A 57,671-nucleotide genomic window follows, 5' to 3' on the forward strand; every position below is an offset into this window, starting at 1 on the left:
GGACATCATTCACTTGAGCAATTAATTCATCACCATCATAGATGCCACCTGAATCAGCTACTTGTCCACCCATTTCTGCATAGAAAGGACTGCGATTAAAGAATACCCATGCTTCTTCATTGACTGGCAGATGGTCTAAGTTGTCTTCATCTTTAACGATTGCTTTAATTGTCGCGTCACTTGATAACTGACCATGCCCAACAAACTCAAAGTCAGTTGTCACAGCTTTTAAAGCCTCTGATTGCACTGACATACTATCTTCATTAGATCTTGCCGCTCTCGCACGCTCACGTTGTTTGTTCATCTCAACTTCAAAGCCTTCATTATCAACAGTAAAATTGTTATCTAAAGCCATTTCTTCTGTCAATTCTAACGGGAAACCAAATGTATCGTATAATTGGAAAGCTTGTTTTCCAGATACGATTGTTTTTCCTTCTTCTGTCAATTGTGACAAGATGTTTTCTAATTGTAGTTCACCGTCTCCGATTGTTTCATGGAAACGTTCTTCTTCGTTCTTAATAACTGTTTGAACAAAATCAGCTTTCTCTACTAATTCTGAATAATAATCACCCATAATTTCTGTGATTGTTGGTACTAAATCACTTAAGAATAATGTCGTAATTCCCAAACGACGACCATGCATAACACTACGACGGATTAAACGACGAATGATATAACCGCGCCCTTCGTTTGATGGCAATGCTCCGTCACTAATCGCAAATGCTACAGCACGAATATGGTCAGCTATTACTTTAAAGCTAACTTTTTTATCACTGGTTTCATTATATTTGATACCATCTGTTAACGTTTCAATGCGCTCGATAATTGGCATAAATAAATCAGTTTCAAAGTTTGTTGGAGTATCTTGAATAACTGAGACTAAACGCTCTAACCCCATACCAGTATCAACGTTTTTATGTGGTAATGGAACATACGTATCGTCAGGCATATGGTTAAATTCAGAGAATACTAGGTTCCAAATTTCTAACCAACGCTCGTTTTCTCCTCCTGGATAGTTCTCTGGATCGTCTTGTGATAAATTATTGTATTCTTCACCACGATCATAAAAAATCTCCGTATCAGGTCCACATGGTCCAGCTCCGATATCCCAAAAGTTATCCTCTACTGGAACCAAGTGTGAGCTGTCAAAATTAGGAATAGCTTCCCATAGTTCTTTAGATTCTAAATCTTCTGGATAGTAAGTCACATATAACTTCTCTGGTTCGAACCCTAGCCATTTGTCACTTGTTAAAAACTCCCATGCCCATTCGATAGCTTCTTCTTTGAAGTAATCTCCAATAGAAAAGTTACCTAACATTTCGAATAAAGTATGGTGTCTTGCTGTGACTCCTACATTTTCAATGTCATTGGTACGGATACTTTTTTGAGAATTGGTAATTCTTGGATTTTCTGGTGTTTCAGTTCCATCAAAATATTTTTTTAGAGTTGCTACACCAGAGTTAATCCATAATAAAGTGGGATCGTTTACTGGAATTAATGATGCACTAGGACGTACACCGTGGCCTTTGTCTTTAAAATATGTTAAAAATAAATCTCTAATCTCTGTACTTGTCAATTGTTTCATCTAATCACTCCCTAAAATAATAAAAGAGCCGTTATATGCAAGGGCGACAATCGCGGTACCACCTCGCTTATAACAACTCAAGTTCTTATATCTCAATTGCCGTTAACGCCGACTTACGCTAATTTTTCAATTAGATTTACATGAGGAGCATCAAACTTGTCGTTTCTTCCACCAACCGAAACGTCTCTGTATTTAAGTGTGATATAGTCTCAAATCGCTTATATTATACATAATTAGTCTATTTAATGTCAACTATAAGTAGACTGTATTCGACGTTTACTTAATAAAAATATTTATCTATGACTTGAACGATACCATCTTCGTCATTCGTTCCGGTTATATCGTCAGCAATACTCTTAAGATAATCAGATGCATTCCCCATTGCAACACCGACTCCTGCTATTTCAATCATTGGTGCGTCGTTATTACCATCGCCTACAGCAACTACTTCGCTGATATCAACACCCATATGATCACAAAGTCGTTGTAAACTCAGACCTTTAGACACATCTTTATGCATAAATTCTAAGAAATAATTTTTAGATGTTGCAGCATTTGTAGCTTGTCCGAATTTCCCTTTTAATTCATCGTTATGTTTTGCGACAATCTCAGGATCGCCAACTGCAATGAACTTCAAATCTTCTTTTTCAAGATTATTTGCATACTCGCTGTCGTAAATTGTTTCTAATCCAGTTAATTCTCCTTCAATGTGACTATAATCATTTTCTTTACTTAGATAAACTTCATTATCGCCGTAGGCAATCAATGCTAAACCAGTATCATGGATATACTGAACAAGTGATTTCTGCTCTTTTAACTCCATGCGTTGACTGAATAGTTCTTCACCACTTTCCATATTCGTTACTACTGCTCCGTTAAAAGATACAGCATAAGATTTATATTGGTTTAATAACAGTTCTTCAGCTTTTTCAACAGCAGATTTTGTTGGTCTACCCGTCGCTAATACTAATATAAAGCCATCCTCTTGGAATTTCATTAATTTTTCTTTAGTTACAGAACTCATTTCGTGATTACTATTTAATAAAGTATCATCAATATCTAAGACAAGCATTTTGTATGACATAAATACACTCCTTAATTAATCTCTTTATTTAACTCCCCTATAAAGTAACAAATAATAGTTTACTCTCTTTTATCAAGTTAAATCAGACATATTGTACCATATTTTATGCTCTTTAATGAGAATATAACAAATTTTATCATTTAATTTTTACATAAACCCTATTGTCAAAACGATGACAAAATATGACAATAGAACTACTTCTTTATTAAAGCTTGAACTTTCAGTATAATCAAAAATAGATATTTAAATAGAAATAATGAGGTGTCCTATGACAAATCGTGTACATATAATTTGCCATCCTGAAGCTGGCGGAGGAAATGGCAAAATCGTATTAAAAAAACTTCATGCTGAATTAGATAGTTTTCAAATGGAATATATAACTTATCTAACTGATTATTCAACTCACGCTGAAATTTTAACTGAACAATTAGTCAACCGTGGTCATAAAGAATATGACTCATACTTAATGGTTGTCGGTGGAGACGGTACATTGCATGAAGTGGTTCAATCTTTATTAAAGAATAATAAACTTATTCCCGTTACGTTTATTCCGGCTGGAACGGGTAATGATTTTTACAGAAACTGGCAAAAAAACCACTCAATTAGAGAGATTATTGAAACGATGTTATTCTCTGATTCACCAGTATCAATCCCAATTTTCACTTATAAAAATCTCATCACTGAGCGTCAAGGTCTTATTTTAAATAACATGGGATATGGATTTGATGCTGAGGCAAATTTCCGTGCGCAGAATCTTTTAGATAACTCCTTTCTGAATAAATTTGGTCTTAGAAAACTATCTTACTTAATTGGTCTACTAGTTAGCTTACCTAATATTCGTCATTTTGACGTCTCTGGTGAAATCGATAATCATCAATTTCATTATAATGATGTCAGCTTAGCTACGATTATGAATTCGCCGACATTAGGCGGTGGGATTAACATTGACCAACTTACAAAGCCAGAAAATAATGAAATAGCTCTTGTAATATATCACGAAATAAAATGGTCTTCGATATTCGATATATTAGCTAAAGTGTTAGTCACTAACAAAACGTATGAATCTAAAAATATTGACCGCTTTACTGGTCAGAATCTTAGATTAAGCATTACTGATCCAATAAGGGGTCACGTAGATGGAGAGGTGATACCTGAAATGCCTGTTAATATTGAGGTAACCTTATCATCTTATCCATTTTATTTACCTAAATAAAAGGAGTTGGATTTAAAAGTTATGAACGAAATTTTACAAAATAAATGGTTAGATACAAATCTGATTAAAGATATCCAAGCAACACAACCTGTCTTTTGGGAGAATGAACTTAAGATTCCGTTTGATGAAGCGGTTGAAAAGGTAGAATATTCAAAAAAAGATGTTGATAAAGCTGAGGCACGTTTAAAACGGTTTGCTCCTTTCATTAGCAAAGCTTTCCCTGAAACAGCTATTAATAATGGTTTGATTGAATCAAACTTTACTGAAATTAATACAATGAAAGAGTTCATAGAAGATACATATGACATAAATATTAGTGGGAAACTACTATTAAAACGTGATGATACATTGCCAATTGCTGGTACAATTAAAGCTCGTGGTGCCATCTATGAAGTATTAAAACATGCTGAAAATCTTGCTTTAGAAAACGGCTTACTTGAGTCAACTAAGGACAATTATGAGCAGTTCTTAAATGAAGAATTCAATGATTTTTTTAGCCAACATAAAATCATGGTTGGAACGACAGGTAATTTAGGTATCAGTGTCGGTGTCATGGGTGCGAAATTAGGCTTTAATGTAACTGTTCATATGTCTACTGAAGCTAAGCAATGGAAAAAAGATTTACTACGCTCTAGGGGTGTGAATGTCGTTGAACATCAAACTAACTTTACAGAAGCAGTCACTCAAGGTAGAGCTGAATCTCAAAATGATCCATCATACTTTGTCGATGATGAACATTCTATTGAATTATTCTTTGGCTACACAGTTGCTGGGAATCGATTAGCCAAACAACTAGAAGATGCAAATATCAAAGTAGATTCTGAGCATCCCCTGTTTGTGTATTTACCTTGTGGGATTGGCGGAAGTCCTGGTGGTATTAGTTTTGGTCTTAAACAAATTTATGGAGATAATGTTCACTGTATTTTTGCAGAGCCAACTCAAATGCCTTCTATGCTATTAGGTTTGGCTACGCGAGAATTTGATGGTGTTACTGTTGATGACTTTGGTATTGAATCACGAACAATAATGGATGGCTTAGCCGTCCCTCGAACATCTGGGCTTATCTCACGCATAATGCAATATTACTTTGATGGTGGCTACACTATTACTGAGCATGAGTCGATGCGTTTATTAGCCAAAATGATTGATTTAGAAGCTATTTCTTTAGAACCTGCTGCATTAGCTGGTGTTGTCGGTGTAGCTCGAATGCTAACGACAGAATCTGGTCAAGAATTTTTAACTAAGCATCAACTCCATTCTAAATTGGAGAATGCTACACATATCGCTTGGGCCACAGGCGGCAGTATGGTTCCGGATGTTGATATGCAAGCTTTCTATTTACAAGGTAAGGATGTAGACAATATCTAATTAGAATTAAATCCCATAAGGCATTCATTTATTTGATTATCTTATGGGATTTATTTTTATTTCCATAGATTATCGTATTTATTTGCCATTTAAAACTTATAGCCATATAATTTAATTAACAAATAGGAGGCGTTTTAAATGAGAAAGTTTTTGAAATACATTATTACTAGTGGTCTTTTACTTTCTTCAATATCATTAACTGGTGTTGAAGTCAGCGCAGTGGAAAGTATCGATGAAGCGAATGGTGTACGTGATTCATTGTATGAAACTATAGGAAGTCAGACAGAAATTGGTAATTCTGAAGAAATTATAGATACCTTAGCTTCTTCATTTGATGAAAAGAATAAAGACTTTAAATCAGGTAAATCGTTCACTTTCATGTTGTTTCAAGCTGGCCCAGAGGAATCTTCTGTACTTGCAGATGCTGAAGTCAATTATGATGACCAACAAGCTTTGAATGATATCATTGCACTATTCGAATCAAATAGTGGTACAGGTTCAACATCTCAGGAAGTAGCATATTCTAAGAACTATGACCCTTACTTAATTTATACAACTGAATCCGAAGATTCTGATTGGATAGAACAAGAATTTCCTAATCCTGATGAATTCACAATGAACCCCGATTACTTTGGATTAGTTGGTGGTGTTAGTAGTATATTCGAAAATGCCCAAAATAAAGACTTCGATTACGCTATTTATGAAACAGATTCAACATATTTATTTTACTCAGAAGATACAAATTTAAGTGTGATGGATGCCTTTGGAGCTGAATACAGCTTGGAATTAGATAATGTTACTGAAGAGGATTTGTCAAAAGAGGTTATTATTTCATTAGATAAGGATAGCTTATTTTTAAATTCTGTATATTTTAATATGGAAGGCGTTGTGAATGTTGAAATTCATACTGTCGTGGATAATCACGGTGAGTATGATGTCGATCATTTCGAAACTTTTATCGAAAGTTTATAATTTAATAAAAAAGCGAGAAAACTAGTTACAATAAACTAGTTTTCTCGCTTTTTATCATTTTAATGAATCCATGAAATCGTAAGGTGTGACCCCTTCCATGTTTATCATTGGATCAATCTGATTTATGGTAGCTTCGTTTAGTTTTAACTCTAATTCTTCTTCTTCTTCTTCTTCGGCTATCTTTACTTTTTCTACAGAAGATATCTCTGACTCTTTTTCAGACTGGTCAGGCAGCTCTGATATATCGCGTTTCTCTTCTTCATCACTTTCAGGCTCTTCACTATCTTCTTCATCAAACTGAACCTTCAATAAGTCACGTAAAAATGTCCTGCGTGGTTCTTTTTGACTCGTTACTGCTTTGTAGAAACTATCTGGATTCCCTATCATAATCAAACTAGACTGTGCTCGCGTGATTGCGGTGTATAAGATATCTTTTTGAAGCAATCTAGAGAACATGTCTACAAGTGGCAGTATGACAAGTGGGTATTCGCTTCCCTGTGCTTTATGGATAGATGTACAATATGCCAAAGTTAATTGATCTAAATCCGACTTTTTATAGATAAGTTCAGCATTATCAAAAGAGACCGTAATTTCTTCAACTTTTGAATCAGTTTCTTTTTTAAAATGAATGGATTCAATTCTACCTATGTCTCCATTATAAACGCCATCTTCTGAATTATTTATTAATTGTAAGACTTTATCCCCTACTCTAAACACTGTATCAAAATGATTTATCTCGCGTTTTCTAGGTTGAGGTGGATTCAATAATTCTTGTAGTAATGTATTTAGTGCATTGATTCCGGCAGGTCCTTTATACATTGGTGCTAAAACTTGCAAGTTTGTCGCATCAAATCCTTTTTTCTTTGCCGCAACTATAATCTGCTTTACGACGTGGCCAATTTGTTGACTTGGTGATTGTATAAATGAACGATCATGTTGTTTCATTAAAAAATCTTCCGGCAATTGACCTTGACGAATTGTGTGAGCTAGTTTAATAATCGTACTATCTTGAGCTTGACGATATATTTTTTCCAGCCGAAGAACGGGTAATACATCCGATTCAATCAAATCACTAAAAACTTTTCCAGGGCCAACTGATGGTAACTGATCTTTATCCCCTACAAAAACAACTTGAAGATGATACGGTATCGCTTGAACAAGCCAATTCATCAACCAAGTATCCACCATGGACATTTCATCAACAATTAACAAAGATCCTTCTAGCTCTGTCGCATGAAACTCGTCTACTTGTGAATCACGATTAAACCCAATTAATCGATGGATTGTAGATGCAGGCAGGCCGGTTGTTTCTTGCATACGTTTAGCTGCTCGTCCTGTTGGTGCTGCGAGTAAAACAGGATTTTCATCTACTTTCTTCATTGCTTGGTCCAAATCATAATCGTGTAAGATAGAATGTAGTAGAATAACACCTTTAATTAAGGTCGTTTTCCCCGTACCGGGACCTCCAGTAATCACTGATATTGGTGATTGTATTGACGTCTTTAAAGCTTTTTGTTGACTCTCATCATATTTAATTCCACTTATCTTAATGACTTCTTCAATAGCTTCATCTATCTCGTCTTCTTCAAAACGTTCAATTTGTTCATATTGATAGTAATTATCGATTTTTTTTACGATATTAAGTTCTGCAAAGTATAAACTTGGAATCATCAAGTTATCGACTAAGCGCATTAGCTGTTCGTTTGTTACGGCTAATTCCACTGCTTTTTCTAATAATTCATCGGAAATTAAGAAGCGTCGACTCGATTCTAACAACTTCCGACCATTGCGTTTAGCAACTTCTTCTGGAACGTATGTATCCCCATCACTATTTGATAATTCAGATACAGATATATATATACCAGCGACAATTCGATTAATATCTTCAGCATCGAAGTCTAATTGCTCTGCTAATTGATCTGCTTTATTGAACCCAATCCCCTCAATATCTTCAATTAATTTGTATGGATTCTCTTTAATTATAGTAATTGTTTCGCTTTCATATGCACGATATATTTTATCAGATAGAGCTGGTCCAAATCCCCATTCACTTAATTGCATAAAGATACGTTCAGTTCCTTGATGACGTAAAAGGCTATCACGTAAATCTTCTGCTTTAACTTTGGATAAGCCGTTTACGTTAGCCAAGGCATTCGAATCCGATATTATTGTATCAATCGCGTCTTGTCCTAACTCATCAACAATCCGTTCTGCTAAAACTTTTCCAACCCCTTTGAATCGGCTACTAGACAAATACTCTATCAACCCTTCATAGGATGTTGGTGCTTTTTGTTGGTATCTTGTGACTGCAAATTGTTCTCCATATTTTGGGTGATTGGTTAACTTACCAAAAAACTGGTATTCAGTATCGAGATGAAGTGAAGCAAACATTCCAGTAATAACCAACTCGTCTCCTAATAATAAGTCCGTCTCATCTAAATCGACACTTATTCTTACTACTTTATAGAAATTCGATGGATTCTCAAAATAGATCGCCTCTACGACACCTACGACTAATTCCTCATCTTGTGACATTCACTTCACCTCCCATTTATTTTTCTAACTAATGTATCATATCATAATTGAAACACGTTTTTAAATCTGTTTCTCGAGTATATAACTTCTTTTTAAAGGTTACACCGATTCCGTTTTGTTTAAGTGGAACAATTTAAATATATTATTCACCCTGTACCACTTAAACGCAAAAAAAACACGAGCTCTTTCGAACTCGTGCTGTTTTAATTATACATATTGTCTTTTCACACTGTTTGAGAACGCAGCATCGATTGTTCCGCCACCTAAACATTCTTCGCCATCGTAGAATACAACTGCTTGACCAGGTGTGATTGCACGAACAGGTTCTTTAAAGAACACTGTTGCTTTATCAGTATCTGCATCAATTTCCACTTTAACTTCAACGTCTTTTTGACGGTATCTGAATTTTGCAGTACATTCGAACGTTCTATTAACTGGTAAAGGACTTGTGAAACTTAAATCTGATGCTTCTAAGTAATCAGAGTATAAATTTTCATGATGGTAGCCTTGACCTACGTATAATGTTTGAGTGTCAGTGTCTTTACCAACTACAAACCATGGTTCGTTAGACTCTCCGCCTCCACCAATTCCTAATCCTTGGCGTTGACCTATTGTGTAATACATTAAACCAGAGTGGTCTCCTTTAACTTCCCCGTCAAGGGTAACCATTTTACCTGGTTTATTTGGTAAGTAGTTTGATAGAAACTCTTTAAAATTACGTTCACCAATAAAGCAAACTCCTGTAGAATCTTTCTTCTTAGCAGTTGCTAAACCAGCTCGCTCAGCAATCTCACGAACTTCTGATTTTTGTAAATGACCAAGTGGGAATAAACTTCTTTGTAATTGCTCTTGAGATAATTGGTTCAAGAAATATGTTTGGTCCTTATTATCATCCACCCCGCGTAATAAATGAACTGTTCCATCTAAATCGCGCTCTACTTGTGCATAATGTCCCATTGCTACATAATCTGCTCCTAAATCTAATGCATAATCTAAGAATGCTTTAAATTTCACTTCTTTATTACACATGACATCTGGGTTAGGTGTCCGGCCTTTTTTGTATTCTGATAAGAAGTACTCGAAGACACGATCCCAATATTCTTTCTCAAAGTTTACAGAATAGTAAGGAACGCCAATCTGTTCAGCTACTAAAGCCACATCCTTATAATCTTCTGTTGCAGTACAGACACCGAATTCATCCGTGTCATCCCAATTCTTCATAAATAACCCAATTACATCATAACCTTGTTCTTTTAGTAGTAACGCCGTGACAGAGGAATCTACCCCGCCACTCATTCCTACGACAACTCTAGTATTGCTGTTATCTGACATTGTCATTTCCTTTCTATTGACTATATTATTTATTATATTTTTTATTGTTCAGCTAATACATCACGGTCAATAAATCCATCAAAGATGAAGTTTACTTTTTCAACAACCATGCTATTATTATCTAATTTTGAGATATCAACCGTTGATAATCCTTTTTCGTTAACAGTAGATACTTTTAGACCTTTTAAGTCACTATCTATAGTCACTTTTAATACAAGTCCTTGTTTGTGCGCTGAATCTAATGGGCGCTTATAAATATAGTTTCCACCTTTTGTATCTACAAAGCCGTTATCGCGCAACGTATATGGACGTACCTCCGGGTTAACACTAAATGTACGATTGAAACCTTTTAATTCTGCAGTTTGTTTGAATGCCATAAATCGATCTTCCCCTCTGATATTTTCTTTAAACTCTGGATAAATTGATCGATGTCTTCTTTAGTAGTCTCGTAACCAAAAGAAATTCGTAAGCTCTGGCTCCATCTTTCAGTTTGCTCAGGGTAATAGGCTTTTAAAATCGCACTCTCAGTTAAACTACCTGCCGAACATGCACTGCCTGCTGATATATAGACATCATCTAAATCCATTTTTATTAGCATTTGACTCGCTATATTACCATTAAACCACAAATTATTAATATATGGTACTCGATTCTTTTCATCACCATTTATTTCAAATTGAATATTATGAAGATTTAATGAATCTAATAAATAACGACGCAAGTCTTTAAATTTAGAATACGTACTTTCTTGCTCAGCTAGTGTTAATTCTAATGCCTTTACCATGCCTAATATATATGGTACATTCTCAGTGCCAGAACGCATTTTGTTCTCTTGGCCTCCACCTTGCATAAAGGGTTCAAGATGGTTATGTTCCTGATATGAACGATAAACTAAAAAACCTATCCCTTTTGGCCCGTTAAATTTATGAGCAGACCCAACAAATGTTGTGCACTTTAACTTAGAGTAATCATAAGCAATGGGTCCAATTGCTTGAACTGAATCAACATGGAACCAAAGCTCATGTTCGTATGCTTGTTCACCTAACTCATAAATTGGAAGAATTGATCCGACTTCATTGTTAACTGCCATCGCAATCCATCCGATTGTTTTTTCAGTTGTTGAATCTAAGAACTGCTGGACTGTTATCTCACCTTTTTCGTTTGGTTGAATATATGTGACATCAAATCCTTGCGTTTCCAGATATTTCGTAACATTCGAAACAGACGGATGCTCAATTGCTGTCGTCACAATGTGATTTCCCTCACCCATCTCTCGTGACTTCATTGCTTGAGAACGGATAGCCCAGTTATTTGACTCAGTAGCGCCACTCGTGAAATATATTTCTGATTCTGACACTTTCAAAAGCTCTGCTAACTGCTTACGTGCTTGAATCATTGAATGTTTGACTGTTTTTCCTATTCGATATGTACTCGATGGATTCCCATAATCATTCATTAAAGATTCATGAATCACTTTCACTACTTCTGGACGTACTTTTGTTGTAGCTGCATTGTCTAAATAAACCATTTTAAACCCTCCTTTCAACTGTATATAAATACAACTTTAACATTATAACACAAATTTGAATATCTACAATATAAAAGTATCCTTTTTGAATTTAAATAAAAAATAAAAAATTTGTTATAACTAATGTTTCATTCTAAGTAACTAAATATTCACTATAAACTGGATATTATCAATTTATTCAAATATCATATATAATATATTAGGATTATTTAAGCTTTTAGTTTGTTTGACTAGTCAGTAGAACAAACTGTAAGGAAACTATTAAATTTTCAACTTAAAATATAAACAAGCGTGCTATAATATTATTTCTTTTAATTATTTTAGTAATATATTATTGATATTTAAGTCGAATTATTGGGAAAGGAGTATCTTATGCAACAACCATTAGCATTTCGCATGCGTCCAAAACACATAGATGAAGTTTTGGGACAGAAACATTTAGTCGGTGAAGGTAAAATTATACGTCGAATGGTCGTCTCTGAACGTTTGTCATCAATGATTCTTTATGGTCCTCCTGGAACGGGAAAGACAAGTATTGCTAGTGCCATCGCCGGGAGTACTAAGTACGCATTTCGTATCTTGAATGCTGCAACGGACTCTAAGAAAGATATGGAAGTTATTGTAGAAGAGGCAAAAATGTCTGGTACTGTCATTATGCTACTTGATGAGATTCATCGTTTAAATAAAGTGAAGCAAGACTACTTATTACCCCACTTGGAAAACGGGCGCGTGATTCTAATTGGAGCGACTACTGAAAATCCATATATATCGATAAACCCAGCTATCAGAAGTCGATTACAAATTTTTGAAGTGAAGCCATTATCACCTGAAGATATTAAATTAGGTTTAACTCGTGCAATCGCTGATAAAGAAGAAGGTTTAGGGAATTATAATATTGAGATTGCTGACGACATCTTAAACCATTTTTCTCATGTAACAAATGGAGATATCCGTTCATCTCTCAATGCCTTAGAATTAGCTGTATTATCAACAAAACCGGATTCAAATAATATTATCAACATTACTCAGGACGTTGCTGAAGAGTGTCTTCAACACAAGAGAATGACACATGACAAAGACGGTGATGCACATTATGATGTGATATCTGCTCTTCAGAAATCGATAAGAGGCAGCGATGTCGATGCTGCTATGTATTACTTGGCCATATTATTAGAAGCTGGCGAACTAACAATTGCTTGTAGGCGTCTTCTTATTATTGCTTATGAAGACATCGGTTTGGGGAATCCTGGAGCAACAACAAGAACAGTTTCTGCCGTAACTGCGGCTGAAAAAGTCGGCCTGCCAGAAGCACGTATACCTTTAGCCTTTGCTGTGGCTGACTTGGCTTTAAGTCCTAAATCAAATACAACATACCGAGCACTTAATAGTGCAATCTCTGATATCTCTTCTGGGAAGGTAGGTCAAGTTCCTGACCATGTTCGTGACGCCCATTACTCTGGTGCTGAGAAACTAGGTCGTGGCGTTGATTATAAATACCCACATGATTATCCACACCATTATGTAGATCAACAATATCTACCTGATAACTTAAAAAATCGCCAATACTTTGAACCCGATCCTACTGGGAAATACGAAGAAGCTTTATCTCAAATATATAAGCAAATTAAGCAAAAATAATCACATAATATTTTGATAGTAACCCTTTACAATGTTGTTAGTTCGATGAAAGTTTAATTGTTGCATTATATTATATAAGTGCTATAATATAGTTAATAAAGGTTCTCTGAGGTGTACGTTGTATATATATTGTGTGGACCGAACATTTCTTTTTATCTTGGGATCCTACGATCATGTTTCTATGACAAGCCTTTTACATTTGGAAGTCAGAACAAACTTGTGTGGAGCCCACCTGTAGTTACTTGCAGGTTCAATAACATATATGTACGGAAACGGCACCACCGGATGCTTTTTAGTCGGCTTAACAGCCGACTTTTTTGTACTTTCATATTCTAAAAAGCCGATAACATCTGATTTCCAGATACTATCGGCTTTTTTATACGTTATTAATTCGTGGTTATTTCAATTCGGTTTCCATCTGGATCTACCACTACGGCTTCATAATATCCATCTCCTGTTGTTCTAGGTCCATCCAATGTTTCATATCCATCCTTGTTTAGTCGGCTGTTCACTTGATCCACATCGGTCTTATCTCCTACACTGATTGCTAAATGAGCATAACCAAACAGTTCTCCGCTTGCTTCTTTAATATCATCGCGATGCATTATTTCTAAACGCGAGCCATCTTTAAAACTTAAGAAATATGATTTGAACCCTTTCTTCTCATTATGATATAAATCATTAGCCGTGACATTGAAGAATTTTTCATAATATCGACGCGTAACCTCTAAATCTTTAACCCACAATCCTACATGCTCTATTCTCATAATATACCTCCTCAGATTTTTCATTCATATTATACAGTATTATCATATCTTAATATAGTTTTCACGCTAGTCTTATAAACTTATTGACTTAAAACAGACCAAATTAAATGTAAAATAATTGTTTTTTAGGTATAATTATAAATACAAAGATAGGAGGAATGAACATGCGTAAATGGCCTTGGTTAAAAATTATTTGGTATGTCATTTTAATAATTGTCGCTATCAAAAAGACGAGCGATGAAGCTGAAAAAATAAGCTAGTGGACTCTAGTTATTATTGTCATTTAATTTGGCAATATAAAGTATCCTAGATGATAATACTTCATCTAGGGTACTTTTTTGCGATCACTCGTGACAAACCTATCTAATTCATCTACAATTAAACTACTATGATTATTGGGGTGAATGAGATGACAACATTAATGATAATTGACGACGATCCAATTGTGGTTGAATCTTTAAGTTTAATTACTGAAAATGCAGGCTATGATGTTCTTGTAACAGGTCATTCTGCTGAAGAAGCAATTGCTAATTACTCAATTTTCAAACCAGACATTACATTATTGGACATTAGGATGAGTGAACATTCAGGCATCGATGCTGCCTCTACGATTCTATCTCAATATCCTCAGGCAAAAATTCTTCTTGTCACTACGTTTGAAGACTCAGAATACATTCAGACTGCCCTTCAACTTGGTTGTAAAGGTTATATATTAAAGCAAAACATCAAAAGCATACTCCCTGCTATAGAAGCTGTGGTTAACAATCAGACTGTCTTAGACAATACAATTGTGAATAATGTCGCACAGTCTGTTATAAACACGAATAACAACATGATAAATGATCTCACTCCACGTGAACTAGATATTTATCAAGCTGTCGCAGAGGGGTTAAACAATAAAGAAATTGCTGAAAAATTATACCTTAGTGAAGGAACAATTCGTAATTATATATCACAATTATTGCTTAAACTAAACTTACGCGATCGTACACAACTCGCTATTAGTTTTTATAAAAGCAATGAATCTAAATAAAATTGATAAAGGAAGGATTATTCATGGTTTTTAATATTTTAATTTATGCATTTCCAGCTATGTTTATTATTTTAGGAGGCTATTTATTGGTTTATAGACAAACTTTACTCCTAGTGTTTGGTGATTATTCCAACAAAGTCATTATAGCTTTTAGTGTATTGCTGTTTTTAGTCGGTATACTAGGCTTAGTACTCGTCTTAAATAATTTAATTGGAATGATGTTAATTTGGATGTTAGCTGCTCTAATTGTTGTCTTTTTCATGGTGTTTGTCTTTTATTGGTTATTTAAAGCCAATAATAACAAAAAATAGAAAAGTGGATATCTACTCTGTGCTTACAGAGATAGACATCCACTTTTTTATTATCTTAATCTAGTACGCGAACAAGATCTTTTCCATCGACTTCTTCAACTTCTACCTTTACACGTTCCTGCTTAGATGTTGGTATATTTTTCCCAACAAAGTCAGGTCTAATAGGTAGTTCACGGTGTCCCCTGTCAACAAGTACTGCCAATTGAATATGTGATGGTCGGGCATTTTCTAATATTGCGTCCATCGCTGCTCTTACAGTACGTCCTGTATAAAGTACATCATCAACGACGACTACTTTTTTGCCACTTAAATCATTTATAAACGTAACTGGTTTTACTTCTGGACTAACCGATTTCTTAGACAAATCATCTCGATAAAAAGTAATGTCTAATATTTCTAAAGGTAATTTAATACCTTCAATTTCTTCTATTTTTTCTTGAAGTCGCTTCGCCAAAAATTCACCTCGGGTTTTGATACCAAGTATGACAAGATTATCTGTTGATTTATTCTTCTCTAGTATTTCATGAGCTATGCGTTTTAACGTTCTTTGCATCCCATTTTGATCCATTAATTCTCTTTCACTCATATTGACCCTCCTGTAAAAAAAGACCGCAAACCCCTATAGGATTGCGGTTTTTTTCTATTAATTATTTTTTAAAACGTTCAACGTCACGAGCAATAGCTACTTCTTCGTTAGTTGGAATGTTGTAGATTGCGAATTTTGAGTCATCAGTTGAAATTAAAGCTTCTTTACGCGTATCGTTACGCTCGTCATCAATTTCTCCACCAAAGAACGTAATTCCGTCCATGATAATTTTACGAGTAATTCCAGAGTTTTCACCGATCCCAGCTGTAAATACAACTGCATCTACACCGTTCATTACAGCAATATATTGAGCAATATATTTTTGAACACGATTCATAAAGATATCTAATGTTAATTGTGCACGTTCGTTTCCTTCTGCTGCTGCATCTTCAACGTCACGCATATCACTTGATACACCTGATAAACCTAATAATCCAGATTTTTTATTGAAGATTGTAATAGCATCATTCACGTCAGTGATGTTTAATTTATCCATTAAGAATGGAATAATTGAAGCATCAATATCACCAGTACGCGTACCCATTGTTACACCAGCTAGAGGAGTGAATCCCATAGATGTATCTACTGATTTACCACCGTCAACAGCTGTAATAGAAGCTCCATTACCTAAATGACATGTGATAATTTTTAAGTCTTCAATTGGCTTACCAATTAATTCAGCAGCACGTTTACTTACAAAATCGTGACTAGTTCCATGAGCACCGTATTTACGGATTTGGAAATCTTCATAATATTCGTAAGGTAAGCTATATAAGTAGTTTACTTCTGGCATTGTCGTATGGAATGAAGTATCAAATACAGCTACCGCAGTTGCGTGAGGTAAGCGTTCTTCGAATACATGCATAACTTCTGCTTCTGCTGGGTTATGTAACGGTGCAAAATCACCTAAATCTTCAACTTGTTTAATAACTTCTGCAGTAACTAATGTTGATTCTTTAAAGATTTCTCCACCAGCTACAACACGGTGTCCTACACCTGTGATTTCAGTTAAGTCTGTAATGATTTGGAATTCTTCTAATTTATCAAATAACATGTCAACTGCTTGACCATGAGTGGCAATATCTTCTGTTACTGTAAATTCTTGGTCATCACCGTATTCGATTGTGAATACAGAATTGTTGATACCAATTCTTTCCACTAAACCTTTAGCAATAACTGATTCTTCTGGCATATTGTATAACTGGAACTTTAAACTTGAACTCCCAGCGTTAATCGCAAATGTTTTAGACATTAATATATTCTCTCCTCTATAATTATAAGTCATATTACTATTATACATTTATTATAACAGATTGCATTAGAAGTTCTCTATTAAATGATAATTAATTTTAATACAACCCTTAAGTTAAAGCGCTACATTTTTTTTAAAAAATCGGTAGATTGTGTCTGGTTAACTTGAAAAGCTTAATTTTATGTCATTAAAGGTTTGTTACGACTCATAATGGGCAATCACATCGATTTTCACTTTCGCTCCTAGTGGTAAGCTTCCAACTGCAAAAGAGCTTCGAGCTGGATAGGGTTTCTGAAAATTCATTGCATACACTTCATTCACCATAGATGAATCTCCAATGTCATTCATGTATAGCACAACCTTTACAACACTTGTTAAATTCAATCCAGCAGCATCTAGGATATGCGAAAGGTTCTTAAAGACTTGCTTTGTTTCTTCTCCAGCGTTACCATTCACTAACTTGTTAGTTACTGGATCGATGCCAATTTGCCCTGAGACATACAATACATCTCCTACACGAACTGCTTGTGAATAGGGATCCATAGGTTTTGGTGCTTTGTTAGAATAATATACTTTTTTCATTAAGTTACCCACCCTTTCTGTTAGTATACTTTAATTATAATAGATTAGAAGATAATGTATAGGAAAGTGAATATTTGTTGTTCTCTAATTAAATACCCATTTTTATGGGTTAAGCGGAGAATGTGTGTTATAATTTACGAAATAAATCAAAAGGTGGTACACACAATGCAAGCTGTAATTACTGTTATCGGTAAAGATAAGGTTGGTATTCTCGCTGAAGTAGCAAAACAATGTGCTGAGCATAATGCCAACGTCGTTGACGTTGAACAAACAATTATGCAAGATTACTTTACTATGATTATGCTAGTAAATATCGATGATCTTTCAGTCGAATTTGAAGAATTCCAAAGAAACACTAAAGAAAGCATCCCTGAGATGGAAATACACGTCATGCATGAAGATATTTTCAATTCTATGCACCAAATTTAAGGAGTTAAACCATGTTAGATATGCAAAATGTAATTGAAACAGTTTCAATGATTAAAGAAGACAATTTAGATATTCGCACAATCACAATGGGTATATCCCTTGCTGATTGTGCGGACGGCGATATCGACCGTTCGTGTGAAAAGGTTTACAACAAAATTTATAGCTCTGCTAAAGATTTAGTTAAAACTGGTGAGAAAATTGAAGAAATATTTGGTATTCCGATTGTAAACAAACGCATCTCGGTTACACCTATTTCTCAGCTACTCGCTGCATCCGGTGGGGATCCATTAAAATATGCACGTGTATTAGATAAAGTAGCACAGGATATCGGTGTAAATTATATTGGTGGCTATTCTGCTTTAGTACATAAAGGCTTTAGTAAAGGTGATTTAGAATTAATCCAATCAATTCCCCAAGCAATGGCCGAAACTAATCATGTATGTTCTTCTGTAAATATCGGTTCAACTCGTGCGGGAATTAATATGGACGCCGTCGCTATGATGGGTAAAGTTGTTCGTGAAGCAGCAGAGTTAACACAAGATAATGAGTGTATGGGTGCTTCTAAAATCGTCGTATTCTGTAACGCTGTTGAAGATAATCCATTCATGGCTGGTGCATTCCATGGTGCTGGAGAGCCTGATGTTGTTATTAACGTTGGAGTATCTGGTCCTGGAGTGGTGCGTAATGCCTTAGCGAATCTTGATAAAAAAGCTTCACTTGAAGTAGTAGCCGATACAATTAAACAAACGGCTTTCAAAGTTACTCGTATGGGGCAATTAGTTGGTACCGAAGCTTCAAAAATGTTAGGTGTACCATTCGGTATCGTTGACCTTTCCCTAGCTCCTACACCTGCAGTGGGCGATTCAGTCGCTCATATCTTGGAAGAGATTGGTTTAGATCAAGTTGGAGCACATGGTTCGATTGCAACTTTAGCAATGCTAAATGATGCAGTCAAAAAAGGTGGCGTCATGGCCTCTTCTCACGTTGGAGGTTTATCAGGTGCGTTTATCCCTGTCAGTGAAGATGCTGGTATGATTGCTGCTGCTGCCAATGGGACATTGAACATTGAAACTTTAATGTCGATGACCGCAGTTTGCTCAGTTGGTTTAGATATGATTGTCATTTCAGGTACAACGCCACCTGAAGTGATCTCAGCTATTATTGCAGATGAAGCAGCTATAGGTATGATCAATTCTAAAACTACAGCAGTTCGTGTCATCCCAGCAATTGGACGCTCAGATGATGAATGGTTAGACTTTGGTGGTTTGTTCGGTAAAGGTTCAGTTATGCCTTTAAATCCAACTTCTCCAAAAGTGTTTATCAATCGTGGCGGACGAATTCCTGCTCCACTTCAAAGTTTAAAAAATTAAATTCCCAAGGACTTGCTTATTCTGAGCAAGTCTTTTTCTTTAGGCAAAAAATTATCGATTCTCGATATTTGTGAGTGCAATAGATTTAAGAGGTGAGTATTGAGGACAGAACGAATAAGATTCTTGGCGCTACCCTATTCGGCGAAGTATCACATGAAGTTATTAATATTGTTTCGACGGCGATGATTGCTGATATGGATTACACTCAACTCAGAGATCAAATTTTTACACATCCAACTATGGCTGAAGCCATAAATGATTTATTTAAAATCTAAAAGAATAATTAAATGAAAAAACATCCCAAATTTTAATAATTTAGGACGGGTTTCTTTGTTTAGATGAAAAAATGGAGACTTCCATTTTATAAAATGAAAAAGTCCAAGAGTTTCCTCAAGGACTTAAAGTTTATCGTTTACCTGCACGCTTTTGTTGTGATATTGCTACACCTAATAAGGTGAAGACAACGGCGAAGGCTAATAGTAAGCCCCACTCGGTTAATAAATCTGAATACGAATTGATGTCTTTCATGACACTTTGTCTAAAGTAAAACAAAGGAGAGAAATGAGCAATTCGTTGGATGGCCGTTCCCATAATTTCATAAGGGATGAATAAGCCTGACAAGAATGCGAGTCCCAAACTAATGACGGTTGTGAGTCCATTAATAATATTGCGATTGTTCGTGATTGATGTCATTAAAAATGCCATCGATAAGGCTGTTAGAATGAACAAGGTAAGTGAAATAATGACTCGAACGTAATCAATCGGAATAGAACTCGGTATATAGAACCAAAGAACTGAGATAGTAACGAGTAGAATTAACCCACCATACGTTATTTGTCCTAAGACAACTTGGGTATTATATTTTAGATTTGAAATTCCACTCAAATTAATGCGGTCTTGAATTTTATCAGATTTAATTTCTGACATAGCCATACCAACTGTTCCAAGTATAATTTGGAGGACAAAGTAACCCACTAATGCAATCCCGGTTGTATAAGCCAAGAGAATGTTTTGATTATCAAGTCCACCAACCATTTCAACTTCGGCTGTTTCATTCAGAGTTGAATCGAGCTGATTTGTTAACTCTGAGGTATCACTGACTCCAGAAGCGACTCGTTCATTAGCTAAGCGTAAGTAGTTATCTACCTCTGTATTAAGCTGCGCACTACTCATATCACGTTCATTCAAAAGTAACTCAACTTGGCCCGCTTGTCCATTTATTACTAATTCTTCAAAATCTTGAGGAATATATAACATCCCCTGGTAAGTTCCAGAAAAGACTTCATTTTCAACGTCTTCAATAGTGACATCGGAAAGCATTTCTACTTCATGCGATGCGCTCAAGTAATCAACTAAATGCTCGCTCAGTTGATCGTCACTGTGGTTCACAACTGCAATATCTAAGGTTACACTTGAGAATTCTTGATTTTCACCTGCTTCTGGTTGTCCAATGGCTACAAATACGAAACCAAGGAAAATAAGGAAGTAAATAATCAGCTCTTTCCAATAGGTTGAGAAGATGTGGATGATCATTTTATAGATGGTCATAACGTTTCCCCCTTAAGTAATAAACTGAGAATGTAAACATAAGTATGATATAAACTACCATAATCAAGATACCTTGTGAAAGAATGGTCGTGTCATTCAGTAAATTGATGCGGTAGAAATTCTCAGTAATAATGTTTACTGGATTAATTTTGTTGAACCATGGAATCCTGTTGTTTACAAATTGCTTCACACCAGTCACCATTCCCCCAGAGATGAAGGTTAAAATCAGCGCTAATGCGACAACGATTTGAGTTTTTCCATCAATCTTCAACTTTGGAACAAGTCCGACAACAATTCCCAGCATAATCCCGAAAATATTCCCAAGGAAAATAAGCAGGAAACTATAACCGAAATGATTCACGACTTGAATTCCGAGCACATATTGGATATAGACAATTAAGATGATATTCGCAGCAAAGTTTACGAGAACAGCATTTAAAGCATTTAACCCAATATAGCGATAGCGTTTTAATGGTGTGATGGTCAACCGTGATGCGAGTGAACTTAAGGGAGCTAGAATTTCAGTTGAGATTTGCACGCCATAAAATCCCCCGTATAAACTAACCATTGCGATTAAACCAAAGAACATAATCACGATAAACGAACCAGGTGTCGATTCCATTTTGACAAATTCCGTAGTGTAATCTATGTTCAACGCATCCAATCCCATCGCTGTGGTTTGTTTCACTTGATCCATGATACTTTTGACGATGGATGTATTAACATTACTTTCATTCATTAATAAGTTACCATCTTGCTTTACATAGACTTCTATTTCTTCTGCTTCCAACAGTTCTCTTGCCTCTTCTTCGCTCATCGTCGTCACATCGAGAACTTCTATGTCAGACAAAATTTCGCCGTAACTGTAAAAGGGAGTTGATTCAGTTGTCACTCCAATAGGTACAGCTTCTATGTCACCTTCAATTAAACCTGATGATGCGAAGAAATACAGAGAAGCAAGAATTAGCGGCAAACCAAAAGTATAAAATAATATATCTGGTGTTCGAATAAATCTCAGAAAATAATACTTTAGTTGCGTTAGCGCTACTCTCATTGGTCACGCAGCTCCTTCCCAGTCAGTTCTAAGAAGATTGAATTTAAATCTGGCATTTGACTATATAATTGGGTATAAGACAATTCATGTTCTTCAATGAATTTTACTAATTGAACGACATGATTATTTCCTTCGTCAAAGACGAGTCGCCATTTGTTTTTACCTGTCTTCTCAATCGTATTGAGATTTGGTAATTCTTTCATTTCGTCAATTTGTTCGGGACTAATATCAAACAATTCGATATTAATAATCTCGCCTTGATTCACTTTTTGTTGTAATTGTTCTAAAGTCCCATCAGCAATGTTTTGACCTGAGTCCATAATCACAACGCGATCACTAATTTGCTCCGCTTCGTCCAAGTAGTGCGTTGTATACACGATGGTGGCGCCATTTTCATTCAAGCGTTTTATCCCTTCCAAGATAAAATTACGACTTTGAGCATCAACCGCAACTGTTGGCTCATCCATAAAAATCAAATCTGGTTGGTGAGCGATTCCACAGGCTATATTTAAACGCCGTTTTAACCCTCCACTTAATTTCTTTGGAATAAATTTGCTGTATTTATCTAATTCTACAAACTTAATTGCTTCATTAACTAAACGACGGCGCTCAGCTTTATCTTCAATATATAAACCACAAAAGAAATCAATATTCTCAAATACTGTCAATTCTTCGAACAAAGCAACATCCTGAGGCACCACGCCTATTCGTTGCTTAATTTTATAGCTGTTAGGTTTTAATTCTTCTCCAAATACATCGATCTCACCTTTATCATAAGTGAGTAAGCCGAGTATCGAATTAATTAATGTCGTCTTACCACACCCATTTGGACCAAGTAAGCCAAGGATTTCACCTTTATATACCGATAAATTAAAATGATCTAAGGCAACCAATTTGCCGTAACGTTTTACAAGTTGTTTTACTTCTACTGCAATATTATCTGTCATTTTTTTCACTCCTTACTTGATTTGTTAACTTAAGTATAAAGGTATATTCTTTCATGCAGTAGTGTCATTGCGCTAATTTTGATATGACATTTGTCATGAGTTTGGTAGAATGAAAGAAATATCAAATAAAGGAGGCGGCTATGAGAAGTAAAACATTTATTATAGAGGCTTTATGGATGCTCTTAATTACACTCAGTTTGCGATTAATGATGACACAAGATGAAATTATAACGATTGTTTTAGAATCACTATTATCCATTTGCTTCATTGCATTAAGTGGAATCATTGTCACTAAGCGGATTCGGATTATATTAAATATAGTTGTTAGTCTCTTAGGTGTACTCGTCGCTCCATCATATATTTTGTTATTACCGCTTGTATACTTATTGACTTTTGATATTGGTTTTTACAGTCTATTGGTACTCCTACTGGCTTTCATCATTAATCCAGGGAGTTATTATATGTTATTGATTGGGGTTTTAGGGGTATATATCGCTGATCAAAGTCAACAAATCATTCAACAACAAGCCACGTTAAATGAAGTGAGAGATACGTTAACAGAAGAACAATTACGGATGAAAAATCAAATGAAAGATTTGATTCAATCTAACCAAAAAGACATCGATATTAGCATCTTGTCTGAGCGTAATCGGATTTCGAATGAACTACATGATGCGATTGGGCACTCGCTCGCCCGAAGTATTATTCAAATTGAAGCGATAATAATTGTGAATAATAATGAGAAAATTGAAAAGCAACTCAATCAACTGCAAATTAATTTACGGCACGGAATGGATGACATTCGCCATACCATTCACCATATCCACCATGAAAGTCTAGACTTTGAAGTCAGTATTGACAATATGCGTGAGGAATTCGCACCGCTGATGATTAATTTTGATCTGCATACTGAAACTGAATTTAAATATAATCAGAAGAAAGATATCTTGTCGATTATTCGTGAAGCGATCATTAATAGTATTAAGCATTCTAATAGCACGCAAATGAATATCATCCTCCAAGAATTTCCAGAGCATAATAAATTGCTGATTAAAGATAATGGTACGGATTACGATGAGAATCAAGATCCTTCTGAAGGCATGGGCAAGACAATTATTCGCCAGATTGCTAATAAATACAATGCCCCCATCCTCTTCTACTATCAAAATGGGTATATTGTTCAGATGAACTTGCCCAAATAAAAAAATCTGATAGATTCCTTTTTGAGGAATTTATCAGATATTTTTATTAGCTTTCATATAACTACTCCTCTAACACAAAGTTATAGGAATTATATTCAAGTGTACTATCTTCTGCACGGTTGAACTCAATGAGGTCTTCATTAAACAGTTTTACACGAATCATCTCATCAGACTCGACAATCTCAGGGTTATAAATAATGAATACGACATTCCCTATAGGGTCAATCGATGAATATATTCCGGATGACGCATGTTGAATTTGTTGAATCACATTAAAAACAGTCGGATTTTTTTCTAAATCAAGTTGATCTTCAATCGCGTTAAAGCTAATTCCTAACTCATCTTGTAAAACTTGTAAAGCATCAGACTCGGCATTTGGATCCACTTGAGCAAGCAAGGCTTCATCTGTATGCTTAGATAATAATAGTATAATTTCCCTTGCCTCAGTTGCTTCATTATTTACTGTTATTTGAACATTGTCTGGCGTAAAGACAATATGACTGATCGGACTTTCTTCATTATCACTGACATAACTTTGATTATCGTTGGCAGAGACGGGTGTTTGACAGATTACTAATAGTGACACAACTAGCATGACGTACTTAACTATTTTTTTCATTAGAATATACAGCTCCTCTATAATTCGTATAAAAAACTAAACCTTCGTATCAAGTAACTTAACAGATGCCTAACGCAAACAATAAAAACGGTTAATATTGTTATGTTAATTTTACACTATATATTATATTTTTTACAGATTTTATTAATTTTTATCCAAAAAAAATATCAGCAAGAATAATCTCGCTGATACCAAAACTCAAAAATATTAAATTAGTTTACTTTTTCAATCTTGTTAAATTCTTCTGTAATTTCTCCAAGTAGTTCTGGTTGTGTAATCACATCATATCCTGTACGAGCAAGTATTTCTACAGTGCGCATCATAGCTTGGTAACCAAACTCTGTACGAGTGGCTTCACGGAATTCTACTGTATGGCCTGTAGTTGGTTTACCTTCCGTAATATCATAATAAGAGTGAATGGCTGGAACAACTTGACTAACATTACCCATATCAATCGAACCTGATAAGTCATCTCCACCGTCAATCATTTCAATACCTAATGCTTTCGCATTTTCGTTGTATGTGTCACTTAACTTTTGGTTCGTGATCATATTGAAGTATGATTTTTCGAAGTAATTATATTTCATAGTACATCCTGTTGCAGCCGCTGCTGCTTCTGCACTTTTAATAACCATTGCTTTGACTTCTTGTAAGTAGTTAATATCTAATGAACGAACGTAGAATTGAACACGCGTATATTCTGGAATAATATTCGCTGCCACTCCCCCTTCAACAATTATTCCGTGCACTCGTGCATCTGGACGTAATTGTTGACGACTGGCATTCACTAAGTTGAACATGTTGATTGCAGCATCTAAAGCATTAATCCCTTCCCAAGGTGCTCCAGCAGCATGGGCTGTTTTACCAAAGAATTCAAATTCTAAAGCTTCCATCGCTAATGATACATTACTCATCAAGTTTTGGTCTGATGGATGTGTACATAACGCAATGTCTATATTATCAAATGTATCCGCATTGGCCATGTCTACTTTTACACCATCTGTTTCTTCAGCAGGTGTACCTAATACTACGACACGTCCACCCGTTTCTTCCAATACTTTAGATAAAGCAATTCCAGCCCCTGTATCTACAGTTCCAAGCATGTTGTGGCCACATCCGTGTCCAATTCCTGGTAAGGCATCGTATTCTGATAAGTATGCAATCGTTGGCCCTGGCTTGTTTGAATCGAAAGTCGCTCTAAAAGCAGTATCGAATCCTAAATAAGGATATTCAACATCAAAACCATGTTTCTTTAACAAGTTAACATGAGCTTGTGATGATTTGTATTCATTCAATCCTAATTCTGGATTCTCATAAATATAATCACTTAACCCCTGTAATTCCTCGCGCATTCCTGTAACGATTTCGTGTAATTGTTCTTTTGACATATAAATTTCCCCTCTCGATATTTTTTTAGAACGGCCCGTAGCCAACTAATTGTGCAAAGATAATAAAGATTAAACCGATTGCCAACCAAATTCCCATTAATGGCATCGCGAATTTCACCCATTTTTTATAAGGGATATTCGCAATGGCTAATTGAGCCATCAAGATACCTGACATTGGCATAATTGAATCTAGGAAACCATTCCCTAATTGGTAACTTAATACAGCTGTCTGGCGTGTAACGTCTAATGCATCTGCTAATGGCACCATAATTGGCATCGTCACAGCTGCTTGCCCGCTACCTGAACTAATAAAGAAGTTAATAATAATTTGAACGATATACATTCCGGCAGCTGATAGTACCGCTGGTAAGTTAGATATTGCTCCTGTTAAACTATTAATCAATGTATCTAAGATCATCGAATCTTCCATAATAATCACTAGACTTTGTGCTAATCCAACAATTAACGCTGCATACATCATATCTTTAGCACCTTCAATGAAGTTATCAGCTAACTCGTCTGCTTTCATTCCGTAGATTAAACCACTCAGTAAGCCCATTCCTAAGAATACTGCTCCAATTTCTGTAATAAACCAGCCTAAACTCATCACACCGTAAGCAATAATCACAAAGCCTCCGACGAAAACAGCTGCGATTATTTTTTGTTTCGTTGTAAACTCAATATTATCTGCTGAGTTTAAGTCTTGATAATCTGAATGACTTCTAGCTGCCATTTCTTCATCGTAGACGATACTATTCGATAAGTCTGCTTTCACTCGCTTACCATATAGAATTAAGTATAATGACGTTACAATCCATAAGACTATAAACAGTACTAATCTTAATTCAATCCCCGAAAATAGGGGTAATTCAGCAATAGATTGTGCAACCCCAACAGAGAATGGATTCATAAAACCAGAGGTGAATCCAACACCCGCTCCAAGTCCAATCATTCCTACCCCGATTAATGAGTCATAACCAATCGCTCGAGCTAAAGATACACCTAATGCGATGAAGACGATTGTCTCTTCACTTAGCCCAATCGTTGATCCAGCTAGTCCCATTATTAATACGACAACTGGAATAACTAAAGCCTCTTTCCCTTTTAACGAACTAACGATTCGGCTTAATGCCGCTTCGATCATGCCCGTTTTATTAATGATTAAGAATGCTCCACCCGTCACAAACAAGAAGTAAGAAATATCTTGTGTTCTAGCAAACCCTCTAGGAATACTCTTCAACACTTCAAAAATCCCTTGTGGATTACGTGCAACGTGGGCAAAAGAATCCGGATTAATAATCTCACGCTCACCGACCATCACTCTTTCGAATTGCCCTGCTGGAACTATCCATGATAATATCGCCGCAATAATAATAAAACTAAACAACAGTACGTAAGTATGTGGCATGCGGACTTTTCCTAATGCCTTGAATATATTTTTCACTTTTTTCCTCCAATTATTTCGAACACGTTTTTACAGATTGATCATGAGTTTCTTTTTGAAGCAGTGTTTCACACCTTTAAACTCCTCAATTCACTATATCTATACACTTTTACAAAAAATGTATATAAAAAGGCTGCGAGCAAAAGCTCACAGCCACAATTTGACAGGTTCTTTTGCCCACAACACAGCACGCTCAACTATGTAGAGTTTGGGCAACTCCACAAGACAGTGATAGACTTATTCAATCTACCCCCAACATCATTTTGATATTTCGGCTAGCAATCCTTTCGTAATTCCTTACTACTGATATTACTAGCGGCCTCAATACTGTATTGTTCTTTTATTTAATTAACTCTGATAGATTAACTGAAAAACGAACCTTTGTCAAACTTTTATAGTATTTTTATAATTAGAACGAATCTCTTTGATACTTGAAAATTATTTCATATAATAGAATATGTAAAGTTGTGAACATTTCTTACTTCTTTATTAACTAAATCCATTTAAGGAGGAAAAATATGATTGACCAACCCTTTTTTACAAATTTTTTAAAAGTGAGCAATTGGTTCACTATTGCAGTAATTATTTTCTTACTTATCATCGTTGGTATTATACGTACTATGTCAAAGCGTAAGACATCCTTTTCAATTCGTATGATGGTTGCTTTAGTCTTAGGACTTGCTTTAGGAGTCGCTGTTGATCTCGTCGGAACGAATTTGGGAAGCATCTATACTGAATTTGCACAAAATGAGATATCAGCATGGTTTGGCTTATTAGGAACAGGTTTTTTACGTTTTGTTCAGATGTTAGCTGTTCCAGTCGTATTCTTATCAATTATTGATGTTTTAACCAATGTCGCTTCGGGAAATATTAAATCCCTCACGACTAAGACCTTTACCCTTTTACTAGGTACAACGGCTATTGCAGCGATTGTTGGGGTGTTGATGGTACAAGCATTCAATTTAGATTCAACGTCTTTTGCAGGTGACTTGGATCCAGCAAAAATTGAAAGCATGCAAGGGATTGCGGCTGAAAGTTTCCCACAATTCTTCTTGGAACTGATTCCTAATAATATGTTCGCTGTTATGACAACGAATAGTAGCATCGTATCAGTTGTGATTATCGGTGCATTCTTTGCAGCTTCGATTCGCTTCTTAAGAAATAAAAAACCAGAAGCGATTAAATCTTTCGATGAGTTCATCAAATCAGCTCAAGTTGCAGTTAATAGTGTCTTAACAAATGTTATTAAATTAATGCCATATGGGATCTCTGCTTTGGTTGCGAATACAATTATTTCACATGGGATTGAGATTATCATGAATATGATTAACTTTATCTTAGCTTTATACTCTGCGGTAATTATTATGTTGCTTGTATATGTTGTGATTTTATTAATTGTTGGCGTGAATCCCATTCAATTCTATCGAAAAGCTTTTCCAACGATGGTACTCGGCTTCTCAAGTCGTTCAAGTGTCGGAACTTTACCTTATACGATTACCAATCTAGACGAGAATATTGGTGTCTCTGGTCAAACAGCTAACTTCGTTTCGACGATGGGATCAACGATTGGTATGAATGGGTGTGCTGGTATATTCCCTGCTATGCTTGGAGTTATGTTAGCTTATTCTACAGGCGTAGATGTCAACATCTCATTCTTAGTTCTTCTGATTACCGTCGTTACAATTGGTTCAATTGGTATTGCGGGTGTGCCTGGTACAGCAACTGTTGCTGCTACAGTAACATTGAATGGTATTGGCTTAGGTGCTTATGTGAGTGAGATTGGTGCTGTATTTGGGATCGATCCGATCGTTGATATGGGTCGTACAATGTTGAATGTTACAGGTTCAATGGTTAGTGCAGTTGTTGTTGACCGTTGGGAAGGAAACTTCGATATGGAACAATTTAAAGCACCAAATAAAACTGATTTTGAGGATATTGATTAAAGATTATCAACTACCAAGTTACCACTTGGTAGTTTTTTTAATTTGAATTGAAAGCGATATCAGTTACAATGGTAGTGATTTATAAAAATTACACATGGAGGCTTATTTAATGAGAGCATTTAATTATGATATTCCTACTAAAGTATACTTTGGTGAAGGTAAGATTAAGCACTTACCAGATTTGATTCATAAGTTTGGTAAAAAAGTGTTACTTACATATGGAGGAGGAAGTATTAAACGAAATGGTATCTATGATAAAGTTCAGGAGTTACTCAAAGATTGTGAGATTTTTGAACTAAGTGGCATTGATCCAAACCCTCGGATAGAAACCGTTCGGGAAGGTGCAAGATTATGCAAGGAGCACGATATTGACGTTATCCTAGCAGTGGGTGGCGGTTCGACAATCGACTGCTCTAAAGTCATTGCTGCTGCAGCTAAATACGATGGAGACGCGTGGGATTTAGTCATGGATGGCAGTCTTATTACAGATGCACTACCTTTAGTTGATATCTTAACATTATCAGCAACTGGGACTGAAATGAATACTAACGGCGTGATTACTAACTTCGATGTAAAAATGAAAAAAGGGACTGCAAGCTATCATACATATCCATACGCATCCATCTTAGACCCTACTTACACTTATACAGTACCGGCTAATCAAACATCTGCAGGGACAGCAGATATTATGTCACATACGTTTGAGAATTATTTCCAAGAAGAAGACAATGCATTTATTACAGATGGTCTAAGTGAAACAATCTTGCGTGCATGTATTAAATACTTACCAGTAGCTTTAGAGAAGCCTGATAATTACGAAGCACGTTCAAACTTAATGTGGGCTTCAACCATGGCCTTAAACGGCTTAACTTCTATGGGTAAAGGTGGCGGCTGGTCTACTCACCCAATTGAGCATTATTTATCCGCTTATTATGATATTACACATGCTGAAGGTTTAGCAATTCTTACACCACGTTGGATGAAATATATTCTAAACGACAATACTGTCAATCGTTTTGCAAGATATGCGAGCAATGTTTGGAATATAGAAGAATCTGATGACAAGTTTGCGATGGCAGAAGAAGCAATCGAAAAAACGTACCAATTCTTTGTTGATAATGGTTTGCCAATGATATTACCTGAAGTTGGTATTGATACGGATGAGCACTTCTTAGAAATGGCCAAAGGGACAGAAGAACGTTTATCGCGAGCTTATGTACCATTAAAAGCGGATGATGTTGTTGAGATTCTAAATCGTTGTATGACTGAAGGATATAATTAGTTCCATAGAAAAAACCTCCATTAAAATGGAGGTTTTTTTATGAAACGTTTATAAAATAGATATAAGACCTAAATCCCTGTTGTCCATGCCTTTCATAGGAACCAGATTCATTTTAACAAATGGCACCTTGTTTTACCATTTTTCATTACCTATTGAGGTAAAACTTTGTAATTCTGTAGTGAACCTTTCTCCGTCATAATCTTTAAAAAGTTCTTAAAAAGTAAGTTCTTCTTCGACTTTGGTTAACACAATTGATTGATTAATGACTTCTAAGTTTAGTTTATCATCGATCTCTACTTTTAAAACATCTAATATATTTTTAGGTAACTCTATGACGTGATTATCTCCACATTGTTTAACTTGCAATCGAAGCATTAATATCATCCCCTTATTAAACTTCTTTCAATAAATCCAATCGGTCAAACTCAATAATTAATTCATAAGAACCAATTTCTTGCTGAATTTTTTCTTGAATCATCAATAAGAGCTCAGCATTTGTCTCCTCGACATTATCTGGGACAACAACATCAAACGTTATATGATTTTCATCATTAATACTTTCTACTTTAAAATCATGAAACTTTAAAGCTAAATGAAATGATTTGAGGATGTGTTTAACTTGACGGTATATTGCTGTGTGCTCCTCATTTTGAATCGCAATGGGATCCACGTGACAGACCAGTTCTACCCCTAACTTCTCAGCAAAATCAATTTCTATATTATCAATGACACGGTGGGAATGTTTCAAATCCCAACTATCATCAATTTCAATATGAATAGTGGCAAATGTTTTATTCGGACCATAATTATGAACTAGCAAGTCATGATATCCTACGATTGTATCATACTGATCCAATAAGACTTTCATCTCTTTTATCTCTTCTTTAGACGGTCGTGTCCCTAATAAATCATTAATTGAATCATTAATTGCTTGAATCCCGCTGTACACAATCATAATAGATAACAATGCTCCTGCGTAACCATCTATTTGCCAACCCGTAAAGGTTTCGACCATTGCTGACATCAGAACGATGATTGTTACATATACATCATTAAGGCTATCTTGAGCTGCTCCATGTAATGTATTCGAATGAATTGATTGAGCTGCTGTACGGTAGAATTTCCCTTGGATTATTTTGGCAATAATCGACACGATTAACATTACAAATACAATCAGTGAAGCATTTAAACTCGTTGGATTCAGTATTTGTTGAATGGATGAGGTAAAAAACTGAATTCCTACATAAATAATAATAACCGAAATCAATAACCCGCTAATGTATTCAGACCGCTCATGACCATATGGATGTTCTTTATCCGCTGGCTTTGATGCTGCCCTAAAACCAAATAATGTTAATAATGATGATGCGGAATCCCCTAAGTTATTCATCCCATCCGTCACAATAGAGATACTCCCCGACATCGTTCCAGCTATCAACTTAATAACAAACAACATAAAATTTGATACGAGTCCGACTCTTCCAGCTATAATACCAACCCTCGTTCGAGCTTCTTCTTTTGATTGTGTTGCCAAATATTTTTCGATTAATCGCTTAAACATAACACGCCTCACTTTTCATTAAAGTAGATCAATTTATTAGGATCTCATGAATCCACAATCTTGTTCCAAAATAAAAAGCATTTGCAGAACATTGCTGTCCCACAAATGCATGATTATTACACATTTGTTGCCAAATGGCCCGGCTGCATAATTGCTTAAAGCAATTACCGCTTGATCAGTCTACTGATGATTTCACATCGCTAAAGATGTGACTCAGTTTTAGATTGTACTCTCACTTTATAATGGATTGAATTATTTGTCAATAGTTTGATTTTCACAACTTGAATTTGAGAATCAGGGTTATAAAAACCTGTATTGAAGTGTAATCCTTCGGATGGAAAACGCTTTTATGATATCATTAAATACACACAATATAATGGAGGTGAATAAGAATAAATTCAGTTAATTAATAAACAAAGGAGAAAAACATGAAAAAACTAAAAAAATTATTTCTATCTGGAATGTTATTATTCAATATTACTTCTCCCCTGCAAGCAGCATATGCAGAATCAGGTGACAGTACACGGAGTATTGATGAAATGATCAGTGAGATGACACTTGAGGAGAAAATTATTCAAACTTTGATGCCCGATTTTAGAAATTGGCTAGATGGCGAGGAAGAAGTTGGGGTCACAGAACTAAATGATGATATTCGAACGATTCTATCAGACTATCAATTTGGTGGTGTCATTCTGTTCGCGGAAAATGTCGTAGAGACAGAACAGACCGCAAGTCTCGTCTATCAGATGCAATCGACACAAGTTGAGAGTGACAACCTTCCCCTACTCATTGGGATTGACCAAGAAGGTGGGATTGTTAATCGTCTTGGCTCTGGAACACAGTTACCTGGGAACATGGCTCTTGGAGCGACAAATAACCCTGAATATGCTAAGTTAGCGGGTGAAATTATTGGTAGCGAACTTGAAGCTTTAGGTATTAATGTCAACTTCGCTCCTTCTGTTGATGTCAATAATAACCCTAAAAATCCTGTGATTGGTTTAAGGTCATTTTCATCGGATCCAAATATTGTTTCTGAATTTGGTTTAGGCTATATTGACGGTATTAAAGAACATAATGTTGCAGTTGCAGCTAAACACTTCCCTGGTCATGGTGATACAGATGTAGATTCTCATTATGGATTACCTGTCGTAGATAAGAGTTTAGATGAACTGATGGATAATGAATTAATTCCGTTTAAAGCGACGATGGACGCAGATGCTGATATGATTATGACAGCACATATTCAATTCCCTCAACTAGAAACTGAAACAAAAGTATCAGATGAAGACGGATCTGATATCTTACTTCCTGCGACATTGTCACCAGCCATCCTAACTGACTTAGTTCGTGATGAGATGGACTATGATGGCATTGTTATCACGGATGCCCTAAATATGGAAGCTATTACGAATAACTTTGGTGAAGTTGAAACATCAATCTTATCTAAAAAAGCTGGTGCGGATATCTTACTGATGCCCGTTATAATTAGATCAAATGATGACCTTGCTTTATTAGACGAAGTCATCCAAGGTCTGGTTGATGCGGTAGAACGCGAAGAAATACCAATGGAGAATATCGACCACTCAGTTCGTCGTATACTAACACTAAAAGAAGAATTAGGATTACTCGATCAGAATTTCTTAAGCCAATCTGAAGAAGAAGTTATTTCGAACGCTCAAGAAGTCGTTGGATCTGACTCTAACCGAGCGAGTGAACGTGAGATTGCCAACCACGCAGTAACATTACTTGAAAACAGTCAAGCTACTCTTCCGATTAAGCCAAAGGATGATGATCATATCTTATTCATTACAGCTGACCCGAATCAGGTTCCTGGGACTGAGTTCAGTATTGAGCGGATGCGCTTAGAAGAATCACTTTCTTCTGATTTTTCGTATAAGATATTAACTTATAATGAAGAAAGTACGTTTAATGACTTTTCTGATGCTTTCGCTCAAGCAAGCCATGTCGTTGTCTACACGAGCATGGTAGATGATTCGTCTCTTGCAGCAGATAACTTTAGAACTGCTATCCCTCAAGAAATATTCACTTATGCAAGAGAACAAGGGATTCCTACAGTTCAAGTGAGCATTAATAAACCTTATGATTCAGTGAACTTTACAGACAATGATGCGATATTAATCTCCTATGGTTATAACGGTATGGATCCAACCGAAGGTGGCCAAGAACCTGATGCTTCGTTCGGACCTAATATTCCCGCTGTTGTTGAAGTTATATTTGGTGTCACTAATTCTGATGACGGTCCAAGTGGGCAATTACCTGTTGATTTACCGGTTATTAAAGATGGTGTGTTAATCACAGAAGAAATTGCTTATCCTGTTGGTTATCAATCTGAGGATTGGGAATAAATTTATAAAACAAACATACAAGACTGGCAAATTTGCAATGCCAGTCTTGTATGTTTGTTTTTGTTTGAAGTCTTTATCGAGCCTGGTAAGCTGTCTCCCATAAGTTAAGTTTTGTACCAATATCTTTCTTTAAAGCATTTTGATAAATAGTGTATCCCCATGCAATATCATATAAAGGTTGCCCACCCAAAGCGAAAATAATAATATCATCGTCGTTTTCTCTTGCTGGAATTTTTCCATTAATGATATCTCCGACATTCATTATTATATCATCTGTCATTCGTTCCTCTTGAATCCAATCAAGAAATAATCGACCGAGCACACCCATCTCTAGTGTATTGTACGGATAAACATCTTCATATTTTACTTCTTCATACATCTTCCAATTATCCACAACTAATCTAACGTTTTCGATAACAAAGTTCGGATCAAACTGCCCGGATGAAGAGCCAATAATTAATGCTCCTGGTTTAATCCACTCACTCTCAATCTTTGGATTCGCTTCTCCTGAGGTTGCTAAGTTTAGAATATCTGTCTCTCTCACCGCTTCTTCAATTGAATCAACGATACTTATTCTCACCTTAGGGAACTTAGTTTCTAGTTCTTGCTTCAAGATGTCTGATTGCTTTGGATCGATATCATAAATTTTGAATAGTTCAGCCTGCTTAGCTTCTAAAAGAAGTGCTTCGGCCGTTGAACTTCCGATCGCTCCGGCACCTAATACACCGACTACTTTTGAGTCAGGTTTCGCTAAATAACGAACGCCCACTCCAGGTATTGCACCCGTTCTCCAAGCACTTAATAAGTTAGCTGACATAAAAGCCAACGGCGCACCTGTGTCCGCATCATTCAAGTTCATTGTCAGAATCGAACGAGGCAGATTTTTATCTTTGTTGTCAATATTTGATCCATACCATTTACAACCAGCTACACGGTACTCTCCCCCAAGATAAGCAGGCATGGCACAAAATCTTCTGTCGGGACCGTTTGAAGGCATTGTATTATGTTCGGGTTCATCTGGAAATGCTACAACCATACCGTGAGAGTTACTATCTCGCCCACCCATTCGGTAGTCACCTGTACCTAAAATTTGAAAAACATCCTCCATAACATTGACACAAGATTGCATATCTAAAACACCAGCATCAATCATATCTTGTTCATTCAAATATAAAAAATCAATTTGTCCTTGTTTAGTCATCATTAGAATCTCCTTATAAATATAATCCAAATATTAGATTTATATTATAATACTTCAAGATGAATGTAAAATATTTATACAATATATGGACTTTTTCTTCTTCTAATTCGTGCATATATAAAAAAGTGTTCAACTCATAACAAGGAGAACACTTTCTATCAGAAAAAGTTTATAACTACATTTTGAATCACATTAATCATTTTTGAATCTAAAGATAATTTTTCCATTCATTCTTAAATTTGGGTCAACACTTCTCAAATGTTGCATTAAAATAGTGCCTTTAATCTTTGAATTTTCTGGGACTTGGATAAAAAGTGGAGAATCTACATATTTTTTATCAGTTAAGTACTTTTCTGAACTACTTATGGGCGCAACAATTATAGTATTAAGTAATCGATTATAATTCTTATTGCTTACGACCACACATGGTATTTTTTTCATTTCTACCCTTTTGATGGGTCTAAATCGACGTAAACAATATCTCCTTGTTCATAATGATTCATTACTCTACTGCCTCTTCCCCAACATCGTCTCCCCATTCAACATGAGTAATATCCACAGCTTTATTTCTTTAAATTTCTTAAACTCAAAACTAATAAATATACCATTTTGCATCCTTTATAATATATTATTGAATGAAGTTGTAAACGATATACAATGATTATATTATTATAGTTTGCACATTCTGAAAATAAATCCTAATCTTATTTCAATAGTATTCACAAAAAAACTACCTCCTATGGAAGTAGTCCTAACTTTCACTATTTATCTAAATGAATCATGCGTTTCTTGAGTCGCTTCTGTTTCTAGATGTGTCACTAATTCAAAGTCATCAATGTAAGTATGCATCCGTTCGTCAATCGTATTCCACCATAATCGCCCATCTGGTATTTGATGAAGGTCAATATCTGCAAAGGGTACGACTTGATACATCTTCTCTGCTTCCACTCCTAAGTTAAATATCGGCATGAATTTAGGATTTATTACATTAACTTCACCCGATTCGTCACGTTTAAAGGTTACTTCTGTAATTCCACCTTGCTTATTATCTAAATCTCTTTGTCCAGTTAAAAAACTAGCTTGAGAATATATAGCAAATGTTTCACCACCGTTATACCAATCGACGGGTTGTAATACGTGTGGATGCCCACCTAAGATAAGTTTGGCACCAGCATCACTTAATGATTGAAACACATAAAATTGATCTTCATTTGGTAATGTAGCGTATTCCTCTCCTAACTGTAAGCTCACAACGACCGCATCAACTTGTTTGGATAGTGCGTCCACTTCAGCAACCATTAAAGGAACATCAATTAAACTAATTAAATATTCTTCTCCAACTGGAACTGGTATGCCATTTGTTCCATAAGAGTAATTTAAAAACCCAACGCTGATCCCATTTTCCTCAATAATCCGATGAGTATTGTAATCTTCCCATGAATCATAACTCCCAACATACATCATGTCTTCTTCTTGCAAGTTTTGGAGTGAATAATGTGCTCCTTCACCAAACCAATCAAGTGTATGATTCGTCGCATTACTTACGATATCAATTCCGATAGCTTTAAGTGCAGAAATAATCTCACTCGGTGCGTTAAACTGTGGGTACCCTGACATTGGTAATTGCGGCGACGCAGCAATCACTTCTAGATTCGCCATTGAAATATCTGCATAGTCAATATATGGCTGAATATGAGCTAACATTGGCATGAAATCATAGGCTGAATCCGCCTTAAAGTCGCTTGGTTGAAAACCTTGTTCTATCATCGATGATACTGTCTCTTGATAGATTGGCGAATACGTATCGGCTAAATAACTCACACGATCATGTATTAATACATCCCCAACCGATCTTAGTGTTAATACACCTTCTTCTGATTGAAATTCTTCTTTACCTTCTTTCTTTGGTAAATCAGCAAACAAAAAGTCATGCTTTATCGGTTCGCTTGGTGATTCTTCTACAACTTCCTCTTGAGGTTTTTCGCTACTTTCAGATGCTTGTTGGTCCCGTCCAGAATTCGCTTGTAATGAATTCTGGACATTATATATAAAGTAAGCGCCAATACTTACAATAACAAGTAACGAAAGAATCGCAATCCATTTTTTTACTCTTTTCGACATTTAAGTTCTCCTAATCTTAGCTTTATTCGTTTAATTTTAATGTTTCGATTTTATTTACCAGTAGCTCATCTGTTACATCAACAGTGACATTGCCACCTAATGGGTCTTCCCAGATAAATTCTTTGGTGTTCTCTTTAAGATTATAAACATACACCCATTTATCTCCGACAACATCTATCACACCTTGGATGTTCAAATCCTCTATTTGATTTAATTCATCAATATCCACTTGTGTCACATTAAGACTGGCTCGCCCATAATTAGCTTGACCAATCTCTAATTTTATTAAATCTTTCGTGGCCCAATCATAAGTCATACTTTGTGTGCCATCAATATAAGTCATCTCATCTTGTATAAACTCAAAATTATATGACGCATAATGTTCATTAACCTCCTCAAAACTAGGTAAATTATGAGGTTTTTCGATGAACTCTCGCACCTTAACTAAATCTGATTCGGATTCCGTTGTTTCTGCTGCCTCAAACGTTGGATTTAAATTCCCATATAAATATTCCACATTATTTTCTTCATTCATAGACACAGTCATCTTAAATGTATCGACGCCTACCCAGAAGTCATAATTGAGTAAATTTTCGGTATAAGTATAATCCTCGCCGAACTGATCAATTATCACATCTACCCCAATAATTCCCTCTAAGTTATCACCAAATTCTATGGAATCAACGACTATATCTAACACATCTTTTACCTTATTATAGATACTTTCCTTAGACTCATCACTAAATTCACCCTCCATAATTTGAGTAGCTAAATCTCTTGGAACTGATGCTCTCTCAGTTTGTTCTTGAGCTTGAACGCTTTGAACAACGATTAGATTTAATAAACCTAGTATGATTATTTTCCTCTTCATTGCTATCTCTCCTTATTAGACTGATTAAATGGTTTTTAATTATAGTTTACACTAACTAATAAATTTAAACAAAAACTGGGTACAATGAGATTGTAAGTCTCATCATACCCAGTTAATTATAGCTTATTAGTTAAATCCAGCTAATGGATCAGTTGCTTCAGATCCAGAACCTTGTAATTCTGTTGGTTCCATAGCAGATTTCGGTACACCGAAGAAATAAGTGACAACGAATCCACCAATATAAGCTGCGACTAATCCTAAAACATACGGCATCCAATTACTGTTAGCAATTAATGGAATTAAAGCCACACCACTTGGTCCAATAGCCGTTGCTCCTACATTGCCGAAGAAGCCGATAACTGCACCACAGATCCCTCCACCAATACACGCTGTGATAAATGTTTTACCTAAAGGTAATGTTACAGCATAAATTAATGGTTCACCGATTCCTAAAATACCTACAGGTAACGCACCTTTAATCATATTTGTTAATTGTTTGTTCTCACGAGCACGAATCATTACAGCGATTGCTGCACCAACTTGTCCAGCACCTGCCATAGCAAGGATGGGTAAGAGATTCGTTTGGCCTGTTGTGTTAATCATTTCAATATGAATAGGTGTTAACACTTGGTGCAAACCAAACATAACGAGTGGTAAGAAGAATGCGCCTAACATAAATCCTGAGAAGGCACCTCCGATATCTAACACCCAATTAATCGAACCAACTAATGACGACGAAATCACTCCTGCAACAGGCATAATAACGAAAATCGTAAGTAATCCTACTACCAGTAACGAGATTGTTGGGGTAAAAATAATATCTAAAGCGTCTGGAATAACTTTTCTCACTGATTTCTCTACATATGATAAGATAAATACCGCCAAGATGACACCAATGATACCACCTTGTCCCGCTAGTAGAGGTTCCCCAGTAAAGATATTGATGAGTGGATTCTCAGGGTTCATACCTGTAAGGTAAATAATCCCAGCAATGACTCCACCCAAACCTTGAGTTGCTCCGAATACTTTAGCAGCATTAATCCCTACATAGATGTTTAGATAAGCGAACAGACCATTTTTGATAATATTTAAGATATCAACGGCATGTCCCCAAGTCATTGCATCAATTTGGCCAGCTGTAATCATGTTCTGGAAGATTGAGGCAATCCCACCAATAATACCCGCACCAACGAAAGCCGGAATTAACGGCACAAAAATGCTCGCAATTGAACGTGTAATTTGTTTGAAGGCATTATCATTCCCTTTTTTATATTTTTCTTTGTTCTCTTTTGTTATTTGCTCTGTGTTAGATTGTGCAGATGTTAATTCTGGGTCAAGATTTTCATTCACCTCTGCGCTCTTAACGCTACCAGACATACTCGCTAATTCAGTCGCAACTTTACTTGCTGTACCAGGTCCAACAACTACTTGTAAGTTATTACCATCTTGAACAACACCCATAACTCCGTTAACTGTTTTCAATGCCATTGCATCAACAACACTTGGATCCTTCAAGTCAATCCTTACACGTGTCATACAATTATAAATATCAGTAGTATTGTCTTTTCCACCCATATATTTATATATTTCTTTAGCAATTAAGTGTTCTTTTGTTGTATTCATCATTGCTCCTCCTCTTCTTTTATAGCTTCTCGGATAAACCCGTTGTTATGACTTAATAACTCTTTGGCACTTGACACATCATTATCAGTTAATACCATGACAATCGCTAATTTGACGTTATTCCCCGCATGTTGAAATGCTTTTTCAGCTACTTCATAATCACATTCTGTTGCTTGCATTATAATTCGTTTGGAACGTTCTTCTAATTTCTCATTCGTTGGTTGAACGTCCACCATTAAGTTTTTATAGACTTTACCGATTTGTACCATTGAAACCGTTGATAACATATTTAAGATGAGCTTTTGAGCGGTTCCAGCTTTTAAACGTGTAGAACCTGTTAATACTTCTGCTCCTGCATCAACTTCAATCGCAACTTGACTGTATTCACTGATTTCAGCGCCTTTGTTACAAGCAATCGATACCGTAGATGCACCAACTTCTTGAGCATAAGCCAAACCACCTTTAACATAAGGCGTTCGACCACTTGCCGCAATTGCGACGACTGTATCTTTATCAGTTAATTTCAATTCTTTTAAGTCATCTCGCCCAAACTCTGCAGAATCTTCCGCCCCTTCAACCGCTGATAACATGGCTTTTTCTCCGCCAGCAATTAAACCAACGACCATCTCAGGCGGTGTACTAAAGGTTGGCACACATTCCGCTGCATCTAATACGCCCAAGCGTCCACTCGTTCCTGCTCCCATGTAAATTAAGCGACCGTCTTGATTAAAAGATTTCACGATTAGCTTAATCGCTGCTTCTATTTGTGGTAAAACTTGTTGAATCGCTTCAGGTACACGACGATCTTCTTGATTCATCAGTGCAATAGCTTCTTGAACACTCATCTGGTCTAATGCCATCGAGGCTTCATTTCTCGTTTCTGTTGTTAGCTTGTCTAATTTCATCTATCTATCCTCTTTTCCATTGAATTTCAAACGGTTGTCCTGGTCTCATCGCCTCAAGTAATAGATAATCACCCGATTGTATATAACCAATCACATTAACCTTTTCATCAGCTGGTAAATTCGTTTTTGTTATTTGAACTTCGCCTTCATATCGAAGGTAATCGGAATTATCTATCGTAATTGAACCGACAGGTCGTTCAGTCATTAGTTCAGGATTAACAATGAAATCTCGTCTCACTCTTGCCTCTTGACTGCGAATGACATCACGAGCCGCGTCCATTCTTTGAGTGTGTCGACCTTCAATGTGTTTGAGTTGTTCGACATTGGTGGAAGTTGCGACTGCTTCAAAATACAAGACTGTTTCATTTAAATATTTTTCCCACTGAATTTGACTATAAGAACTCATACCAGGGTCGCCAATATAAACTTTATCAACATAAGCTGTTTGCCTTAATTCAAGCGCGCTACCTAAAGACTGTTTGTAACGGTGATCTTCTAAAGTTGGTAATCCTTCATACAAGGGACCTCTCAAATCACCCTCTCCAGCGACGAAAGCCATGACGGTAATTCCTTGCTCTTTCAGCCATTTGTTAATATTAATAAACTCTGCTTTATCTAAGCCCGTTTCAGGACGCGGATAGTAATTGTGCCAAGCCTCAATCGACGTGAAATTCACTTCTAACTCTTTTAAAATGTTTAAATCTTCTTCGCTAATTGTACTCGCATTTAAAATAACATCTAGCTGCTCACTAATAAGTTTAATCTCTTCATGACTGACTCCATAATCGACTCGAATTCCAGTCACACCTAACTCAATCAATGGAGTTAAATCTTTATAATATATACCTAAGTTCTTTAAAGCATCTCCAGAAACATCAACGACTAAATCCATTTCATAATCTTTTGCTACCGAACCCAATTGCCCTAAACGATCTAAATACAATTCTGAATCATCTTCAGGGATATGAATTGACGAGAATATTCCTTTGAAACCAATCTCATGCATGCGTCTTATGTACTGTTTGACTTCTTCTGTCACATCTTCGTTTAAATATACTGATATTCCATACATGTCTTCACTCCATTGTAATCGTTTTCTAAATAAAGCATACAACTTATGAAATGAAATTTCAATACCTTTGTTTAATTTTTGTGTTTGATGAAATGAAATTACACCCCTTATCTTTTTGTTACTTTAGATAATTGTTAACCTTGACTCGAATATGATATTATTAACCTTAGAATAAAAGTTTAAAACCTTTATATATGGAGGATATTATGGAACATATCGCAATTATTGGGATGGGAATTAGCGGGTCTGCTGTTCTCACTTCTTATGCAAAAGAATTAAAAGATAAAAAATATAATATTACTATTGATTGTTACGATACATCTCATAGCTTTGGACGCGGTTTACCTTTTAGAGAGGATTCATCTTTAGCACTTGTAAATACAAGAACAACTGATATTACTTATGACTATGAGCAACCAGGTGAGTATGAAAATTGGTTGAAAGAAGAAGCTAAGATTGAAGGCGATATTCCTGAATTTACGACGCGTGCCTTGTTTGGTGAGTATTTAAATGATCGAACAATGAAGCAAATTGAACTATTGAACGCAAATGTTCACTATGAAACCATCAAAGATATGCAATGGTTAAGTGAGACAAAACAATGGGAATTAGTCACTGATTCAAATGAGGTTCGTCAATATGATCGTGTTCATCTGTGCTCTGGTTCTCTACCAGTTCTAGACCCTTACAATTTGAACGGTAAACCAAATTACATTAGTAATCCTTACCCATTAAACGAATTAACTCACGACTTCGCTAAAGACGACCGTATCGTTGTCATTGGAACAAGTTTAACTGCGATCGATGTTCTCAAATATCTATTACAAGAACGCGAAATTGAATCCGTATATGCTTTCTCACGCCATAACTTTTTCCAAACAGTTGGGACAGCAAATTACAGTGATTTAAAGATGACGCATATTACGATGGATAAGGTTAAAGCAACTATGGATCCCAATGAGAAAATACTCTATTTCGATGCATTGGATAAACTCATCCAAAAAGAGTTTGATCAATTAAATATTCGCTTTGTAGATTTCTGCAACATTGCCTTACAAACAGGAACAGCAGGTCTAAGAGAGTCCTTAAATCATTCGGATTTAATGGCAAAGACAGAACGTATCGGTGTTTCTACAACGCGAATTTTGAATTTCTTATGGCAATATATGCCAGAATCAGAACGAAAAGAATACTTAGATAAATATCAAGAGCCATTTAACTTAGCTAAAGGGAAGCTTCCGATGAAGTCTGCTGAAGCAATTATTGAAGGTGAGGATCGTGGCCAATTAACCATTCTCAAAGAAGTTGAAACTGTTGAGTATGATGACAACACACGAGAATACATTATGAAGAATGATGAGAATGAAGATATTTTACGCGCGGATTGGGTTATTAACGCAACAGGTGTTAACCTTCATTTAGAAGGCGATTTAAGCGGCCATCCTTTGATTCATTCCCTATTAAATAAACGCTACATAATGCCTGACACTTCGGGTGGATTGAGTCTCAATGTCTCAACTCAATGTGTGATTTCACCTAGTTGGGGTGAATTTCCAGCATTTCATGCCCATGGAATGTTAGTGAGTGGTGCCGTTTATCTAAATAATTCAACTTATAATATTCAATCTGTGAGCCATCAACTAGTAAAAGATATCATTGCTAACTATTAAACAAATAAATACCGCTTGAAATTCCCATTGAATTTCAAGCGGTATTTATTATTTATAATAAGTTTCGACAATTCTTTGGGTCGCTTCTATTGTATCTTCGTATGTCCCAAATGCGGTTAGCCGCATGAAGCCCTCACCATTAGCACCGTATCCAGAGCCTGGTGTAATTACGACTTGACTATCCTGTAGTAATTCATCGAAATATTCCCAAGAAGACAAGCCACTTGGTGTTTTCAACCAAATATATGGCGCATTTACCCCACCGTAATGTTCAATCTTTGCATCATTGAATGCATCAACGATATGCTGAGCATTACGTTGATAATACACAAAATTATCCTTCAGTTCTACTTTAACTTCCGGTTCGAAAGTTGCTAATGCCGCGCGTTGAATAATATATGAGGTTCCATTAAATTTCGTTGGTTGGCGACGCGTCCACATTGCATTTAATGATTGACCTTCAATCACTAATTCTTTTGGAATAACAGTATAACCTATACGCATACCCGTGAAGCCCGCTGTCTTAGAAAAGCTACGCATTTCAATCGCACATTGCTTAGCACCCTCGCATTCATAGATCGAATGCGGGACATTATCATCTTGTATAAAGGCTTCATATGCCCCGTCAAAAATTATGACACTTTCATGCTCAATCGCATAGTCAACCCATTGTTGCAGTTGATCTTTAGTCATAGCGACACCTGTTGGATTATTCGGTGAACAAATATAAATCACATCTGGCTGCTTGTCTTGGTCAAAATCTGGCACTGCTTGATAGTGATTATCAATCGTCATCGGAATTGTTATTAATTCAGACCAGCTTTGACTCATATCATCATAATTTCCTAAGCGTCCGGCCATGACATTACTATCAATATAAGTTGGATACGCCGGGTCACCAATGGCTATCTTAGCATCCAGACTAAATAATTCTTGAATTGCACCCGCATCTGTCTTTGAACCATCTGATATGAATAATTCATCTTCTGATAGATCGACATTCAATGTTTGATAGCTATTCTCAATAATCGCTTGCTTTAGAAATGGATAGCCAGTACTTGGTCCATATCCTTTGAAGGTTTCAGAATTCAATTGTTCTTGACCAGCTTGAGTCATTGCTTCAATCACGCCCTTTGGTAAAGGCTGAGTGACATCACCAATAGACAATTTGATAATTTCTGAGTGTGGATTGTCTTCTTTAAATGCCGAGACTTTCTCGGCAATATGATTAAATAAGTAATTCCCAGGTAAGCGATTAAAATTCGGATTAATTTTCATAAAACTGCTCCTTTATCATATCTCTTACGACTTTCTGTTACTCATCCATTCTTGTTGATGACCTCTGGAGATACGCATAATGTTCTCATATAAATCTGCTAACTCACCTTTTAAAGAATCATCTTCTAAGTAACTTTGTACTTTCTCGATAACGACCGCTTCACGGCCACTATCTAAGATTTCCATATTGTTCTCTAATTTAATTCCTGCCACTTCTTCCACCGTTTTTGTTCGTTCTTCAAATAATTTTACCAATTCACGATCAATTCGGTCGATGGTTGCTCTTTGTTTTTCTAACATATTATTCCTCCTATGATAATTGACTCAAAAATACACTTCCTAATGTATACCCTACTAATACCGCACTTGCTGCACTCCATAATAATAAGTATAAACCATATAATAAAGCATCTTTAGCTGTTGTCCAACCAGATCCAATTGAGATAGCAATATAAGGCATTGCAGGTGGTGTCATGTATGCGAGGGACGCCATGAATCCAATTAAACTCGCAACCACAGCCACGTTAATTGGTAAATCTACTTGTGAACCTGCAATTGTAATAACAATAGTGGTAACAACCGACACAGTTACTAAGTTTGATGAGAAATTTGTTTGGAAGCCTGCCCAAAGGATGAAGACTAATACCATTAATAATGGTGACAAGCCAACTAACAGTGGTGTTAAGAATGATTCGATTAATGTAATCACACCCATATCAGGATTCGATAAGAAGCTACCTAAAGTTAGTGTCGCCGCTACAATTAATAAACTCGGCCAGAACACACCTTTAGAAATTCCCTCTTGTAACTTAACTAATGGCTTCCCATCTACGTGAACCACTGCTAAAGCTAAAGAACCGATCATTGGTGGAAATGCAATTCCTGCTGATTTTAGAAATGCTGCCACTCCCGGTAAGATATAGCCTAATACTTCTGGTAATAACCATAAAGCCACAACCCCACCAAAGATCAGAACGACTGCTTTTTCCTTTTTATCCGCTTTTGGTAAATCTGATAATGAAGCAATCTCACCCAGTTTTACGCCTGATAAATCCATTCGCCAAATCCACTTTAGAGAGACTAAAAGAATTAAGAAAATTGTTAAGCCCGCTGGCACTGCAAAACTCATATATTGACCATTCGTAATCGCCGTTCCGTAGGCTGTTTCGTATAGCCCCATCGCAGTAATTGCGAACACATGGTTAATCGGTGTCATTGCCGTTCCAATAGCTATAGAAGCATATAGCGCGACTAATAATTTTGATGCTTGTTTATCCCCTTTTTCTAAACCAAATTGTGTCATGACTTCTTCATAGATTGGAAAAGCAATCATAAATAAAATCGTTGGTGAAACAAAAGTACTGATTAATAGCATAACAGATAGAAATGCAAAAACAAATCTCCAAGGACTCACTTGAGCCCAAGCACTATTAATGGCCCATGCAGAAACCCGTTTTAAAAATGATGTTTGTTCTAAGGCATGTGTCACTAAGAACGTAAAGAATAAAAAGACAAACGTTGTATTACCAAATGACTGCTGAAAAATTTGTCCATAAGTGACTTCAGGTAGAAAACCTAAACAAATTAAACATAAAATACTTGGCCAATCGATGGCAACGAACAGCCATAACACCAAGCTACTAGCAAAAATAGCTAGAACGGAAAAGGTCACGGTCGGTATATTGAAAAAACCTATTTGCATGGTTGAATTTAAAACAGCTAGAGCTAATATAAGCAAACTAATGACGATTGAGATAATCTCACTAGTTTTAAATCCTTTTGATATAGAATTTGACATTGTTTACACTCCCCTTTTTTATAACTTTTTCAACAAAAAAACTGCTTAGCATAAACTAAGCAGCTCACAAACTGGCCAAAATCGGATGATCCGCTTAATTTATACTCTAAGCGGCTAGGACACAACAATTACAAGCCACCATAGATATGAACTTTCGTCATGCGTTCATACTAAGGTGAGCATGAACGCTATCTAAAGTAGCTAAAATATACAAGTTGAATTGTTTGTTTTAATTGTTGCATCATAGAATCCTCATTTCTTTGTTTAAGACAGTATAACGGACTTCTCACATTAAATCAATATCAAATTCTAATTATATTCTAATAATAAAACGAACTTCAATCATAATGATTAAAGTTCGTTTTAATTTAACGTTTAATTTACTGGTACTTCTGCTGGTACTTCAATAGATTCTTCAAAGTTTGTTTCTGTCACTTCATAATTGAATTCCGCTTGGACTGATTCCGGTGTGTCAGAATCAGACTCAGCTTCAAGTTCTTGTACATCAGAATCAACAATAACATGAATCGAATTAATAAAGTAGTTCGCATCCACTTCGATAGTAATTGTATATGTTAATCCAGCTGCGAGTGCTTTTGCATCCTCTTCAAATTCACTTAATTGACTATCTAATTCAACATCTGCTGCGACTGTCTCTTGAGTCAGTGAATGCTCTAATTCTTGTAGTGCTTCAAAGAATTCAACCCATTCTTCTTCAGTCTCAAATGAATTGATCGTAATAGTATACCCGTCACCATTCTCTTCAACCGTTGTTTTCTCACTTAGTAACTGATTAACTTTCGAAGGTAGATAGTAACTACGAATTGTTCCTTCAAGCAGTGAGATAAGCATCTGATATTGTGATGCGATTTGCTGAGCATCCATTCCAAGCAAGGTCGATACATCTTCAGTAACCCACTCGCCGTCCTCTTCCTCAGATGAGTCATCTTCTAACATGTACATTGTTTGGTCTACTATGTAATACATTAAATCATATGTTTCACTTTCAGTAGAACCATCATGATGTTCTGCATCCATTGCCAGATTCAAATCAAATCCTAATTCTAATTCAGGTGAAATCTTAAATTGTATATCACCGTCCGTTGTAAAATCGGCTGTTCCATCTGTATAAACCATATTCATGTTACCTTCGTAATTACCTTTAAATGACTCGATTTCTTTCAATCCATTAATAACATTTAATAATGCTTCGTCTGGAGCAACTTCTTGTGCTTTAGCTGATAACGGTGCCATTGTTGATACTAAAAGTAAAATTGCGAGTAAAAACTTCGTAAACTTTTTCATAAGCATACGCTCCCATCATATTTGATACTTATATTATAAGCTTTTTATGAACTAAAGTTCAAACAAATCGAGTTTTATTCTATGTTTATTCATAATTTTATATAACCAACTACGCTGAGGATTCGTATCGGTTTCAGTTTTGTTAGTAAGTTAGAATAAGTATATAATTAATTTCCAAATTTATTAGAAATCATTAAAAAAGACATGAACAAAATTGTCCATGTCATAAGTCTTACTAGGCTAATCATTAACCTTAAAATTCTTCAAAAGGTGAAGCTCCTGAAGCAAACTGACTATTATATAAATTAGCATACTTACCTTCTCTAGCAATTAATTCATCATGGCTGCCTTGTTCCATAATGTCACCATTTTCCATATATAAGATTAGATCAGCATTCTTAATTGTAGAAAGACGGTGAGCGATCACAAAGCTTGTACGACCTTGAACAACACGATCCATTGCTTCTTGTATCAGAATCTCAGTACGAGTATCTACCGAACTTGTCGCTTCATCTAGAATTAATACTGGACGGTCAGCTAGCAATGCTCTTGCAATTGTCAAAAGTTGTTTTTGTCCTTGTGAGATGTTTGAAGCTTCTTCATTAATTTCGAAGTTATAACCATCGGGTAAGTTCTTCACGAAATTATGAACATGAACTGCTTTGGCAGCTTCAATGACTTCTTCATCCGTAGCATCTAAACGACCATAACGAATATTCTCCATAATTGATCCATTAAATAACCAAGTATCCTGTAAAACCATCGACATTGATCGTTGATAATTTGCACGGCTGTATGATTTAATATCTACACCGTCTAAGTTAATTGATCCTTTGTCAACATCATAGAATCTCATTAAAAGCTTAACCATCGTAGATTTTCCAGCACCAGTTGGTCCAACTAGAGCAACTTTCTGTCCTGGTAAAACATCCGCATTAAAGTCCGTAATGATAATTTGTTCAGGGTCGTAACCGAATTGCACGTGGTTGAACGAAACTTTCCCCTCAACTTTTGATACATCTAAAGCACTACCAGTTGTTTGATCTTGTTCTTCTTCATCTAAGAATTCAAACACACGCTCTGCTGCTGCAACCATTGTTTGAAACAATGTTACGATTTGTGCTAACTGAGTAATTGGTTGTGTGAATCGGTTAACATATTGAGTGAAGGATTGAATAACCCCTACACGAATCGTTCCGAGAATTACTAGGTAAGCACCAACCATAACAACTGCAGCGTAACCAAAGTTTTGTAAGAAGCGCATGAACGGGAACATAACTCCTGAATAAAACTGAGATTTCCATGCAGACTCTTCTAGTTTTGCATTATCTTTATGGAATGTTGCGACCGCATTCTCTTCTTGATTAAAGGCTCTAACAATATTTTGTCCAGAAAAGTTTTCTTCAATTTGTCCGTTTATAACACCAAGTGACACTTGTTGTTGACGGAAATATTTTTGAGATACCATAATTAGAATACGGATTGTAAGTAAACTAATTGGAACAACGATTAACACGACTAATGCTAAGATCCAATTGATTGTAAACATAATAATCGCGATACCAATCATTGTCATAACTGAGTTGATTAATTGAGCGAAACTTTGTGATAGTGAAGCACCTAACGTATCAATATCGTTACTAATTCTCGATAAAACTTCACCATGCGAATGTGATTCAAAATACTTCATCGGCATGTCATCAATCTTGTCTAACATTTTCTTACGTAAACCGTACGTAACATTCTCTGTTACACCTGTCATTACAAATCCTTGTATCCAGTTAAATATAGAACTGACGACATATAAAGCTAATACAGTCAGTAAAATTCTTCCGATTACATCGTACTGAATTGAACCCGTCCCTTGAACTTCCGCTAAAACTCCATCGAATAATGTAGAAGTAGCATTACCTAATTCGCGGGGGCCTATGATGTTAAATAATACAGAGAGAATAGTTGTAAACAGAACAAGCATCATCGCCCATTTAAAGTTTAATACTTCTTTTAAAATTCGAAGTAAACTCCCTTTAAAGTCATGGGCTTTTTCTACTGCACCTTGACCGCGAGGCCCAACGCCTTTAGGTTGACTCTGTACCTTTACTTCTTCTTGCTGTTGAGTATCTTTTTCAGCCATTATTCTCCCTCCTTCTCTTGTTTCATTTGTACTTCATAACCATCAAGTTCTGCTTGAGATAATTGGGATGTTGCAATCTCACGATAAACTTGGCTTGTTTCCATTAATTCTAAGTGGTTACCAATACCAGCGACATTTCCTTCATCAAGAACTATGATTTGTTCAGCATCTAAAATTGTACTGATACGTTGAGCAACAATAATAATTGCTGCATCAGAGACACGTTCATTTAAAGCTTGACGAAGTGATGCATCAGTTTTGTAGTCTAGAGCAGAGAAACTATCGTCAAAGATAAACACTTTAGGCTGTTTTGCAATCGCACGAGCGATAGATAAACGTTGTTTTTGTCCACCTGAAATATTCCCTCCACCTTGAGAGATACGCTCTTTATATCCACGTTCTTTATCTTCAATGAATTCAGTTGCATGCGCAATCTCAGCAGATTCTTCGCGAACATCATCAGAAAGTGATTCGACTCCGTATCCAATATTGCTTTCAATAGTTCCTGAGAATAATACTGCTTTTTGCGGTACATAACCGATAATATCTCGTAATTGATGTTGACTAATATCTCTGATATCAACACCATCAATCTTGATTGATCCTTCTGAAACATCATAGAATCTCATTAAAAGGTTAAGAATCGTTGACTTACCACTTCCTGTACCACCAATGATGGCCGTTGTCTTTCCAGGTTCAGCAATAAAATTAAGGTCACTAATTACATTATTATCAGCTCCAGTGAATTTGAAACTGACATCAGTGAATTCAACAACACCTTTAGGTGTTTCAATCAATGTCACTTCTTCTTTGTCATTAATAGATAAAGGTGTATCTAATATTTCTTGGATACGTTCTCCAGAAACGATTGCACGTGGAATCATAATTGACATCATTGTTAACATGAAGAAAGAGAATATAACTTGCATTGTATATGTTATGAATGCCATCATTTCCCCTACTTGCATTAGCCCGTCTCCGATTCGGTGACTACCTACCCAAATAATTAGAACAGAAATTCCGTTTGCAATAAGCAATAAAATAGGGTTCATTAACGCCATTGTACGTCCAACAAAGATATAACTATTACGTAAGTCTTTGTTTGCACCATCGAAACGTTCTGATTCTAAATCTTGGCGTCCGAACGCACGGATAACTTGTAATCCTGTTAGGATTTCTCTAGCGGATAAGTTAACCTTATCAATTTGCTTTTGTAAAATTTGGAATCTAGGTATTACAACACTCATTAAGATTCCCATTAATACTCCAACAAGAGACAATGCTAAGATTGTTATCCAAGACATTGCAATTTGTGATTGGAACACGTAGATTAATGCACCAATTGCTAACATTGGTGAGAATAGTACAACTCTAAAGAATACGGTAATAACCATTTGAACTTGTTGCACATCATTCGTTCCACGCGTAATTAGTGAAGCAGTTGAGAATTTTTCCATCTCTTCATTAGAGAACTGAAGCACTTTTTCATAAGATTTCGCTCTCAATCCACTACCAACTTTTGCTCCAACTACAGCTGCTACATAAGCAGCTAATGCTCCACCACCAAAAGCTACCAATGCTATAAGCAACATTTGCCCACCTTGGGTCAGAACATAGTTAATTTGAGCTCCACTTAAGTCCCCACCTGCTTCTTCAGTTGTTGCTATAACAGATTGAATTGCTGAAGAATGGACCATCGCTGGTCCAAGTGTATTCATCTGTTCAACGTATTCATCACGCATACCAGATAAATCAGTCGTTTCAGAACCCGTATTTTCTTGTGCTGCAACTTCTAACTCTTCTTCAGACATTGTAGATACTGTTTGATACATAGCTAATGGAACTTCAAAACTTTGACTTAGCGATTCCATTTTATCTTCATCGTTTTTGACAGTATCTTTTATTGTATAATTGCCATTATCACTCTGTGTAAAATTTTCCTCAATTAATTGCTGTTCTTCCGGTAGAAGTAACATCTCAAATTCTGTCATGGAATCTGATGTCATTTCTAATGGAACAGCTAATTCTACCCCACTATTTTGTATCCCCACGTCTACTAAATTTGATGTATAAGTTGGTAACAATAATGTTGTAAAAGCCTGTATAAAATGAGCAACAAGAGCAATAATTACCCACTTCCAATGAGGTTTTAAATGATTAATTAAATTTTTCATATAATACTACTTTTCCTCACTCTCTATTTTTATTTTATTTATAACTTTAGTTAGTCGATTCCCAGTATCAACGAACACACGAATCTCATCTTCGGTAAATTCTTCAAAAATGATTTTCATCGAATTTTCCATATTTTGAGTTACTTGTTCATAATTTTTAATACCATCCGCGGATAATCTAAGGAAAATATTCCGTCGATCCTCTGGGTTATCTTCTTGGATGAGCCATGCTTTTTGGACTAATCCTTTAACTGTTCTTGATATTGCTGGCGAAGAGACATTCATCAAATTAGCTAATTCGCGAGATGTCAGTAATGTATCGTCTTCATTATGGTTTTTCTGTAGATGATATAACACTTTAAACTCACTTTTCGACATAACTGTACGACCTTGGACCTCAGCAGCTCGAGAAAACATTTGCGACATGCTGTACATTTGATGTACTAACTGGCGCTTGTTCACTATAACACCTCCTCAAATAACTTAACTTCGTTAATAGTTAACCTTGTTAATTATAGACTAGTTCAATATTGGAATCAAGCAAATCATTTAAAATTATTAAGTTCAACTTCGCAATAAAATATATAAAAAAAGAGCACCTCCTACTGGGGAAGGTACTCTAATTTAAGGCTTATAAATTAAGACTGAGTGTCGACTATATCTTGTAGTGCATCAGCTACAGATTGAACATTTGTCCCAACGATAACTTGTAAGTTTTTCTTATCTACAACGTTAACTCCGGGTACACCTGTTCCTTTAATTTTATTCACATCAACTGTATCAGTATCATTCAACGTTAAGCGTAAACGAGTGGCACAGTTGGTAATATCTGCAATATTTTCTTTACCGCCTAAAGCGTCATATATTATTGCAGCTTGCTTCTCTTCTTTTGTTAGTGGTTTTGAACTTGTTGTTGTGGTTTTTGTAGGACTTTCGTCTGCTACACTCATTTGCTCATCTAACGGACCTTTTCGTCCTGGTGTTGCTAAATCAAATTTCTTTATAACAAATGTAAAGACTACATAATAGATTAGCCCCACGACAGCCCCTTGTACCATTAACATCCATGGGTTATTCGCAAGTGGCAAGCCCTGTGATAGTAAAAAGTCAATGGCCCCTGCTGAAAATCCAAATCCTGCAGTCCATTGCATAAATGCCGCAAATGCAACCGATAATGCTGTTAATACAGCATGAACAAAATAAAGTGCCGGTGCAACAAACATAAATGCAAACTCAATCGGTTCAGTAACTCCTGTAACAAAGGCTGCGACACCACCAGCTAAGAATAGAGAAAATACTTGGCTTCTATACTTACTGTTGGATTGTTGCCACATTGCAATACCTGCTGCTGGTAGTCCAAACATAAAGACTGGGAAGAATCCAGCTTGATACATACCTGTTATCCCTAGTTCCCCTGTTCCACTCCAAAAGTTACCGATATCATTAATACCAATTAAGTCAAACCAGAATACTGCGTTTAAAGCATGGTGTAAACCAGTTGGAATTAATAGTCGGTTGAAGAATGCGTATAGACCAGCACCGATCCAGCCTAGATTCGTAAAGGCTTCCCCTAATGAAACTAATGCACCAAATAAGATTGGCCATACGAATAGTAAGATAAGTGATACACCCAACATAGCTATTCCTGTTAATATTGGCACTAAACGGCGCCCTGAGAAGAAAGCAAATGCCATTGGTAGTGTTGTTCTGCTGAAGCGATTATAAATTTCTGCAGCCACTACACCTGATATTAATCCAAAGAATACGTTACCGTTAGTTGATTGCTCAAAAGCAATATTAACCTCTTCAAGTGGTGTATTCGTTAACATTGCTACAGTTCCAGATGACAGTATTGTAATTAAAGTCAAGAATGCAACTAATCCAGCAATTGCAGATGCTCCATCTCGATCTTTAGTCATTCCAAGTGATACACCTATCGCAAATAATATTCCAAGGTTATCAAGAATAGCTCCCCCGGCAGCAATCAGAAATGCTGCAATTTGACTTTCTCCACCCCAGCCACTGGGATCAATAGCATAACCAATCCCTAACATAAGTGCAGCAAGAGGTAATACAGCAACGGGTAACATTAATGAACGTCCTAGACGTTGTAAATATCCCATCATTTTATACATCTCCTATTCTCCATGTAACGTTATTATTAAATCAATAAAAACATAATTTCTTTTATATCAATTCTATAGAGACACAGCTTTGTTATATTGTATCCTCCTTATTTTTGATAGTCAGTGTGAACACATGTTCATTAAACCGCTTACATAATTATAACAAAGACCGTTTATAATTCAAATAATATTGTTATATTGGCGCCTAATTGAGTGTTTGGAATCACTTCGTTGGATATTATCAAAATCCTTCGTTGAGCAACTTATTAATCATTACATTGAGCCACTTCACTATCTTAAATTTTTACAATCCTTGTACCATGTAATTCTGTCACTGATAAAGCGTCTGCAATGGTTTGACTATTCTCATAAGTAATCCCTCCGCCAGGCAATATTGTGATTCGCTGTCCGCTATATTCAACTAATTTTAAGAGATATGGTAAATTTTCTTCAATTGTCGACCCTTCTTGTCCACCATGAGTCAGTATTCTCATGACTCCACGCTCTGCAAGCCAATTTATCGCGTCATTTTGTAATGACTTTTTAATTTCATCAAAAGCCATATGATAGGTTACTTCAAATGGTTTAGCTGCCTTAAGCAGTTCATTCATAACTTCTTCATCAATCCATCCATCGCGAACCGCTCCAAAGACAACACCTTTAATTCCGGTATATTTAAGTGCTAAGATATCACGACACATTGTTAATACTTCTTCTTTAGTGTACTTAAAGTCGCCACCCCTTGGACGAATCATGACCACTACTTCAGTATCATGTTGACTAGCATATTCAATAGTAGTTTGGATTACACCATATGATGGTGTCGTCCCTCCTACAGCCAAATTATCGCAAAGTTCAATCCGATTTGCCCCAGCAGCAATTGCTTTAGGAATATTCGTAAAATTTTCAGCACAAAACTCTCTGATCATTGTCTCCCTCCTAATCATTATGTCTTTGTTCATTTGTTATAATATATTTTCATTTTTAAATAAAGATAACGGTAACTGGTTTAATCTGATACTTTACACCTCGTTCCTATTTCGAGCGACACAATAGCTCTTATCTGTAGTTTATTTTTGCTTTGAAGAGTAGAATTTTGTATTATACAATTTCACTTGACTACAAAAAATCACATCACCATAATTTCCGCAATGTGCGTGACATCTTATTTAGATAAAAGCTCTTTTATATCGTCTTTTTTAATGTCTGAAATTGATTTCATTGGATTTGGTTTATCATTGTAGGAAGCGAGGTCTTTTTCGTAGTATGAACATGATAACCAACGACCTTCCTTAAACCCAACATTACGAAAGACTCCAGCCAATCTAAAGCCTAATTTTTCATGAAGGTTTTCGCTTGCACTATTGTTTTCTGTTACAAGACCGTACACTGTATGAATACCTTGTAACTTACAAAGTTCAAGCAACTTTTCATACAACTGACGCCCTCCCCCTAAACCTTTTGCTTTAGAATCAGTATAGACGCTCAACTCCGCTGTCCAATTATATCCTGCTCTTTCAGCAAATCGGTGTGCATATGCGTAACCTAATATCTCATCATCAACTTCACAAACAATACATGCGTAATTTTGTATAATGCTTTCCAAACGAGTTTCAAACTCCTCAGGTGTTGGCATCTTGTGTTCAAACGTTATTGGTGTCTCTATGTATTGTCTGTATATATTCCAAATGTTTTTATAATCTTTTTGTTCCACCATTCTAATAATCAAACTAATACCTCACATACTTAATTTTTCTTCTTATTATAATATACTAAGGATTAGTTAGCACGTAAATATATTCAAAAAAAGAACCAGACATTGTTAGTCTAGTTCGTTATATTACTTATCATCTAAGTCAATTTGATGTTTCTTAAATTCTTGAATAACATGTTCAGCCATTTCTTCAATCGATTGATTTTCTACGCTAATAATATGAGCGCCAATTTTGTTAAACAAATCATTGGCGAACATTAATTCTGTTTTTACCCTCTCAATATTTGAATACGTTGCTTTCTCATCTAATCCAAGAAACTTTACTCGTTCTTTTCGGATATCACTAATATACTTAGGTGAAGCCGCTAAACCAAATATTCTTCCACTTGGCACATCATATATTTCTTTAGGAATATTCGCTTCAGGAAAAATTGGCAAATTAGCTACTTTATATCCTTTATTCGCTAAATACATACTTAATGGTGTCTTTGATGAACGTGATACACCAAGAATAACAATATCTGCTAACTTAAACCCTCGTCTGTTTTGTCCATCATCATACTTTACTGCGAATTCTATTGCTTGAATTCGTCTGAAATATTGATCATCAAGTTGATGTAAACTACCACTTTGTTCCGATGGGTTTTTACCAGTTAAAGTTGCGATATGCTGAATCAATCCATGAATTGGGTTAAAATAATACATATCTTCTTTATTTGTAAATTCTTGTGCGAATTGAT

50 protein-coding genes and 1 other RNA gene (2 of these 51 running past the window's edge) are annotated in these 57,671 nt (G+C 35.9%); 15 read left to right on the top strand and 36 right to left on the bottom strand.

Annotated features, from left to right (window positions below):
• Together alaS and HYQ40_02190 are read right to left on the bottom strand one after the other, a co-directional pair.
• Positions 1-1,585: the 5' portion of an alanine--tRNA ligase gene (gene alaS / locus HYQ40_02185; GenBank protein MBZ6526570.1), read on the bottom strand. It extends 1,073 nt beyond the left edge of the window; only the first 1,585 of its 2,658 coding nucleotides appear in the window; the start codon lies at positions 1,583-1,585; its stop codon lies beyond the left edge, outside the window.
• Between the two features lie 280 nt (positions 1,586-1,865).
• On the bottom strand, positions 1,866-2,669 hold the full coding sequence (locus tag HYQ40_02190; GenBank protein ID MBZ6526571.1) for an HAD family phosphatase: 804 nt from the start codon (positions 2,667-2,669) through the stop codon (positions 1,866-1,868).
• A 268-nt stretch (positions 2,670-2,937) separates the two neighbouring features.
• Between HYQ40_02190 and HYQ40_02195 the strand changes: the two genes are divergently transcribed.
• The 3 genes from HYQ40_02195 to HYQ40_02205 all read left to right on the top strand — a co-directional run bounded on the left by HYQ40_02195 (position 2,938) and on the right by HYQ40_02205 (position 6,222).
• Positions 2,938-3,882 (top strand): hypothetical protein, encoded by a 945-nt coding sequence (locus tag HYQ40_02195; GenBank protein ID MBZ6526572.1) that lies wholly within the window; start codon positions 2,938-2,940, stop codon positions 3,880-3,882.
• Between the two features lie 21 nt (positions 3,883-3,903).
• Positions 3,904-5,250: a D-serine ammonia-lyase gene (locus tag HYQ40_02200; GenBank protein MBZ6526573.1), complete on the top strand. Its 1,347-nt coding sequence runs from the start codon at positions 3,904-3,906 to the stop codon at positions 5,248-5,250.
• Between the two features lie 138 nt (positions 5,251-5,388).
• Positions 5,389-6,222: a hypothetical protein gene (locus HYQ40_02205; GenBank protein MBZ6526574.1), complete on the top strand. Its 834-nt coding sequence runs from the start codon at positions 5,389-5,391 to the stop codon at positions 6,220-6,222.
• Between the two features lie 54 nt (positions 6,223-6,276).
• Here HYQ40_02205 and HYQ40_02210 read toward each other — a convergent pair whose 3' ends face one another.
• The 4 genes from HYQ40_02210 to HYQ40_02225 form a co-directional block, all read right to left on the bottom strand.
• The gene (locus tag HYQ40_02210) at positions 6,277-8,757 is read right to left on the bottom strand and encodes an ATP-dependent RecD-like DNA helicase (GenBank protein ID MBZ6526575.1); all 2,481 of its coding nucleotides are present in this window, start codon (positions 8,755-8,757) and stop codon (positions 6,277-6,279) included.
• A gap of 207 nt (positions 8,758-8,964) precedes the next feature.
• Complete coding sequence (gene mnmA / locus HYQ40_02215) at positions 8,965-10,095, bottom strand: tRNA 2-thiouridine(34) synthase MnmA (protein ID MBZ6526576.1); 1,131 nt, start codon at positions 10,093-10,095, stop codon at positions 8,965-8,967.
• Positions 10,096-10,130: 35 nt separating this feature from the next.
• On the bottom strand, positions 10,131-10,466 hold the full coding sequence (locus HYQ40_02220) for a cysteine desulfurase (protein MBZ6526577.1): 336 nt from the start codon (positions 10,464-10,466) through the stop codon (positions 10,131-10,133).
• Positions 10,439-11,617: a cysteine desulfurase gene (locus HYQ40_02225; protein ID MBZ6526578.1), complete on the bottom strand. Its 1,179-nt coding sequence runs from the start codon at positions 11,615-11,617 to the stop codon at positions 10,439-10,441. Before HYQ40_02225 ends, HYQ40_02220 begins: the two co-directional genes overlap by 28 nt.
• 372 nt (positions 11,618-11,989) lie before the next feature.
• On the opposite strand from HYQ40_02225, the gene HYQ40_02230 reads away from it, so the two are divergent.
• A complete protein-coding gene (locus HYQ40_02230) occupies positions 11,990-13,255 on the top strand; it encodes a replication-associated recombination protein A (GenBank protein MBZ6526579.1) in 1,266 nt (421 codons plus the stop codon).
• 100 nt (positions 13,256-13,355) lie between these two features.
• Positions 13,356-13,547: non-coding RNA, 6S RNA (gene ssrS / locus HYQ40_02235), on the top strand.
• A 94-nt stretch (positions 13,548-13,641) separates the two neighbouring features.
• Here ssrS and HYQ40_02240 read toward each other — a convergent pair.
• Positions 13,642-14,022 carry a VOC family protein gene (locus HYQ40_02240; GenBank protein ID MBZ6526580.1) on the bottom strand — a complete coding sequence of 127 codons (381 nt, stop codon included), beginning with the start codon at positions 14,020-14,022 and terminating at the stop codon, positions 13,642-13,644.
• Between the two features lie 409 nt (positions 14,023-14,431).
• On the opposite strand from HYQ40_02240, the gene HYQ40_02245 reads away from it, so the two are divergent.
• Both HYQ40_02245 and HYQ40_02250 read left to right on the top strand, forming a co-directional pair.
• Complete coding sequence (locus tag HYQ40_02245; GenBank protein ID MBZ6526581.1) at positions 14,432-15,055, top strand: response regulator transcription factor; 624 nt, start codon at positions 14,432-14,434, stop codon at positions 15,053-15,055.
• An 86-nt stretch (positions 15,056-15,141) separates the two neighbouring features.
• Positions 15,142-15,366 carry a hypothetical protein gene (locus tag HYQ40_02250; GenBank protein ID MBZ6526582.1) on the top strand — a complete coding sequence of 75 codons (225 nt, stop codon included), beginning with the start codon at positions 15,142-15,144 and terminating at the stop codon, positions 15,364-15,366.
• A gap of 55 nt (positions 15,367-15,421) precedes the next feature.
• Here HYQ40_02250 and pyrR read toward each other — a convergent pair whose 3' ends face one another.
• From pyrR to HYQ40_02265, 3 genes are all read right to left on the bottom strand, one after another.
• Positions 15,422-15,952 (bottom strand): bifunctional pyr operon transcriptional regulator/uracil phosphoribosyltransferase PyrR, encoded by a 531-nt coding sequence (gene pyrR / locus HYQ40_02255; protein MBZ6526583.1) that lies wholly within the window; start codon positions 15,950-15,952, stop codon positions 15,422-15,424.
• A gap of 61 nt (positions 15,953-16,013) precedes the next feature.
• A complete protein-coding gene (locus HYQ40_02260; protein ID MBZ6526584.1) occupies positions 16,014-17,204 on the bottom strand; it encodes an acetate kinase in 1,191 nt (396 codons plus the stop codon).
• 198 nt (positions 17,205-17,402) lie between these two features.
• Positions 17,403-17,786 (bottom strand): RidA family protein, encoded by a 384-nt coding sequence (locus tag HYQ40_02265; protein ID MBZ6526585.1) that lies wholly within the window; start codon positions 17,784-17,786, stop codon positions 17,403-17,405.
• Between the two features lie 165 nt (positions 17,787-17,951).
• Between HYQ40_02265 and HYQ40_02270 the strand changes: the two genes are divergently transcribed.
• From HYQ40_02270 to HYQ40_02280, 3 genes are all read left to right on the top strand, one after another.
• Positions 17,952-18,215, top strand: coding sequence for an ACT domain-containing protein (locus HYQ40_02270; protein ID MBZ6526586.1), 264 nt, complete (start codon positions 17,952-17,954; stop codon positions 18,213-18,215).
• Positions 18,216-18,226: 11 nt separating this feature from the next.
• Entirely contained in the window at positions 18,227-19,585 is a 1,359-nt protein-coding gene (locus HYQ40_02275; GenBank protein MBZ6526587.1) for a PFL family protein, read from the top strand.
• Positions 19,586-19,677: 92 nt separating this feature from the next.
• On the top strand, positions 19,678-19,860 hold the full coding sequence (locus HYQ40_02280; protein MBZ6526588.1) for a hypothetical protein: 183 nt from the start codon (positions 19,678-19,680) through the stop codon (positions 19,858-19,860).
• Between the two features lie 130 nt (positions 19,861-19,990).
• On the opposite strand, the gene HYQ40_02285 is transcribed toward HYQ40_02280, so the two are convergent.
• The 3 genes from HYQ40_02285 to HYQ40_02295 are packed head-to-tail and all read right to left on the bottom strand — an operon-like array spanning position 19,991 to position 23,122.
• The gene (locus HYQ40_02285) at positions 19,991-21,133 is read right to left on the bottom strand and encodes an ABC transporter permease (GenBank protein MBZ6526589.1); all 1,143 of its coding nucleotides are present in this window, start codon (positions 21,131-21,133) and stop codon (positions 19,991-19,993) included.
• Positions 21,120-22,187: an ABC transporter permease gene (locus HYQ40_02290; GenBank protein ID MBZ6526590.1), complete on the bottom strand. Its 1,068-nt coding sequence runs from the start codon at positions 22,185-22,187 to the stop codon at positions 21,120-21,122. Before HYQ40_02290 ends, HYQ40_02285 begins: the two co-directional genes overlap by 14 nt.
• Positions 22,184-23,122 (bottom strand): ABC transporter ATP-binding protein, encoded by a 939-nt coding sequence (locus HYQ40_02295; GenBank protein ID MBZ6526591.1) that lies wholly within the window; start codon positions 23,120-23,122, stop codon positions 22,184-22,186. Before HYQ40_02295 ends, HYQ40_02290 begins: the two co-directional genes overlap by 4 nt.
• 152 nt (positions 23,123-23,274) lie before the next feature.
• Here HYQ40_02295 and HYQ40_02300 point away from each other — a divergent pair, with 152 nt between their 5' ends.
• A complete protein-coding gene (locus HYQ40_02300) occupies positions 23,275-24,336 on the top strand; it encodes a hypothetical protein (GenBank protein MBZ6526592.1) in 1,062 nt (353 codons plus the stop codon).
• Positions 24,337-24,397: 61 nt separating this feature from the next.
• On the opposite strand, the gene HYQ40_02305 is transcribed toward HYQ40_02300, so the two are convergent.
• The 3 genes from HYQ40_02305 to yfcC form a co-directional block, all read right to left on the bottom strand.
• On the bottom strand, positions 24,398-24,955 hold the full coding sequence (locus tag HYQ40_02305; protein ID MBZ6526593.1) for a hypothetical protein: 558 nt from the start codon (positions 24,953-24,955) through the stop codon (positions 24,398-24,400).
• Positions 24,956-25,167: 212 nt separating this feature from the next.
• Positions 25,168-26,343, bottom strand: a complete 1,176-nt coding sequence (locus tag HYQ40_02310) for a M20 family metallopeptidase (GenBank protein MBZ6526594.1) — start codon at positions 26,341-26,343, stop codon at positions 25,168-25,170.
• Positions 26,344-26,368: 25 nt separating this feature from the next.
• Positions 26,369-27,751 (bottom strand): putative basic amino acid antiporter YfcC, encoded by a 1,383-nt coding sequence (gene yfcC, locus HYQ40_02315; protein MBZ6526595.1) that lies wholly within the window; start codon positions 27,749-27,751, stop codon positions 26,369-26,371.
• Positions 27,752-28,305: 554 nt separating this feature from the next.
• Here yfcC and HYQ40_02320 point away from each other — a divergent pair.
• Positions 28,306-29,730: a cation:dicarboxylase symporter family transporter gene (locus tag HYQ40_02320; protein MBZ6526596.1), complete on the top strand. Its 1,425-nt coding sequence runs from the start codon at positions 28,306-28,308 to the stop codon at positions 29,728-29,730.
• A gap of 109 nt (positions 29,731-29,839) precedes the next feature.
• Positions 29,840-31,012: an iron-containing alcohol dehydrogenase gene (locus tag HYQ40_02325; protein MBZ6526597.1), complete on the top strand. Its 1,173-nt coding sequence runs from the start codon at positions 29,840-29,842 to the stop codon at positions 31,010-31,012.
• Between the two features lie 213 nt (positions 31,013-31,225).
• Here the strand turns inward: HYQ40_02325 and HYQ40_02330 are convergent, their stop codons facing one another.
• Both HYQ40_02330 and HYQ40_02335 read right to left on the bottom strand, forming a co-directional pair.
• Positions 31,226-31,387 carry a hypothetical protein gene (locus tag HYQ40_02330; protein ID MBZ6526598.1) on the bottom strand — a complete coding sequence of 54 codons (162 nt, stop codon included), beginning with the start codon at positions 31,385-31,387 and terminating at the stop codon, positions 31,226-31,228.
• 16 nt (positions 31,388-31,403) lie between these two features.
• Entirely contained in the window at positions 31,404-32,573 is a 1,170-nt protein-coding gene (locus HYQ40_02335) for a cation transporter (GenBank protein ID MBZ6526599.1), read from the bottom strand.
• Between the two features lie 428 nt (positions 32,574-33,001).
• Between HYQ40_02335 and HYQ40_02340 the strand changes: the two genes are divergently transcribed.
• Complete coding sequence (locus HYQ40_02340) at positions 33,002-34,939, top strand: beta-hexosaminidase (protein MBZ6526600.1); 1,938 nt, start codon at positions 33,002-33,004, stop codon at positions 34,937-34,939.
• A 73-nt stretch (positions 34,940-35,012) separates the two neighbouring features.
• Here HYQ40_02340 and HYQ40_02345 read toward each other — a convergent pair whose 3' ends face one another.
• The 7 genes from HYQ40_02345 to HYQ40_02375 form a co-directional block, all read right to left on the bottom strand.
• Entirely contained in the window at positions 35,013-36,140 is a 1,128-nt protein-coding gene (locus HYQ40_02345) for an ornithine cyclodeaminase (protein ID MBZ6526601.1), read from the bottom strand.
• Between the two features lie 192 nt (positions 36,141-36,332).
• Entirely contained in the window at positions 36,333-36,581 is a 249-nt protein-coding gene (locus tag HYQ40_02350) for a type II toxin-antitoxin system PemK/MazF family toxin (protein MBZ6526602.1), read from the bottom strand.
• A gap of 324 nt (positions 36,582-36,905) precedes the next feature.
• Positions 36,906-38,261, bottom strand: a complete 1,356-nt coding sequence (locus tag HYQ40_02355; protein ID MBZ6526603.1) for a CapA family protein — start codon at positions 38,259-38,261, stop codon at positions 36,906-36,908.
• A gap of 22 nt (positions 38,262-38,283) precedes the next feature.
• The gene (locus HYQ40_02360) at positions 38,284-39,132 is read right to left on the bottom strand and encodes a hypothetical protein (protein MBZ6526604.1); all 849 of its coding nucleotides are present in this window, start codon (positions 39,130-39,132) and stop codon (positions 38,284-38,286) included.
• 126 nt (positions 39,133-39,258) lie between these two features.
• The gene (locus HYQ40_02365) at positions 39,259-40,755 is read right to left on the bottom strand and encodes a PTS transporter subunit EIIC (protein ID MBZ6526605.1); all 1,497 of its coding nucleotides are present in this window, start codon (positions 40,753-40,755) and stop codon (positions 39,259-39,261) included.
• Positions 40,755-41,660, bottom strand: coding sequence for an N-acetylmuramic acid 6-phosphate etherase (murQ, locus tag HYQ40_02370; protein ID MBZ6526606.1), 906 nt, complete (start codon positions 41,658-41,660; stop codon positions 40,755-40,757). Before murQ ends, HYQ40_02365 begins: the two co-directional genes overlap by 1 nt.
• A 4-nt stretch (positions 41,661-41,664) precedes the next feature.
• A complete protein-coding gene (locus HYQ40_02375; GenBank protein MBZ6526607.1) occupies positions 41,665-42,732 on the bottom strand; it encodes a DUF871 domain-containing protein in 1,068 nt (355 codons plus the stop codon).
• Positions 42,733-42,938: 206 nt separating this feature from the next.
• Between HYQ40_02375 and HYQ40_02380 the strand changes: the two genes are divergently transcribed.
• Positions 42,939-44,402: an FAD/NAD(P)-binding protein gene (locus HYQ40_02380; GenBank protein ID MBZ6526608.1), complete on the top strand. Its 1,464-nt coding sequence runs from the start codon at positions 42,939-42,941 to the stop codon at positions 44,400-44,402.
• Between the two features lie 48 nt (positions 44,403-44,450).
• Here the strand turns inward: HYQ40_02380 and HYQ40_02385 are convergent, their stop codons facing one another.
• The 11 genes from HYQ40_02385 to HYQ40_02435 all read right to left on the bottom strand — a co-directional run.
• Positions 44,451-45,680: an LL-diaminopimelate aminotransferase gene (locus HYQ40_02385; protein MBZ6526609.1), complete on the bottom strand. Its 1,230-nt coding sequence runs from the start codon at positions 45,678-45,680 to the stop codon at positions 44,451-44,453.
• A 24-nt stretch (positions 45,681-45,704) separates the two neighbouring features.
• Complete coding sequence (locus HYQ40_02390) at positions 45,705-45,980, bottom strand: chorismate mutase (protein ID MBZ6526610.1); 276 nt, start codon at positions 45,978-45,980, stop codon at positions 45,705-45,707.
• Between the two features lie 10 nt (positions 45,981-45,990).
• Positions 45,991-47,478 carry an SLC13 family permease gene (locus tag HYQ40_02395; GenBank protein ID MBZ6526611.1) on the bottom strand — a complete coding sequence of 496 codons (1,488 nt, stop codon included), beginning with the start codon at positions 47,476-47,478 and terminating at the stop codon, positions 45,991-45,993.
• A gap of 375 nt (positions 47,479-47,853) precedes the next feature.
• Complete coding sequence (locus tag HYQ40_02400) at positions 47,854-48,783, bottom strand: hypothetical protein (protein ID MBZ6526612.1); 930 nt, start codon at positions 48,781-48,783, stop codon at positions 47,854-47,856.
• A gap of 253 nt (positions 48,784-49,036) precedes the next feature.
• Positions 49,037-50,917: an ABC transporter ATP-binding protein gene (locus HYQ40_02405; GenBank protein MBZ6526613.1), complete on the bottom strand. Its 1,881-nt coding sequence runs from the start codon at positions 50,915-50,917 to the stop codon at positions 49,037-49,039.
• Positions 50,917-53,091 (bottom strand): ABC transporter ATP-binding protein, encoded by a 2,175-nt coding sequence (locus tag HYQ40_02410; GenBank protein ID MBZ6526614.1) that lies wholly within the window; start codon positions 53,089-53,091, stop codon positions 50,917-50,919. The genes HYQ40_02405 and HYQ40_02410 overlap by 1 nt, the downstream gene beginning before the upstream one ends.
• 6 nt (positions 53,092-53,097) lie before the next feature.
• The gene (locus HYQ40_02415; GenBank protein MBZ6526615.1) at positions 53,098-53,553 is read right to left on the bottom strand and encodes a MarR family transcriptional regulator; all 456 of its coding nucleotides are present in this window, start codon (positions 53,551-53,553) and stop codon (positions 53,098-53,100) included.
• Positions 53,554-53,729: 176 nt separating this feature from the next.
• Complete coding sequence (locus HYQ40_02420; protein ID MBZ6526616.1) at positions 53,730-55,217, bottom strand: PTS transporter subunit EIIC; 1,488 nt, start codon at positions 55,215-55,217, stop codon at positions 53,730-53,732.
• Between the two features lie 296 nt (positions 55,218-55,513).
• A complete protein-coding gene (locus tag HYQ40_02425) occupies positions 55,514-56,146 on the bottom strand; it encodes a copper homeostasis protein CutC (GenBank protein MBZ6526617.1) in 633 nt (210 codons plus the stop codon).
• 236 nt (positions 56,147-56,382) lie between these two features.
• The gene (locus HYQ40_02430) at positions 56,383-56,946 is read right to left on the bottom strand and encodes an N-acetyltransferase family protein (GenBank protein MBZ6526618.1); all 564 of its coding nucleotides are present in this window, start codon (positions 56,944-56,946) and stop codon (positions 56,383-56,385) included.
• Positions 56,947-57,057: 111 nt separating this feature from the next.
• Positions 57,058-57,671, bottom strand: partial view of a kinase/pyrophosphorylase gene (locus tag HYQ40_02435; GenBank protein ID MBZ6526619.1) — the 3' portion only. It continues 223 nt past the right edge of the window; only the last 614 of its 837 coding nucleotides appear in the window; its start codon lies beyond the right edge, outside the window; its stop codon occupies positions 57,058-57,060.

Source organism: Aerococcaceae bacterium DSM 111021, from assembly GCA_020112395.1.
Lineage (GTDB): Bacteria > Bacillota > Bacilli > Lactobacillales > Aerococcaceae > Ruoffia.

Coding starts and splice junctions, on each gene's coding strand:
- HYQ40_02190 (MBZ6526571.1), bottom strand. CDS start 2,669: ATGTCATACAAAATGCTTGTCTTAGATATTGATGATACTTTATTAAAT.
- HYQ40_02195 (MBZ6526572.1), top strand. CDS start 2,938: ATGACAAATCGTGTACATATAATTTGCCATCCTGAAGCTGGCGGAGGA.
- HYQ40_02200 (MBZ6526573.1), top strand. CDS start 3,904: ATGAACGAAATTTTACAAAATAAATGGTTAGATACAAATCTGATTAAA.
- HYQ40_02205 (MBZ6526574.1), top strand. CDS start 5,389: ATGAGAAAGTTTTTGAAATACATTATTACTAGTGGTCTTTTACTTTCT.
- HYQ40_02210 (MBZ6526575.1), bottom strand. CDS start 8,757: ATGTCACAAGATGAGGAATTAGTCGTAGGTGTCGTAGAGGCGATCTAT.
- mnmA (MBZ6526576.1), bottom strand. CDS start 10,095: ATGACAATGTCAGATAACAGCAATACTAGAGTTGTCGTAGGAATGAGT.
- HYQ40_02220 (MBZ6526577.1), bottom strand. CDS start 10,466: ATGGCATTCAAACAAACTGCAGAATTAAAAGGTTTCAATCGTACATTT.
- HYQ40_02225 (MBZ6526578.1), bottom strand. CDS start 11,617: ATGGTTTATTTAGACAATGCAGCTACAACAAAAGTACGTCCAGAAGTA.
- HYQ40_02230 (MBZ6526579.1), top strand. CDS start 11,990: ATGCAACAACCATTAGCATTTCGCATGCGTCCAAAACACATAGATGAA.
- HYQ40_02240 (MBZ6526580.1), bottom strand. CDS start 14,022: ATGAGAATAGAGCATGTAGGATTGTGGGTTAAAGATTTAGAGGTTACG.
- HYQ40_02245 (MBZ6526581.1), top strand. CDS start 14,432: ATGACAACATTAATGATAATTGACGACGATCCAATTGTGGTTGAATCT.
- pyrR (MBZ6526583.1), bottom strand. CDS start 15,952: ATGAGTGAAAGAGAATTAATGGATCAAAATGGGATGCAAAGAACGTTA.
- HYQ40_02260 (MBZ6526584.1), bottom strand. CDS start 17,204: ATGTCTAAAACATTTGCGATTAACGCTGGGAGTTCAAGTTTAAAGTTC.
- HYQ40_02265 (MBZ6526585.1), bottom strand. CDS start 17,786: ATGAAAAAAGTATATTATTCTAACAAAGCACCAAAACCTATGGATCCC.
- HYQ40_02270 (MBZ6526586.1), top strand. CDS start 17,952: ATGCAAGCTGTAATTACTGTTATCGGTAAAGATAAGGTTGGTATTCTC.
- HYQ40_02275 (MBZ6526587.1), top strand. CDS start 18,227: ATGTTAGATATGCAAAATGTAATTGAAACAGTTTCAATGATTAAAGAA.
- HYQ40_02285 (MBZ6526589.1), bottom strand. CDS start 21,133: ATGACCATCTATAAAATGATCATCCACATCTTCTCAACCTATTGGAAA.
- HYQ40_02290 (MBZ6526590.1), bottom strand. CDS start 22,187: ATGAGAGTAGCGCTAACGCAACTAAAGTATTATTTTCTGAGATTTATT.
- HYQ40_02300 (MBZ6526592.1), top strand. CDS start 23,275: ATGAGAAGTAAAACATTTATTATAGAGGCTTTATGGATGCTCTTAATT.
- HYQ40_02305 (MBZ6526593.1), bottom strand. CDS start 24,955: ATGAAAAAAATAGTTAAGTACGTCATGCTAGTTGTGTCACTATTAGTA.
- HYQ40_02310 (MBZ6526594.1), bottom strand. CDS start 26,343: ATGTCAAAAGAACAATTACACGAAATCGTTACAGGAATGCGCGAGGAA.
- yfcC (MBZ6526595.1), bottom strand. CDS start 27,751: ATGCCACATACTTACGTACTGTTGTTTAGTTTTATTATTATTGCGGCG.
- HYQ40_02320 (MBZ6526596.1), top strand. CDS start 28,306: ATGATTGACCAACCCTTTTTTACAAATTTTTTAAAAGTGAGCAATTGG.
- HYQ40_02325 (MBZ6526597.1), top strand. CDS start 29,840: ATGAGAGCATTTAATTATGATATTCCTACTAAAGTATACTTTGGTGAA.
- HYQ40_02330 (MBZ6526598.1), bottom strand. CDS start 31,387: ATGCTTCGATTGCAAGTTAAACAATGTGGAGATAATCACGTCATAGAG.
- HYQ40_02335 (MBZ6526599.1), bottom strand. CDS start 32,573: ATGTTTAAGCGATTAATCGAAAAATATTTGGCAACACAATCAAAAGAA.
- HYQ40_02340 (MBZ6526600.1), top strand. CDS start 33,002: ATGAAAAAACTAAAAAAATTATTTCTATCTGGAATGTTATTATTCAAT.
- HYQ40_02345 (MBZ6526601.1), bottom strand. CDS start 36,140: ATGACTAAACAAGGACAAATTGATTTTTTATATTTGAATGAACAAGAT.
- HYQ40_02350 (MBZ6526602.1), bottom strand. CDS start 36,581: ATGAAAAAAATACCATGTGTGGTCGTAAGCAATAAGAATTATAATCGA.
- HYQ40_02355 (MBZ6526603.1), bottom strand. CDS start 38,261: ATGTCGAAAAGAGTAAAAAAATGGATTGCGATTCTTTCGTTACTTGTT.
- HYQ40_02360 (MBZ6526604.1), bottom strand. CDS start 39,132: ATGAAGAGGAAAATAATCATACTAGGTTTATTAAATCTAATCGTTGTT.
- HYQ40_02365 (MBZ6526605.1), bottom strand. CDS start 40,755: ATGAATACAACAAAAGAACACTTAATTGCTAAAGAAATATATAAATAT.
- murQ (MBZ6526606.1), bottom strand. CDS start 41,660: ATGAAATTAGACAAGCTAACAACAGAAACGAGAAATGAAGCCTCGATG.
- HYQ40_02375 (MBZ6526607.1), bottom strand. CDS start 42,732: ATGTATGGAATATCAGTATATTTAAACGAAGATGTGACAGAAGAAGTC.
- HYQ40_02380 (MBZ6526608.1), top strand. CDS start 42,939: ATGGAACATATCGCAATTATTGGGATGGGAATTAGCGGGTCTGCTGTT.
- HYQ40_02385 (MBZ6526609.1), bottom strand. CDS start 45,680: ATGAAAATTAATCCGAATTTTAATCGCTTACCTGGGAATTACTTATTT.
- HYQ40_02390 (MBZ6526610.1), bottom strand. CDS start 45,980: ATGTTAGAAAAACAAAGAGCAACCATCGACCGAATTGATCGTGAATTG.
- HYQ40_02395 (MBZ6526611.1), bottom strand. CDS start 47,478: ATGTCAAATTCTATATCAAAAGGATTTAAAACTAGTGAGATTATCTCA.
- HYQ40_02400 (MBZ6526612.1), bottom strand. CDS start 48,783: ATGAAAAAGTTTACGAAGTTTTTACTCGCAATTTTACTTTTAGTATCA.
- HYQ40_02405 (MBZ6526613.1), bottom strand. CDS start 50,917: ATGGCTGAAAAAGATACTCAACAGCAAGAAGAAGTAAAGGTACAGAGT.
- HYQ40_02410 (MBZ6526614.1), bottom strand. CDS start 53,091: ATGAAAAATTTAATTAATCATTTAAAACCTCATTGGAAGTGGGTAATT.
- HYQ40_02420 (MBZ6526616.1), bottom strand. CDS start 55,217: ATGATGGGATATTTACAACGTCTAGGACGTTCATTAATGTTACCCGTT.
- HYQ40_02425 (MBZ6526617.1), bottom strand. CDS start 56,146: ATGATCAGAGAGTTTTGTGCTGAAAATTTTACGAATATTCCTAAAGCA.